Raw genomic sequence first — 47,749 nt, forward strand, 5'->3', positions numbered from 1 at the left:
TTTGTTGCCGGTGTTCCTCCCCTCCCCCCCCCCCCCCCTCCCCCCCCCCCCCCCCCCCCCCCCCCCCCCCCCCCCCCCCCCGGGCCCGCTACTCCTCGGCGGCCAGGGTCAGACCGGCCAGCTTCACCGAGGCGAGCAGCGTCGCCGCCACGGTGAGGACCAGCAGCAGCGGGACGGCCACCCCGAGCGCGACGTCCGCGGTGATCGCGCCCTCGCCGGCCACCGCCTCGGCCACCGACAGCCCCCACTGCTGGACGCTGAGCGTCTTGGCGCCCTTCACGAAGTTGCCGATCAGGGACTCCCAGATCAGCGCGTAGACCAGCCCGGCCACCACGGCGTGCCGGGTGACGACGCCGAGCAGCAGGAACAGCGCGCTGTACGCGGCACCGGCCACCAGCGCGGCGACGGTGTAGCCGAGCGCCAGGCCGTCCTCGGTGCCGTACAGCAGCAGGCCGGCCAGCAGGATCGGGACCGCCGAGAACACCCAGGTGGTGCCGACCGCCACCGCCAGCTTGGTGGTGATGATCTTCCAGCGGGGCAGCGGCTTGGCCAGCAGGTAGACGATCGAGCCGTCGTCGATCTCGGTGGCGATGGCGCCGGTGCCGACGACCAGGCCGAGGATCGGCAGCAGCGTGCCGAGGCCCAGCTGCCCGAGGATCTTGACGGTCAGGTCGTGCTTGTCCCCGCTGGAGCCGCTGGCGATCGCCGAGACGAGCAGCAGCAGGGCGGGGACCACCAGCAGCAGGATGCCGCGGCGGCGGCCCAGCAGGCCGCGCAGCGTCAGCCTGGCGACGGTCGGGTTCATGGTTGGTCGGCCTTCCTGGGGTCCGGTTCCGGGGGTGGGGCTACGCGGAGACGAGGTAGGAGAAGACGCTCTCCAGCGACTCGTCGGCCGGGGCGACGGTGTACAGCCGGACGCCGGCCTGCTGGGCGACCTTGGGCAGCAGGGTGGTGAAGCCCTGGAAGTTGACCGCCTGGATCCGCAGCCCGCCCGCCTCGCCCGCCGCCGCCCTGGCGTCCGGGCCCGGCACGTCCAGCTCGATGCCGGCCGTCGACGGGTCCGCGATCAGCGCGGCGGCCAGCCGGCGGTCGTCGCTGGAGCGGACCAGGTAGCGGTGCGGCCGGTCGGTCATCAGCCGGCGGATCCGGCGGAAGTCCCCGGAGGCGGCGTGCCGGCCGGCCACCACGACCTCGATGTGCCGGGCCAGCTGCTCGACCTCCTCCAGGATGTGCGAGGAGAAGAGCACCGTGCGGCCGTCGGCGCCGAACCGGCGCAGCAGCTCCATCAGCTGCAGCCGCTGGCGCGGGTCCATGCCGTTGAACGGCTCGTCGAGCAGCAGCACGGCGGGGTCGTGGACCAGCGCCGAGGCCATCTTGACGCGCTGCTTCATGCCCTTGGAGTACGTCCCGGTCTTCCGGTCCTGGGCGTACTCCATCTCCACCAGGGACAGCGCCCGCCGGGCCGCCGCGGCCGGGTCGGCGAGGCCGTGCAGCTCGGCGTTGGCCAGCACGAACTCCCAGCCGGTCAGGTAGTCGTACATCGACTCCCGCTCGGGGACCAGCCCGATCTGCCGGTACACCTGCTGGTTGCGCCAGATCGGCGCGCCGTCCAGGGTGACCGCTCCGGTGGAGGGGGCGAGGAAACCGCTCATCATGTGGATGAGGGTCGACTTGCCCGCGCCGTTGGGCCCCAGCAGGCCGGTGACGCCGGGACCGATCGCCATGCTGACGTCGTTGACGGCGACCACGTTGCCGAACCAGCGGGAGACCTTGTCGATGGTGATGGTGGCCATGACGCCCTCTCAGATCCTGCGTTGTCAGATGGTGCGGTAGCGGCGCAGCAGCAGCGCGTACGAGCCGGCCACCATCGCGGCGGCGGTGGCGGCGAAGACCACCACGCCGAGGGCGCCGGGCGCGTGCAGCCGGTCCGGCCCGCTGCCGAGGTCGAAGAGCTGGTTCACCAGGCTCTCCACCAGCTCGTTCGGCGCGAGCAGGGCCGTCCACTGCGCGGAGTCCGGCAGGCCGGCCCGGCCTTCCGAGCTGATGCCGCTGACGACGCCGACCACGGCGGTGCTGATCGCCAGGTAGCCCATGATCGCGGCCACCCCGAAGCCGCGGCGCGGCGTGGTGGCGGCGATCACCAGCGCGACCGAGGTGGGCACCAGGGCGTACAGCACGGCGGTGACCAGGCCGTAGAGGACGTGCGCGGTGTTGTGCCCGAAGTCCAGCCCGCCGAGCAGCGCGCCGACGTAGAGCACCAGCAGCGGGGCCGTCATCAGCAGCAGCTGGGCGCAGGCCATCGCGGCGTACTTGGCCCGGACGTAGTCGGCCCGGGTGATCGGGCGGGAGAAGTACAGCGGGACGGTGTGGTGGCGGAGGTCCCGGGAGAGCAGCACGGGCGTCTGCGAGGCCAGGAAGATCGAGACCAGCAGGCCCACGATCCCGAGGTACTCCGGGTAGTCGACCGGCAGTTCGTCCTGGCGCTGGACGAGGGCGATCGCCACCATGATCGCGGCCGGCGCGGTGACCAGACCGAGCAGCAGCATCGGCAGCACCTTGGACCGGCCCGAGCGCCCGAGGCCGTACGCGGCGCGCAGGCTCTGGGTGAACAGCGAACGGGTGGCGTAGGCCCGGCCGAGCCGGGGGCCGGCGTAGCCGCGGTACCCGATGTCGTGGATGACACCGGTGTCGAGCGGCCTGGCCTCAGAGGGCAGTGCCATCTGCGGTACCTCCCTTGCTCTGCTGACCGCTGGTCTCCGTGAACAGCTCGGCGACCCGGTGGCGGCGCTGCTCCAGCCGGACCAGCCCGAGGCCGAGGTCCGCGACCGCGTCGCGGATGGTGTCGTAGGTGTCGTCGCCGGCCAGGCGCACCAGCAGGAGCCGCGCGCCCTCCGGCTCTACCGCGAGCCCGGCGGCGGTCAGCCGCTCGCGCACGGCGGCGCTCGCGTCGCGGGTGTGGTCGTCGGGGAAGTCCGTCACCTCGACCGCGAGGGTGGCCGTCACTCCGGTGAACGACGCGGTCGACGAGGAGCGCAGCAGCTTGCCCCCGTCGATGATGACCAGGTGGTCGCAGGTCCGCTCCAGCTCGCCGAGCAGGTGGGTGGTGACCAGCACCGAGATGCCGAAGTCGGTGTGCACCCGGCGGATCAGCGCCAGCATGTCGTCCCGGCCGACCGGGTCCAGCCCGTTGGTGGGCTCGTCCAGCAGCACCAGCTTCGGGTCGTGGACCAGCGCCTGGGCCAGCTTGACCCGCTGCTTCATGCCCGTCGAGTACCCGCCCATCGGCCGGTACCGCTCCTCGTACAGCCCGACGTGCCGCAGCGTGTCGGCCGTCCGCTCGCGGGCGGCGGCGGCCGGCAGCCCGGCCATCCGCGCCATGTGCACCACGAACTCCGTCGCCGAGACGTCCGGCGGCAGGCAGTCGTGCTCGGGCATGTAGCCGACCTGCTCACGGATCTGCCAGCCCTGGGTGGCGATGTCGAGGCCGAGGACCCGCCCCGTACCGGAGGTCGCCGGGGCCAGCCCGAGCAGGATCTTGATGAGTGTGGACTTGCCCGCGCCATTCGCCCCCACCAGGCCGACCACCCCGGGCTCCACCTCTACGGTGAGCTGATCGAGGGCGGTGACCCGGGGGAACCTCTTGGTGAGGCCGTCCGTCTTGATGACAGTGGACACGTCCCTCACCGTAGTGCGGCCGGACCGTCCGGGCCATGAGCTCGAATGACGACGCCCCGTGCTGCTGCGGTATGACATCCGCCCGATGATCCCCTAGGGGTTCCGGCCCGCCACCGCCCTTGTATTCTTTGCGAATTCCTAACACGGGGGCCGCCGGGGAGAGTGCCCGGCAGGGAGGGACGAGAGCACCATGTCGGATCGCGCGACCGCATTTGACCGGATGATGAACCCCTGGGCGTACGACGCCGACGGGAACCTGACCACCGCGGCCAGGCAGCAGGAGGGTGCCCGCACCCGGATCAACTCGGCGAACGCCCCCGGCGACGGCGGCACCGTCGGGGTCGACCCCGCGGCGCTGGACTCCGCCGCCAACTCGTCGGACCAGATCCACGGCCGGCTCAACGGGGACGGCCGGGCCGCCGACGACGAGACCACCCAGGTGGCCACCTCGCTGGCCAACTGGAGCACCGGCAAGGCGGCCGCGCAGACCGCCGCCACCTGGGACCAGCAGATCGCCGCCCTGAACAGCACCATCGGCGAGCTCACCCAGGCCCTGCGGGACAGCGCCACGAACTACCGGAACAACGAAACCGCCGTCAAGCACGACATGAAGGGCTGAGGGGGCGGACGACATGGTCGACTTCCACGAACTGAGCACCGCCAAGCTGGACGTCCTCGGCACCGCCGCCACCGCCTGGGAGGACGTCGCCAAGAAGCTGAAGGCGATGGACGAGGACTGGGACAACACGGTCATCGCCAAGGTCAACTCCGCCAACTGGAGCGGCCCCACCGCCGACCAGGCCCGGCCCAAGCTCCAGCGGGCCAACGAGCAGCTGACCGCCGCCGTCACCGAGGCCACCGCGATCGGCTCGATCCTCAAGGACGCCGGGAACGACTTCCAGGCGGCCAAGGCCAAGCTGGACAAGGCCGTCGCGGACGCCCGCGGCGCCGGACTGACCGTCACCGACGACGGCACCGTGAGCTGGCCGCCGGCCGACAACGCCACCCGGCACGACCCGGACGCCAGCCGCGCCTACAACGACGAGAACCGCACCAAGGCCGAAGCGGCCCGCAAGGCGATCGACGCGGCCGTCCAGGAGGCCACCGCCGCCGACGAGCGCGCCGCCTGGGCGCTGCGCTCGGACGCCTCCGCCGACGAGGTGAAGTCCTTCAACGCCAAGGCCGTCGGCGGCGGACCGGAGGCGGACGGCATCCGGGCCGCCCAGCTCGCCGGCAAGGGCGGGAAGATCTCGGACACCGAACTCACCGAGCTCAACTCGCTGCTGGCCGCCAACGCGAACGACCCGAAGTTCTCCACCCGCTTCTACCAGGACCTCGGCCCGAAGGGGACGCTGCAGGCCTGGAACAGCATGGTCGGCGACGAGCAGCAGTTCAACGGCGCCAGCGACGCCCGGTGGAAGCAGTACCAGGAGCTGCAGAAGAACCTCGGCCTCAACCTGGCCACCGCCACCCGCACCACCAACGAGCCCCACCTGTCCGACCAGTGGGCCGCCGACCTGCGCAAGGCCGGCTCCGAGACGATGTGGGACAAGCCGTACCGCCAGAGCGGCCTGGACTACTCGCCCTACGGCTACCAGGTGCTCTCCGGCATCCTGCGGACCGGCGACTACGACCCGCACTTCCTCAACCCGATCGCCGAGCACATCACCCAGCTGGACACCGACGACAAGTACTGGCCGGCCCCGGTGATGGGCCCGCGCAGCGACCGGCGCGGCTACAACCTCCTCGGCCAGGAGGGCGGTTCGGGCTGGGAGCCGACCACCGCCGTACTGGAGGCGCTCGGCCACAGCCCGGAGGCGGCCACCAAGTTCTTCCACGACCAGCCGACCGCGTACAACACCGACGGCTCGGTCAACCCGAACGGCAAGGTCAAGCCCTCGGACTACCTGACGTACTTCACGCACGACAAGGAGTACACGCCGGACACCGTCTCGCAGAAGAACGAACTGCGTCAGCAGGGCATGCGCAGCGGTCCGGACGCCCTCGGCCACGCCCTGGAGGCGGCCACCACCGGCCGGCCGTACGACGACCACTCGGGGGTCGCGCCCAAGCACACCGCCGACCAGGCCGAGGTCATGAACCGGGTCGTGCAGACCTTCGGCACCCACGGCAACGGCGGCGTGCTCGACGACCTCAAGGGCGAGGACGCCAAGTTCGCGCCGCTGCGGGACAGCCTCGGGCACATGACCGCCGACTACATGGGCGACACCCAGCGCGCGCTCTCCCCGCACAAGGACGACCTGCCGGTCAACGGCGCCCCGGCCGGGCTCAAGGAGGCGCCGGTCCGCGGCCTGCTCGACGCGCTCGGCCGCGACCCGGACGCGTACGGCGCCGTGGTCAACGCCAACCAGGCGTACTCGACCGCGGTGGTGCGCGGCCACATCGACAGCGGGCAGACCGACTTCGCCCGGCTGGAGTCGGAGATCGACTCCACCTCCCGGGCCGGCGGCGTCATCAGCGGCATCCTCAACGAGGCCCGGATCGACGAGGTCCACCAGGAGCACGCGTCCTCCGACAAGGAGTACAACGAGGCCCTGGAGAAGAACGCCGGGTACGCGCAGACGGCGTTCAGCACCACCATCGGCCTGGCCACCGAGCGGGTCCCGCTGGCGGGCGAGGCGGCCGACTTCCTTGTCGAGCAGATCACCGACAGCGTGGTGAAGGCCAACGAGCGCGACACCACCGAGGACGGCAACCAGGAGGGTCGCGACTTCGTCGCCGAGGGGCGCGAGGGCGCGGCGGTCGGGGCGAAGCAGGCCGTCATCGACGCCGCCAACGGCACCAAGCTCAGCCCGGAGGACATCCAGCGGCTGGCCGACAGCGCCGGGGACCGGGCCCTCGACGGCTACACCGACGGCTCCTCCGGCAGCCAGAGCTCCGGCGGCTGAGGCCCGCCGCCCCGAGCCGCGGCGGCCGCCGCCGCGGCGCGGGGCGACCGGTGAGCGTCATGCCGCGCGGCACGCCGCCCACCGGGTGGCGCCGGATCAGGCCAGCAGGTCGGACTGGAGCGTGACGACCTGCCGGAACGCGGGCGGCTGGACGCCCCGGGCGTTGGTCATCGTGATGACGCCGACGATGTCGCCGGCGCTCAGGTAGGCCAGGTACCCGGTGGTCCGGCCCTCCCCGGCCAGCGTCGTGCTCTCGCGGGTGGCGAGGTCGACGCCGGAGACGCTGTCCCAGCCGATGACGGAGGCGGGCCGCAGACCCGGCAGGTCCTTCGGCGCGCCGTCGCCGCGCAGGTCGGCGAAGACGTCCCAGGCCTCGACGGAGGAGCCGAAGCGGAGCAGCCGGATCTGGGTGCGGGTGCCGTCCGAGGCCGTCCACTCCCGGACGGTGGCGGCGCGGCAGACGTCGCGCAGCAGCAGGGCCCGCAGCTTCACCGGCTCCTCCTGCTCGGCGGCCATCGCGTCACAGGCGACCCAGTCCGCCGGGGCCGTGCCGGCGGCCGGGGTCGGGGCGGCCGACCCGCCGGTGGCCGCCGGGGCGCTCGCGGGGGCGCCGTCGGGCGCGGCGGGCGACGACGCGGCCGGGCTCGCGGTCGGCACCGCGGTCGATGCCGCGGTGGGGGTCGGGGTCGCGGTCGCGGTCGGGGTCGCGGTCGGGGTCGGGAAGACCGCCGGGGCCGACGAACCGCCGGCTTCCTTCGGGGCCGGCAGGAGCAGGTACCGCAGGTCGGCGGCATGCCGGCTCTTGCTCCCACCGGGCGCCGCCTGGCCGGACGGCAGCGGCGGCAGGGCCAGCGCGGGGAAGGTGTAGCGGCCGTCGCCCCGGGTGGCCAGGCCCGGGATGTCGGTGCGCTCGGGTGCGGTGACGGCCAGCGCGGTGCCGGTACCGGCCAGCACGCAGACCAGGGCGGCGGCGCCCCAGCGCAGCGCCGCGTTGCGCCGGCGGGTGCGGCGGGCCGCGAGCTCCTCGGGGCTCGGCGGCGGGAACGACGGCAGGGTCCCGGCCCCGGGGGCGACGGCCCAGGGGTCGGCCCCCGGGGCCGCCTCGGCGGGCGGGCCGGCCGGTGCGGCGGGGGGCGCGAACGGTGCGGGAGGCGCCGGCGGCGCGTCGGCCCCGGCAGGGGCCGCGCTGTCGTGCGGGGTGGCGTGGTCGGTCATGCGGACGCTCCCGGGCTGGCGAGGCGGTCGAGCTGCTGGCTGAAGAGGGTGACGATCTTGTCCTTGGGCAGCGGTGCCGCGCCCTCGGCGCTCATGATCACCAGGAGGTCGCCCTCGGCGGCCGAGCACTCCAGGTAGTCGATCGGCGCGGACGGCGGAGCGGGCATCAGGTAGCAGTGCGCCTCGGGGTGCCCGGGGATCCCGGGGCCGATCCGGAAGAGCCCGGTGTCACCGGTGAAGACGGCCGTGTACTCGTTGGCCTTCTGCACCTCCTGCTGGTTGAACTGCCGCAGCCTCAGACCGATCACCAGGTCGTCCGTACCGGTCTTGTAGGTGCGCACCCCGGTGGCCTTCACGTGCAGGCCCTCCCAGTACTGGCGGAGCTTGTCCCGCTTCTCCTTGGGGATCTGCTGGAGGTCGCTGTCCATCTCGGCGGAGAGCTGGTCCGCCGACAGTTCGACGTCGTTGCCGTAGCCGCCGTCGTCCGGGCCGAGCGCATAGCCGGCCGGGACGGGCAGCAGCAGGTCGCGCAGCGAACCGAAGTGGTTGCCGTTGGCCTTGGCGCCGAAGGGGGTGGGCGTGGCGGTCGGGGCGGGCGCCGCCGCCGTCGGCGCGGCGGCGGCGGTGGCGGGCGCGGGGTCGTCGTACCGGGTCTCGATGACGCCGATGCCGATGACCACGCCGACCAGCGCGGCCGCCACGGTCGCGCCGGTGGCCCGGAGGAGCCGGCGACCGGTGGGCGCGGGCGTCTGCTCGACCGGTCCGAACGGCCCGGGCGGCCCGAACGGCTCGACGGGGACCGGCGCGGGGTTCGCGGCCTCGGTCACGGTCACGGTGCTGTCGCTCATACCAGCCGCTCCCACTGCTGCTTGGCGATGTCCTTCACGACATCGGGGTTCACCGGCCGCGTGCCGAAGGCCTCGACCTTCATCACCAGCGTGCCGCGTTGCGCCAGCGCGGTGCCCAGGTAGTACTGCTCGGTGGACTCCGCCCAGTGCGAGGGCTCGCTGTCGACGTGGAAGCCGCCGTTGGCGTCGTCCGCGAACGGCTGGAGCCGGTAGGCGGCGGCGGCGTACTTCGCCGAGGCGGCGTGGTCGGGGGCGTACTGGATCAGCGATACCCGGACCTTCAGGTCGTCCTTCTTCCAGTCCACCTCGACGGCGCGGCGGAACTCCGCGACGTTCAGGGCGCGGAAGACCTCCGCCGACCGGCCGGTGTGCTCGGCGAGCTCGCCGATGGTGATCCAGCTGGGCGTGTCGGGGAACTCGGCCCAGGCCGTGCTGCCGGCCGGCGCCGTCACCAGCAGCTTCCGCAGGTCACCGTCGACGGCCGGCGGCCTGGGCGCCGCCGCGGCGACGGCCGCCGGGTCCACCACCTCGGCCGGGTAGGACGGCCGGGCGACCTGGATCGGCGGCAACGGGGTCGGCGGACGGTTCGCCTGCACGGCGTAGCCGACGGCGCCGCCGAGCAGGGTGCCCAGCAGCAGTCCGCAGGTCAGCAGCAGCACCGGCCGGGGCCGGCGCGGGCGGTTCGGCGGCAGGACGGCGGTGGTGGGCGCGAACCCGTCGGCGAAGACCGTGGTGGGCGGCGCGGCGGGGGCCTCGGGCGCGGGCCCGTCGGCGGGGGCGACCGGTTCGGCGGGCGGCGCGGCGGGGGCGACCGGTTCGGCGGGCGCCTCGGGCGCGGGGCCGTCGGCGGGCGACGGCTCCACGGGACGGGTGGTCACGGAGTGGCTCCAGGAGGGGGAAGGTGACGTCGGGTGTGGGCGGCGGAGCGGTTCAGCCGCCGGAGGAGAGCCGCTCGCGCTGGCGCTTCATCAGCTCGCTCAGCAGCGCCTTGTCCGGGGTCCCCTTCACCTCGACGTCGAGCGTGTACTGGACGTCGCCCTGGCTGGAGATGCCGGTCATCGAGCCGGTGTACGCCTGCTGCTTGGGCTTGCGGACGTAGCCGTGGGCGGCGGGATCGCCGTCGATCGCGATCGGGTCCAGCTTCATCGTGTAGCCCTGGACGAACTCGCTCGCCATCGCGGTCGAACCGAAGCGCATCAGGGTGACCGTCACCTCGGCCTTGCCGTCCGCCGTGCGGTACGTCCGGGCGGCGGCCTCCTTGTACCCGTAGGAGCCCAGGATGCGCATGATGCCGTCCTGGTTGTCGAAGAGGTCGGCCACCTCGTCGTCGGTCAGCTTCATCCCGTCCGGCGGCCCGTAGGACTCGCCGGCGTCGGGGATCGGGAGCAGGAAGTACCGCAGGTCGCCTTCGTGCCGGCCCCCGCTGACGGTGCCCTTGAGGGTGCTCACCGGCCGGGGGACGGGTGCGAGGGTGGTCGGCGCGGCGCTGGTCGGCACCGCCGTGGGCGAGGCCGACGCGGTGGTGCTCGCACTCGCGCCGGCGGTCGCGGTCGGCGCGGCCTTGGCCGGGGCGGCCGCGACGGCCGGCCGGTCGTCGGGCTTCCCGACGGCCACGGTGACGGCGGCGCTGGTCGCCGTCACGGCGAGCAGCCCGGCGGTGGCCAGGGCCACGCCGACGGCGCGCGGCAGCTTCCGCCCGGAGGCGGCCACCGGCGCGGTGGCCGCGGGTACGGCCGCGGGATCGGCTGCGGCTTCGGCCGCGGGATCGGCAGGGGTTTCGGACGACGCACCGTTCGCCGGTTCGGCGGCGGACGGCACGTTTTCGGGCGCGGACAAGGAGCTCCCCCGGGGAATGTGGAATGTCGCGCACGGGCCCCTCGCGGGCCACCCCCCGTGGCTCTCCAGGCCGACCGTCACGCGTCTCACCAGGAATTATGAGAGTCGCCCGGGAGGTGTGCCAACAAATTCAATCACCGCACTCCCACCCAATGATCAATCAATCGGACATCCCGTGACCGAACCGCAATCGGCACCCGGAAGCCGCGTCGGCCCGCCCGGTGGGAGACCACCGGGCGGGCCGATCGGCGGGGCGGATCAGGAGTGGGCGCGCTCGGTCAGCTCGACGACCTTGCCGGCGGAGTCGATCGCGACCTTGTAGTCCCCGGCGGAGCACGGGTAGAAGCCCTTGGTGCTGGTGGGATCGGTGAGGCACTCACCGATGTGCTTCACCAGATCGGCGACGTTGACGTCCTTGGACGGCGCCAGGACCGAGTTCAGGTGGCCCTTGGCGGCGGGCGCGAACGGCGCGCTCTTCTCGGCACCGACCGGCTCGAACACCACGTCGTTGACCCCGCACGCGGTCTTGGTGTCCTTGTAGACCAGCGTGGTCGTGGTGGTCCCCTTGACCGGGTAGACCCACTTCTGCCCGGCGGGCAGCGGCGCGGCGTCGCAGAACCCCTCCGGCTCGTCACTCGCACCGGCCGACGGCTTGGCGCTCTTGCCGCCCGTCGGCGCGGCACCCGTCGGCGCGGCGGCGGGCGAGGTGGCCACCGGGCCGCCGCCCGCCTGGTCCGACGCGTTGTCGGGCCCGCAGGCCGTGAGCCCCAGCGCGGCGACCGCGACCAGGCCGACGCCGCATACTCTCCGGAAAATGGGCATGCCGAAAGAACCCCCGTTTGACGCATGATCAGATTGTGAGGCGTGCGGCGGAAAGACTAGCCCCTCCCACGGACTACTCCGGGGCGCGGGTCGAGGGAGGTGCCGCCGCCTCGCCGGCGGGCCTCACACCGCGATGAGCCGGACGCGGTCGCCGCAGAGCTTCGCCATGTCGTCGACGTCAGAGGTGAGCAGGGCCACCGGCCCCGGCTGACGCAGCGCCATCTCGGCCACGGTCGCGTCGATCGCGTACTTGTGCCCGTGCAGCCCGGCGTTCCTCAGCAGTTTCACCGAAGCCCGCGCGGCCTGATCCGTGACCGCCTCGACCCGGACCCGGGAGAGCGTCCAGTTGAGCCGGGCTTCGTTGACCCGCGCGTGCGCGACTTCCACGATGGTGTTCGCGCCGACCACGAAGTCGGCGCCCATGGCGTGGAACACCTGGATCATCGCGAGCACACCCCGGTCCTGCGTGATCCACGCCGACAGCCCCTGGGAATCCAGCACGACCGTTTCGAAGCGCTCGGTCACGCGGCGCTCGCCGAACCCGCGGCTCCCCCGGAAGCGAGGATCCTGGCCTGCGCCTCGGCCAACTCCTCGTCGGTGAAGCGACCGTGGTCCTCCTGGTAACGGCGCAGGTCGTCCGCGAGCAGTTGGTGCCTGATCTGGCGCGCGACCGCCTCCGCGACGTAGCCGGAGACGTTGTCGGTGAGCTTCTTCAGCTCGGCCACCTGCTCCGTCGGGAGGGTGACGGTGATGCGCGTGGTTGCTGACATACGGGAAGCATACTGCGGTATGCGCTTTCGTGGGAGCTCGCCGGCCCTCCGGGTGCCCGTTCCCGCCGGAAGGTCGCCGCCGTGGCTCGCTCGATCCTTCGCCCGCAGGTGTGCGCGTAGGGTCGCCCGTATGCGACTGAGCACGGTGATCCTCCCCATCCACCGGTGGAGCGAGGGGCAGAAGATCTGGCGGCGGGCCGAGGACCTCGGGTTCCATGCCGCCTACACCTACGACCACCTGTCCTGGCGGTCGTTCCGGGACGAGCCGTGGTTCGGGGCGGTGCCGACGCTGACGGCGGCCGCGACGGCGACCGAACGCCTGCGGCTGGGCACGCTGGTGACCTCGCCCAACTTCCGGCACCCGGTCACGCTGGCGAAGGAGATCGTGTCGCTGGACGACGTGTCCGGCGGGCGCCTCACACTCGGGATCGGGGCCGGCGGGACGGGGTTCGACGCGACGGCGATGGGCCAGGAGGCGTGGTCGCCGAAGGAGCGGGCGGACCGGTTCGGGGAGTTCCTGCCGCTGCTGGACGAGCTGCTGCGCGAGGACGCCACGACCCGCGAGGGCACGTACTACTCCGCCGTCGAGGCACGGAACATCCCCGGCTGCGTGCAGCGGCCGCGGGTGCCGTTCTACGTCGCCGCGACCGGACCGCGCGGGCTGCGGCTGGCGGCGGAGCACGGGCAGGGCTGGGTGACGTACGGGGACCCGAAGGGACCGGCGGACGTGCCGGTGGCGCAGGCGCCCGCCGTGATCGCCGCGCAGATCGCGAAGCTGACCGCCGCCTGCGAGGCGCAGGGCCGGGACGCGGCGGAGCTGGAGAAGGTGCTGCTCCAGGGCTCGACCGCGGAGAAGCCGCTCGCCTCGCTGGACGCGTTCGTGGACTGGGCGGGCACCTACCGGGAGCTGGGGATCACCGAGCTGGTGATCCACTGGCCGGTGCCGGGCTCGATCTTCGAGAACGACCTGGCCGTCTTCGAGAAGATCGCCACCGAGGGTCTCGCCCAGCTGGGGTGAACCGGAGCCGGCCACCGCGGGTGCGGTGGCCGGCCGGTGGCCGTCACGGGTGCGGGCGGGTGCGCTGGGTGGGGACGTGCGGGGTCGCGTCCGGGGTGGTGCGCCGGGCCAGCTCGGCGAGGGTGTCGAAGATGAAGTCGCCGATCAGGACCGGGTCGCGCGTCTCGCGCGGGGCGTCCGGCGGGGTGGTCGGTGGGCGCTCGTCTCGGGCGTGGCGAGTTCGCATGGCTCTTCCTGCCGACGGGGTGGCCGGGATCAGTCATGCCCGGGAAGAGGAAGCAGGACACCCGGCACGGTGCGGGAACGGCCGGAAAGAACGGCTCGGGGGCCGAAATACGGTGCGGCGGCGGGCGCTTACGCCGATCGGATACCGGCCGGGGGTATTGTCTCGCCCGTGGCGGCGGGCGAACAGCGCAGGAGGGGACGCGGCCGGGCGACGGCCCGGCCGCTGCTGCTCTGCGCGCTGCTCGCCGGACTCTTCCTGATGCACGGCTCGCCCACGGCGCCGGGCGGTTGCCACCGGCCCGCGGCCGTCGCGGTCGCGGGCTCGGCGGGCCACCGCGCACCGGTCGCCCACCACGCCGCCCCCGCGGACGCCCCGAGGCTGGACGGGCGGCCGGCACCGGACGCGGCTCCGCAGGCCGTCCCCTGCGTGTCGGCCCGGGACCGGGAGGGCGCCGGCCTCCCGGCGGCCGCCCCGCTCGCGGCCGGGGCCGCGGCCGTGCTCCCCGCCGTCCGGATGCCCTCGGCCCCGCGGGAGCGGCGGACCACCGGGCCGCGGGCACCGCCCGACGCCGGACGCCGGCTGCTGCTCCGGGTGTGCGTCGCACGGACGTGACCGGGCCTGCTCCGGAGACCCCGTGCAGGGGCTCCGGGCGCGCCGCGTCCTGCTCGCACCCACCGGAAGAGAACCGACCAGATGTCCCTCAGCACCCGCACCCGCACCCTGGCGCTCACCGCAGGCGCCGCCGTCCTCGCCCTCGCCCTGACCGCCTGCGGCTCCGCCGCGACGGGCGGCACGGGCGGCACGGACCGCGACGACGGCATGACCGGCGGCCACGGCATGGCCGGGATGGACCACGGCGCCGCGAGCGCCACGGCCACCACGGCCGCCCCCGCCACCCCCGCCGCCGGGGCCCCCGCCGCCGAGCGCAACGGCTACCGCCTCACCTCGGCCGTCGACACGCTCCCGGCCGGGGCTCCCGCCGAGTACCGGTTCACCGTGACCGGCCCGGACGGCGCCCCGGTCACCGCGTACGAGACCGACCAGACCAAGCGGATGCACTTCTACGCGATCCGCTCCGACCTGACCGGGTTCCAGCACCTGCACCCCGAGATGGCCGCCGACGGCACCTGGACCGCCCTGATGGCCGCGCCCGCCGCCGGCACCTGGCGGGTCTACGCCTCGTTCGTCCCGGACAGCGGCGCCGGAAAGGGCGCCGGCCTGGTGCTCAGCCGGACGGTGGACGTCCCGGGCGAGGGTGCGGCGGCCGACGCGCCGCTGCCCGCCGCCACCGGCACCACGACCGTGGACGGCTACACCGTCACCGTCGAGGGCACCCCGGCGGCCGGGCGGGCGGGCGAGCTGAAGGTCACCGTCGCCAGGGACGGCAGGCCGGTCACCGACCTCCAGCCGTACCTGGAGACCTTCGCCCACCTGACCGCCTTCCACGCCGGCGACCAGGCCTTCGCGCACCTGCACCCGCAGGCGCGGGCCGAGGCGGGCAGCACCGGCGGCCCGACGCTGTCCTTCCACGCCGAACTGCCGGCCGGCGGGGACTGGCGGCTCTTCCTCCAGTTCATGACCGGCGGCACGCTGCACACCGCCGCGCTGACCCTGCGGGTCGGCTAGCGGGCCGAGCCGTCAGGAGGTCGCCGTCGCGGCGGTGACCTCCCGACGGCGGTAGGCGAAGATGGAGCGGTGACCACTCCCCGCACCGCCCCCCGCCTGATCGCCACCGACCTGGACGGCACGCTGCTGTGCGCCGGCGGCACCGTCTCCGAGCGGACCGCCGCCGCACTGGCCGCCGCCGAGGCGGCCGGGGTCCAGGTGGTCTTCGTGACCGGTCGGCCGCCGCGCTGGATGCAGCAGGTCAGCAGCCACATCGGCGGCCACGGCGTGGCGATCTGCTCCAACGGCGGCGCGGTGGTCGACGTGCGGCGCGGCGAGCTGCTGGAGTCGTTCCCGCTCGGCGCGGAGGCCGCGCTGGCGGTGGTGGCGGCGCTGCGGGCGAAGCTGCCCGGTACCGCCTTCGCCTTCGAGTACCCGGCCGGGTTCGCCCGCGAGCCCGGCTACGAGGTGCGGATGTGGGGCCAGGACGAGAACCACCCGATCGGCCCGGCCGAGGAGCTGCTCGGCACCGGGGGGCCGGTCACGGGCCTGTTCAAGCTGCTGGCGAAGCACCCGGACCTCGACCCCGACAAGCTGCTCTCGGTGGCCCGCGAGGCGGCCGGGCACCTCGCCGAGATCACCCGGTCCGCGCCGATCCCGCTGCTGGAGATCAGCGCGCCCGGCGTCACCAAGGCGAGCACGCTGGCCCGCTGGTGCGCCGGGCGCGGGATCGACCGGAGCGAGGTGGTGGCCTTCGGCGACATGCCGAACGACCTGGAGATGCTGGCCTGGGCCGGTACCGCGTACGCCGTGGCCAACGCGCACCCGCAGGTGCTGGCGGCGGTGCCGCTGCACACGGTGAGCAACGAACTGGACGGCGTCGCGGCGGTGCTGGAACGGCTGCTCGGCCACTGAGCCGAAAACGCGAAGGGGCCGCGAAGGGCCGCGAGGAAGCCGCAGACCGCCGAGCGGGCCGGGAACGCGCGGAGGCCGGGCCGGACCGGCATTCCGCCGCTCCGACCCGGCCGGGCCCGGCCGGGCGGTCCGGCTACCCGAAGCGGCCGTTGACGTAGTCCGCGGTCCGCTGGTCCCGCGGATCGGTGAACAGCTGCTCGGTCGGTCCGGCCTCGACGATCCGCCCCGGGGTGTCGTGGGTGGCCAGGAAGAACGCGCAGGACTGCGAAACGCGCTGCGCCTGCTGCATGTTGTGGGTCACGATCACGACGGTGAGCCGCCCCCGCAGCTCCGCGATGGTCTCCTCCACCCGGCGGGTCGAGGTGGGGTCGAGCGCCGAGCACGGTTCGTCCATCAGCAGGATGTCCGGCGAGACGGCCAACGACCGTGCGATGCACAGGCGTTGCTGCTGCCCACCGGAGAGCGCGCCGCCCGGGGTGTGCAGCCGGGTGGCAACCTCGTCCCAGAGGCCGGCCCGCCGCAGGCTGCTCTCCACCAGGTGCTCGCGCTCCTCCTTGGAGACCTTGATGCCGGCCAGCTTCAGCCCGCTGGAGACGTTGTCCTGGATGGACATCGCCGGGAACGGGTTGGGCCGCTGGAACACCATCCCGATCCGCCGCCGGACCTCGGCGGGCCGCCGGCCGGGCCGGTACACGTCGTCGCCGTCCAGCAGCACCTCCCCGGCGAGCTGCGCGCCGCGGACCATCTCGTGCATCCGGTTGAGGATCCGCAGGTAGGTGGACTTGCCGCAGCCGGAGGGGCCAATCAGCGCGGTGACCTCCCCGGCGGGCATGCCGAGCGAGACCCGCTCCAGCACCTTGTGCGAGCCGAACCAGGCGGAGACGTCCCTGGTCTCCAGGCCGGCCAGCGGGGCGCCGGCGGCGTCCGCCGGGTGGACGGGCGGCAGGGTCAGCGTGGTCTCGCTCGCGGAGCCGCCCCGGTCGTGCGGGGCGAACGGGTCGAGCGGGGGTACGTCGGTCATCGGTGCATCCGTCATCGGTACGGTCCTCCGGGCGCGCTTCAGTAGAGGTTGGGCAGCAGGGCGGCGGCGTTCTCGTACACGGCCCAGAGGATCGCGGCGATCACCGGCGCGATGCTGAGCCAGGCGGCCGAGCGGCGCCAGATCCGGGCCAGCAGGATCGCGGCGACCACCGCGCCCAGCAGCCCGAGCGACCACAGCTGCAGCGTGGCCAGCGCGCCCTTGTCGGCGGCCAGCGCCTTGTCGTACGGCACGGTGGCGGGGCGCCCGCCGGGGTTGACCTCCGGGTCGCCGTCCAGCCGGGCGCCGATCATCACCGTCGAGCCGGGGATCCAGTCGGAGTCCCCGGTGACCAGCACCAGCCGGTTGCGGACCGGGTCGCTGATCGGGTGGTCGCCGTCCCCGTAGACGTTGACGGTGTAGGTGAACCTGCCCTGCCCGGTGGTCGCCTCGATCCGGTCGCCGACCCGGAGCCTGGACAGCTCGGCGAACGGCGCGCCGAAGGTCGCCCCGCGGCCGAACACCACCGCGACCCCGGTCTGCCCGGGCAGCGCGGTGTCCCGGCGGTGGCCGGGCCCGCGCATCAGGTCCCGGCCGGTGGTGCCCTCCACCACGACGGCTCCGTGCAGACCGATCGCCGGGATGTCGAGCAGCGCGACCGGGTCCCCGTCGGCGGCGCCGCCGGTCGGCGCGACCGCCTTGGCCAGCTGGTCCCGGAAGGTCTTGTACGCGGTCGACTGGTAGTGCCGCTGCTGGAGGTGCGAGAGCGTGAAGAGGTACCCGACGAATCCCATCGTGAGCGCCGCCAGCAGGCTGACCGCCCAGGCGCCCTGGAGGAACCGCCGCCGGGCCGGCCGGGCGGCGCCGGGGCCCGCCCCGGCCGCCTTCGGGTCCGGGGCGGGCGTCGCGGCGGCCGGCGCGGCCGGGGTGCCGGGGGCGGGGGGCGCCGGCTTCTCCAGCGCCGGGGCGGTCACGAGCGGCCGCCGGCGGAGTTGCGGCGGCGCAGCAGGCGGCGGCCGAGCAGCGGCGGGACGAGCACGACGGCGAGCAGTTCCAGCGCGGTCAGGGTGGACAGCATCCAGTCGTCCGGCCGCCCGTCGACGGCGACCACGTTGGCCGTGACCTCGCCGGCGGTGGCGGCGCGGCCGCGCGCGACCACCTGGCCGGTCTGCGGGTCGACGACGTCCTCGGCCGCGGCCTGGTCGCCCTCGGTGCCGGTGCCCGCGGCCGGGTCGACCGCGCCGGGCTGGTCGGCCGTGCCGCCGGTGCCGCCCCCGGCGGTCCCGCCGGCCCCCGCCGCGCCACTTGTGCCCCCGGTGCCGGACGATCCGCTGCCGGTGCCGCTCGCCGAGGGGGTCTTCCCCGCACCGCCGCTCGCGCTGCCGCCCGTCCCGCCGGTCGCGGAGCCGGCGCCCCCGGTGGCGGAGCCGCCGGTGCCGGAGCCCGAGCCGGACCCGGTCTTGACCGCCTGGCCGCCCTGCACGGTGCAGTCCAGCGGCGCGCCCTTGGCGTCGCACGGGCTGGGCTGCGGGGCGTTGTCCAGCACGGTCAGCCGGCCGGCCGAGTTGAAGGTCGGGTTGGCGCAGTTGGAGAGGGTGTTGGCGTCGACCGGGCTGGCGTTGCCGGGGATGTGCTGGGTCTGCAGCAGCCCGCCGCGGACCAGGTTGCGCGGGATCGGGGAGTAGCCGAGGCCGTCCGCCTCGCCCTGGCCCTCGCAGAGCACGTAGGCGAGGAAGCGGCTGAGGGCGCTGCCCTTGTCGTTGGTGAAGCGCGGCGGTGGCGGGAGGGCCGCCCCGGCCCGCGGCACGATGAGGTAGCTGTAGCTGGAGAGCGGGTACGACCTCGGGTCGTTCATCGAGTAGACGCCGTCGAGGTTCTGCTGGAGGTAGTCCGGGTCGTCGGCGGCGGTGCTGTCGTCCACGCCGCGGATCTTGGCGGCGGTGAGCGCGACGGCGACGTTGGAGGCGGTCGGCAGGGTGTAGTAGCCGGCCGGGTTGAGCACCTTCACGACGGGCCAGTTGCTGCGCTTGGCGAAGGCGTACTCGTCGTAGCCGATGGTGCCGAGGCCGGACGGGGCCTTGATGTAGCCGGCCACGACGTCGGAGCCGTTCTGCGCGGTCATCCGGCCCGACGGCGGGAAGAACTCGGTGTAGTCACCGCAGCTGACGCCGTTGACGCTCTTGCAGTACTCCTCCCACTGCGCGCCGTGGGTGTGGCTCATCCAGCGGGTGAACTGGGCGGTCGCGCCGGAGCCGTCGGAGCGGACCACCGGGGTGATCGGGAGGCTCGGCAGGGCCTTGCCGTAGTCCGCGGTGATCTTCGGGTCGTTCCAGTTGGTGATCTTGTTGGTGAAGATGTCGACCACGGTCTGCGGGGAGAGCCGCAGGTCGCGGACCTGCTTGCCGGCGACGACCAGGTTGTACATGAAGGTCGTCCCACCGGCGGTGATCGGCACGTAGGAGAAGCCGTACCGGGGGTTCTCGGCCTTGCCGGAGCCGCCGGCCTGGCCGGCCTGGCCGAGGCCGGTGTCGGTCTGCGAGCGGAACGGCACGTCGGAGGCGGTGAAGTCGTCCTGGCCGATGCTCCACTGGTTGCGGCCGGCCGCCGAACCGATCGGGTTGAAGTTGATCTGGATGCCCTGCGGAGCGACGTCCTGGCGCCACTGGTCGATGGCCGGGCCGGCCCAGCTGGAGCCGTCGGCGTTGAGCGCGGTGGCCGCGGAGGCGGGGGTGCTCTGCCCCAGCAGGAGGGAGCCCGCGGCGAGGATCAGGGACAGCAGCACGGCGAACGTGCGTGCCACGGGGCGGCTTGCGGCCTCCCACGACATGGGAACTCCTCTGGTACTGAGGGTGTTGGGGCGGGACATCAGTGCTCCCCGAGGGCGGTGGCCACGCCGGCGGGCCGGGCGGCGGTACGGGCGGTGGCCCCGGTCGAGGGCCGGGCGGAGCCCCGGTGCCTGCCCCGGGCGGAGGCCTCGGCGACGGCGGCGGCGCGGTCGATCCGGCGCTTCTGGCGGCGCGTCAGCTGACCCGGCTTGCGGCCGCCGACGACGCGGGCGGTGACGAACAGGACGAGCACCACGATCATCAGGGTCAGCGCGGCGGCGAAGGCGCGCGCGATCATGTCGGGGTAGGGCTGCTTGACGTAGTTCCAGATGTACAGCGGCAGCGAGACCTGGTGCTCGCTGAACGGATTGCCGTTGAACTGCGAGGTGAACCCCGAGGTCAGCAGCACCGGGGAGGTCTCGCCGACGCCGCGCGCCATGCCGAGCACCACGGCCGTCACCAGTCCGGGCCGGGCGGTCGGCAGCACCACGTTCCAGACCGTGCGCCACTGGCTGCCACCGAGTGCGTAGGAGGCCTCCCGCAGCGTGCCGGGCACCAGCCGGATGACCACCTCGGCGGCCCTGGTGACGATCGGCATCATCATCACGGTGAGGGCCAGCGAGGCCGCGAAGCCGCTCTTCTCGAAGCCGAAGGTGATGATCACGACGCCGAGGATGAACAGGCCCGCGACGATCGACGGCAGCGCGGTCATCGCCTCGACCAGGGTCCGCACCGGCCGGGCCATCCGGCCGCCGACCTCGGACATGAAGACCGCCGCCGCGATGCCCAGCGGGACCGCGAACAGCGTGGCCAGGCCGAGCTGTTCGAGCGAGCCGACCAGCGCGTTGAGCGCGCCGCCCGAGGTGATCGGGGAGAGCGGGGCGGTGTGGTCCATCGACTCGGTGAAGAAGTTGAGGTGCCGGGCCGCGTCGTAGCCGCGCACCAGCACGTAGCCGATCTGGTCGGCGATCAGGCCGACGACCAGCAGGCCGGAGCTCCAGGCGACGACCGAGACCAGCCGGTCCCGGACCATCAGCGGGTTCCACTGGAGGCGGCCGATGGCGAAGTAGCCCACCAGGAACAGGGCGTACCAGCAGAGCAGGAAGCCCTGCGCACCGCTGAACGGCAGGATCCGCTCGTAGAGCATCCAGTCCAGGGCGAGCGAGCCGACCAGCGCACCGACCAGGGTCAGCACGTCCTCGCGGGTGAAGCCGCCGAGCCGGACCCGCTTCTCGGGGCGCGGCGCGGCGGCGGCCGCGGGTGGGTCGGCCGGCACGGCCACGGTGGCCGGGGGCAGGTCGAGGGTGGTCATCGGGCGGTCCCTTCACGGCGGAGCGGCAACGGGCGGCTCGGCAACGGGCGGCGCGACAAGGGGCCGCGCGGCGACGGGCGGCCCGGCAACGGGCGGCGGGTGGCGGGGTGGGCCATGGTCAGTCCGCCGTCGAAGCGCCGGAGCGGGACCGGTTGATCACGAACCCGGCGCCCAGGTTGACCAGCAGGGTGAGCGCGAAGAGCACCAGGCCGGCCGCCATCAGCGCGGAGAGCGAGAGCTCGTCCGACTCGCCGAAGCGCAGCGCGATCAGCGCCGAGATGGAGTTGGCGCCGTTCTCCAGGATGTGGCTGATGGCCTTGAAGTTCGGCGAGATGATGAGCGCGACGGCGATCGTCTCGCCCATCGCCCGGCCGAAGCCCAGCATCACCGCACCGATCACACCGCCGCGGCCGAACGGCAGCACCACCGCGCGGACCATCCCCCACCGGGTCGAGCCCAGCGCGTACGCGCCCTCCCGCTCGCCCTGCGGGGCCTGCGAGAACACCTCCCGGCTGAGCGAGGCGACGATCGGGATGATCATCAGCGAGACGACCACCCCGGCGATGAAGGTGGAGGAGGTGTAGGAGGTCCCGATGTCGCCGGTGCGCACCTTGAGGAAGGGGATCGCGTCGCCCAGGTGGTTGGTCAGCCAGCGGACGAAGCCGATGATGCGCGGCTGGAGGAAGAACAGCCCCCAGAGGCCGTAGACGATGCTGGGGATCGCGGCCATCAGGTCGATGAGCGAGACCAGCGTCGCCCGCAGCCTGGTCGGCGCGTACTCGGAGATGAAGATCGCCGTGGTCAGCGCCACCGGCACGGCGATCACCAGGGCGATCACCGCGATCAGCAGGCCGTTCGGCAGGACGGCGGCGATCCCGAAGTTGTGGGCCTGGGTCTGCCACTTCTGCTCGGTGAGGAAGGACCAGCCCACCTCGCCCAGCGCGTTCGCGCCGCGCAGGATCAGGAAGAACGCGATCAGTCCCATGATCGCGAAGACGGAGAGGCCCGCCACCCGCAGCGCTCCCCGGAACACCCGGTCTCCGGGCGTGGCGGGGGCGGTGATGACGCGGGGGACATCGGGTTCTGGTGGACGTGGAGCCCCGGCGTACGGTGCCGCGGGCTCGGCGGCGGCTGTCATGGTCTGCTCTCCGGCGCGCTCGGTACGGAAGTACTCGGTACAGGGGAGGCCCCGGGCCGTGGCGCCCGGGGCGGAGGACTCGGCGGGGCCGTGACGGCGGCCCCGCCGAGTCGGTGCGACCGCTGGATCAGGGCCGGCGGCGCACCCGCGCCCAGGTCCGGCCCACGGCGGAGACGGCGCGCTCGCCGGCGGGCGTGCCGCCGAGGAAGAGCGCGGCGGGGCCGCCGATCAGCAGCACCAGGCCCGCGACCACCGCGATCGGCAGCAGCAGCCGGGCGGTGCCGGCGCGGTCGGCCGCCGGGGAGCCGGCGGCGACCGGAGCGGCCGCGAGCGGGCCCGCCGAAGCGCCCGGCGTGGCGGTGGCCTTGGCCCCGCCGGCCGCCGCGGCCGGAGCCCCCGCGCCGCCGGTGGCCGCGCCACCGGTACCGCCCGCGCTCGCGGTGCCCCCGGTGCCGATCCCGCCGGCACCGCCGACGGCGCCGTCGCCGAGCCCGCCGGTGCCGGGGCCGGCGCCGGTGGACGAGCCGCCGGTACCGGTGCCGTCGCCGGTGCCGGTGACCGGGGTGGTGGTGACGCCGGTGCCGCCCGACTCGCCGCCGGTGGCGCCGCCGGCCCCGCCGGTCGTCCCGCCGTCACCGCCGGGCGGGGTGGTCGGCGGCGGGGCGACCTGGTTGCCCGGCCACTTGTTGTCCTGCGTCTCCACGTGCTTCGCCGCGTCGAGCGTCTGCTGGCGCTGGGCACCGGTGAGGCTGAGGAAGCCCGGGGCGAGCTTGCCCGGCTCCACGCCGTAGACCTGGCCGCCGTTGGCGACGGTGGTCAGGAACCGGGTGATCGCGGGCGCCTTGTCCGCCGCCCCGCCGGTGGGCACCATCGCGTACTGGACGGTGGTCAGCGGGTAGGCCTGGGTGTCTCGGGCGAAAGCCGTGCCCGCGACGCCGTAGGGCAGCAGCTGGGTCCCGGTGGCGGCGTCGGTCGGCATGTCGCCGACCGCGGACTGGAACCCGTTGGTGGTCGGCGAGACGAAGCCGCCGGCCGGGTTGCGCAGGGTGGCCTCGGGCAGCGAGAAGGCCTTGGCCTGGGCGCTGTCCATGATCGCGAACAGCTTCCGCTCGCCCCGGGCCATCGGGTCGCACTTGAGGTGGTTGCCGGTGGCCGGGTCCGCCATCCAGAGCTGGCAGGTGGACCGGTTCTCCAGGATGGTCCGCAGCACCTGGGTGAGACCGCCGAGGACGGGGTTCCACTCGTACTGCCGCATCCGCTTGGCGGCCTCGCTGACGTCCGTCGGCCCGGTGAAGTCCTGCGGCTGGAGGGTGTCGGCCGGGTACCCGGAGTAGGCGCCCCGCTGGTAGAAGGAGTTCACCCGCATCCCCCACGGATCGTCCTCGCCGTCCAGGAAGCGGACGGCCTCCGGGTCGGCGGCGATCCACGCGGTCAGCTGGTAGACGAGGTCCGTGGTGCCGCCGACGATGGTCGGCTCGAACTCCGCGGGCGTGCACGAGCGGGGCCAGTGCAGCCCGCTGCTCTCAGGGAACCGGTTGTACTGGAGGAAGTCCTCGTCCAGGAAGACGCAGCTGGGGTTGCCGCTCACCGACGCGACCGGGCTTCCCAGCGGCGCGTACGACTGGGTGAGCAGTTTGGCCATCAGGCGCGGGGTCAGCTTCATGTCCCGGAGCTGGCGGCCGGTGTCCGGGTCGTCGACGAGGAAGACCGCCGAGATCCCGGTGGTGGCCAGCGGCGCGTAGACGTACGGCCGGGCCGGGGTCGCGGTGTCGGGGTACGCGGTCAGCGCGACGTCCACGCCGGCCGCCCCGCCCAGGAACGCCGCCCTGGCCTGCGGCTCGCCGCCGGAGGAGGAGTACTGGAAGGCGAGCGGGGAGGACGCCAGGCAGAGGCCGGTCCGCCACTGCTGGACGGCCCGGTTGGCCATCTCCAGGCCGGCCGCCTTGAAGTCGGCGGCGCGGTTGTCGCAGTCGGCGGCGGTGGGCGAGAAGTGCAGCGGGACGACGGTCCGCTTCTCCCAGGCGCACTGCTCGCCGAGCTGGTACCCGGCGTACTGGTTGCCGTCCCACGCCCCGGCGTAGGCCTCCAGGCCGCCGTCGCTCGCGGTGTTGAAGAAGCCGTCCACGTCGCTGAGGTGGTCGGTGCAGTCGACCGCGCCGTTCCGTGCCTTGTACGGGTCCTGGGTGTCGCCGCCGTAGTTGGGCTCGACCACCAGGGAGCACGGGTGCGTGGCGTCACAGCCGAGCGAGGGGCTCTGGGTGGCGGTCCAGATCTCGATGGAGGTCTCGCCCGAGCCGTCGGCGCCCGTGGGCGCGATCGCCATGTTCGACGGGAAGTCCGGCGTCGTGGTGCCCTCCGCCGGGGCCTTCTGGTTGAACCCCTTGCCGCCGTCGGCGTTGTACAGCTTGCTGCCGTAGCAGTCGGTGATCTTGGGGTCGAGGCCGCGGCACTGGTAGACCCGGACGGCGTAGAGCGCCTGCTTGGACCCCTTGGTGACGATGGTCAGCGGGGTGCCCGAGGCGTCGACGGTCGGGGTGAAGCCGCTCCAGGAGACCTGCAGCACCTGGTTGGACAGGTTCTGGGTCTGCGCGACCGTCACGCTCCCCTCGGCGCCCTCCTCCCAGGTGTTCGGGTCCCACACCTTGGGGCCGGGCTTGGTCACGGCGGACGAGGTCGCCGCCGCGGCCTGCGACGACGTGCCGAGGCCGATGGGGGCCACGCCGAGCGCCACCACCACCGACCAGACGAGGGCGACCGCCGGCAACCTCCGGCGCCACCCCCCGCGTCTCGTACCGGGTAGTAGTCGGAGTCTCATGACGGGCACCTCCGTGCGAACGCGCACCGCCGTGACGCGGCGCGAGAGTGGATCAGGCGGCGAGCAGGCCGGCGGTTCCGGTTCGCATCCATTCGGCCAGCCCTACATGGCCGGATCCGGTCGTACCGATGTACGAGACCACAACGCGACGACTCTGTAGCGGAGTTGGGAACTCCACATGCGAACGGCGGGCCCGTGCCGTCGCACGGACCCGCCGTCCCACCGAGCCGGTCGCAGGTGTCGGCCGCCGGTGGTGGAGCTCAGCTGCCGGTGGTGAAGCTCAGCGAGAAGGTGCCGATCGACTGGCCGGCCTTGAAGAAGGTGGTGTTCAGCTTGGTGTCCACGTACTGCGCGCCCTCGGCGTCGAGCTTCAGGTCCGCGGCGGTCACCGTCTGGGTGGCGCCGGTGCGGGTGATGTCGGTCGTGCCGGCCGGGTCGAGCAGCGCCACCGGGGCGGTGCCGCCGACCGGGACCCCGGTGATCGCCCAGCTGTCGGCGCTGAACGCCAGCTGCTTGAAGACCGCGGTCTTGCCGGTGAACAGGTTGACGAAGAGCAGGCTGCCGCCCAGCTGGACGTTGCCGTAGTAGCCCTGGAGGTTGACGTCGCCGCCCGTGACCGGGAACGAGGTGGAGAAGCCCGTGCTGGAGTCGTAGGACGGGGTGGCGGTGGGCAGCGGGATGACCACCAGGCCGTTCAGGGCGGAGTCCTTCAGGAAGGCGGTGCTCTCGTGCACCACCGCGCTGCCGGTCGGGGCCGCGGGGGCGGCGTCGGCGGCAGCCGCACCGCTCATACCGGTCACGGCGAGGACGACTGCGGCACCGGTGGCGGCAAAGCGGGCGCTGGTACGGGTCATGCTGAACTCCTTGGGAGAGGTGATGTGCTGGGTGGTGCGGGCGGTCGTTCGACCGCCCCGACGGCCTTCCTCCTCCGCACTGCCCGGCGGGCGGAGGAGGCCGAAGTCGATGGGCGCCCGGCCGGCTCCGACGGGCACGAAGGGGTGCCCGGGTGTGGCCGGCGGCCACGGGCACGAAGCCCGTGGCCGCCGGATGGTGCGGGGTGTGATCAGCTGGTGCGATCAGCGGGTGTGATCAGCTGTGGGTGGTGCTGCCGCAGGCCGCCGCCGGGAGGGGCAGGAAGCCGTAGCTCTTGATGTCGTTGGTGCCGTTGGAGCAGATCCAGCCCGAGGGGCCGAAGATCGCGCGCAGCGCGGTGCCGTGGGCGTTGGTGGCGGTCCACTCGGCGTCACGGACGACGTTGTAGACCACGCGGCCGAACGCCGAGGCGGCGAACGGGGCGTTGATGGTGTTGGTGGTGGTGTTGACCGGCACCAGGGTGCCGACGTTGCGCAGGGTCAGGTTGGCCGGGGCGGAGGTCGGGGTGGAGTGGCCGCCCACGGTCTGGGACAGGTACGAGGCCACCGAGTACGGGAAGACGGTGTCGGCGCCGGCCAGGCGGGTGTCGACGCCCTCGTTCTCCTCCGGGCCGTCCTGGACGCAGCTGCCCACGGTCGGGTTGCCGATCGCGGTCAGGAAGAAGGCGCGGGTGCCGGAGCTCGCCTGCGGCAGCCAGGGCTTGATCGTGGCGTTGGTCAGCGAGGCGTTGATCTGCGTCCAGTTGGTGATGGAGCAGTCGTAGATGCCCTTGAGCTGGGCGGCGGTCAGGCTCGCCGGGGCGTGGCCGCCGGAGTTGGCGGACCAGGTCACCGCGTCCTTGGCGAACGCGACGAAGATGTCCGACGCCGGGTCGGTGGCCTTCGGGGCACGCGAGGAGCGGGCCACGTCCAGCGCGGAGCCGGAGGTGTTCAGCTCGGTGATGCCGGCGCCGGAGCCGTTCGGGCGGACGATCGAGGAGGCGCCCGACTTCAGCGTGATGTTCGTCGAGCCCGTGGCGTCCCAGCTGTAGTAGCGCGGCGAGGTGGTGTCGCCGATGCTCGTCAGGTAGGCGTTGTAGTCGGTCGAGAACCGGGTCGACACGGCCTGCGTGGTGTCGGAGCCCGCGCTCACGATGTCCTGGGCGGCCGGGGTCACGCTCGGGTCGGCGCTGGCGGTGCCGGCGACGACGGTGGCGAGCGAGGTGGCGATGGCGGCGACGGCGAGCAGCTTGGCAGCGGTCTTGCGCATGTTCCTGTTCCTCCGGTGGGAGAGAGGTGCATCGCTTCCCGGGCCCTGGTTGGGGGTCCGGGGCCGGTGGCCACATCCGCGGTGGCCGCTCCGGCAGAGCTGATCCTGTCGGGACGGGCTGTTCCCCCGGAAGGGCCGTCAGCGGCGGCCGGCGATTGTCGACTCATCGGTTCGGACAGGTTTAGTGACTGGTCAGCCCGGCCGCGGCGGGGTGGAAAGCCGCAGGTCGGAGGCCGATGACGTTCTTCTCCAGGTGGCGGCTCGGGGGGTTGCCGGAAACCTGCGCTTCACCGGACCGGGGGGAACGGGCGCGGGCGGGGCCAGAGCCGGGGCCGGGCTCGCCGGGCGCGGACGGCGGGACGCCCGGCATTCCGGCCGGCCGGAACGGGGGTCTGACGAGGCGCCATCCGCCCGGGTCGTCAGGGCGCCGCGCACCGGGCGAGGGTACTACCAGGGCCGGCGGGCATCCCGGCCGGTTCTGCGGAGCTCCTGGCCGATCCACTGGAGCCCGGCCAGGAAGCCCTCGACGCCCGCCTGGCACTGGTCGCGCCGGAGGTAGCCGCGGGCGCTGCGGGCGATCGGGCCGGCCTCGACCGCGCCGGGCCGGGTGCTGCGCACCGGCAGCTGGGCGGTCCAGACCCAGAGTCGGGCCTCGGACTGCCCGACGGTGCACCGCAGGGCGGCCCGCTCGATGATCAACTCTCTGACCGCGTCGGCGAGTTCGTCCTCGCTGCGATAGGTGCGGACGCCGACGCCGAGCTGTCTCCCGTTGGCGGCGCGCAGCGACCAGCCGAGGCACCGGTCGGCGGCGGGAACGATCAGCAGGCGCGGACCGCGCCGCTCAGCGGCGGGCATCGGAGGGTCTCAACGGTGCCGCGCGTTCCGGGAGTTCGAGGGCGGGCTGCTTGGCCAGCAGCACGACGAACCGGCGGAAGGCGTTCTGGCAGGTCGCGTACCGCTCGTAGGCGCGGCTGGAGCGCACCTCGGGGAGCAGGCGCGAACCGGGGACGACCCAGACCCAGCCGATGCCGTCGCGGACATGGGTGATCCGGGCGACCAGGGCGTCGGCGCCGGCGCGTAACCCGTCGAAGCCGCGCTCGGCGTCCGCGGCCGTCTCGTATCCGGCCGCGGTGACCGCGACGACCCGGCCGTTGGGGGCCTTCAGCTGCCAGCGGTAACGCCCGTCCGGTGCCCGTTCGACCCGGAATCCCCCACGCCCTGCACCTGCTGCGGTGTGACCGCGGTTCGACGCGTCCACTGCTCCCCCAGTCCGGTTCCCTCCGAGACGGGAGTAAAGCTATGTGTGCACACGAGCACGCCGGAAGGGAAGGAAATGCACAACTTGCTCCGTTGGCCGCGAAGTTCTCCCTCGTTAAACATTCACCGACTGCACACCAACCACACGCCCGGCCCCCTCACCGAACTCCCTTGACCGGCACAGACCGTTCGATGGCGCGCGAAGACTCAGAGCCGCGCGGTCCAGCGCACCCGCGTCCCCTTTCCGTACGGACCGGGCTCGTGCCAGGCGTCCCCGCCGAGCACCTCGGCCCGCCGGGTGAGGTTGCGCAGACCGCTGCGGCGGCCGCCGGCGGGGATGCCGACGCCGTCGTCCGTCACGGTCAGCAGCACCCCGGGGCGCCCGGCCCGGTCGAGCGACTCCGGGTCACCGCTCACCGGGCGTCCCTCGTCGTCCAGGTGCACGGTGGCGTCGACCTCCACACCGACCCGCGAGGCCCGTGCGTGCCGGGCCGTGTTGGAGAGCATCTCGCGCAGCGCGGCCAGCAGTTGACGGCCGGTCTTCTCGCCGACCAGGCTCTCCACCGGGCCCGTGAAGGTCACCGAGGGCTTGAAGCCGAGCGCCGCGGCGGCCTGGCTGCCCTCCCGCAGCACCCGCGTCCGCAGGGTGTCCGGCGCGTCGCCGTGGTTGTCGTGCTGGAGCGCGTAGATGGTGGTGCGGACCTCCTGGATGGTGGCGTCCAGCTCGTCCACCGCGTTCCCGATGCCGACCTTCACCTCGGGCACGACCGCGCGCCGGGCGGCGCTCTCCAGCATCATCCCGGTGGCGAACAGCCGCTGGATCACCAGGTCGTGCAGGTCGCGGGCGATCCGGTCGCGGTCCTGGAAGACGGCGAGGCGCTGCTGGTCCCGCTGGCCCTCGGCGAGCCGCAGGGCCAGCGCGGCCTGCGAGGCGAAGGTCTCGGCGAGCTGCTTCTCGGTGTCGGTGAACGGCACCGCGCCGCGCGGGCGCCAGACGCAGAGGCCGCCGAGCACGCGGCCGGCGGCGACCATCGGCACCGCCATCGACGGGCCGAAGCTGCGCGCCAGGCGGATCACCACGGTCGGGTCGCTGGACATGTCGTCGAGGTAGACGCTGTCGCCCTGGAGGAGCCGGGCCCCGAAGCTCTCCTTCGGCAGCAGCTCGCCCTGGACGAACTCCGCGGCCTCGCCGGAGGCGTGCGCCACCCGCATCTGGCCGTCGCCCTCGCCGTCCACGGTCGGCAGCAGGATCATGCCGAGCGCCGCGTCCGCCAGCTCGCGCACCTGCTCGGCCGCGACGGTCAGCGCGACCTCGGCCTCGTCGGCGGAGAGCAGCGCCGTGGTGACGGCGGCCGCGCCCGCGATCCACCGCTCGCGCCGCCGCCCCTCCTCGTACAGCCGGGAGTTCTCGATCGCGACGCCGGCGGCCGCGGCGAGCGCGTGCACCACCTGCTCGTCCTCGGGGGTGAAGGCGCCGCCGCCCTGCTTCTCGGTGAGGTAGAGGTTGCCGAACACCTCGTCACGGATCCGGATCGGCTCGCCGAGGAAGGTCTTCATCGCCGGGTGCTCCGGCGGGAACCCGGAGGAGCGCGGGTCGGTGGCCAGGTCGGTCAGGCGCAGCGGCTCGGGCCGGTCGATCAGGGCACCGAGGATGCCCCGGCCGGCCGGCAGCTCGCCGATCGCGGCGGCGGTCTCGTCGTCCACGCCGACGTGGATGAAGTCCGCCAGGCCGTGGCCGCCCGGTGCGATCACGCCGAGCGCGGCGTACCGGGCGTCCACCAGCTCGGCGGCGCCGGTGGCGATCCGGTGCAGCGTCGCGTGCAGGTCCAGCCCGGCGCCGACCGAGACGACGGCCTCCAGCAGCCGCTGCATCCGGTCGGTGACGGCGGCCGCCGACTGCAGCCGCTCCGCCACCTCGGTGACCAGCGTGTCCAGCCCGAGCGAGGAGATCTCGGGCACCCGGTGGGGCGCCGGGTCGGGGGCGGCGGGGGGTGGCAGGTCTGGCGTGGGGTCCATGGTGTCGAGCGTAGTTTGTACGGTTTTCAGCCGAAGGTCGGCGCGGCGGCCGGAGGGCGATCGGCTGCCGCGGTGCCCACCGCCACCGGGCCGTCCGCCGCGCGCTCGCCCTCCCACATCGCCCGCAGCCGGCCGCCCGGCTCCGCGACCAGCTCCGACCAGGTGCCGCGTTCGACCACCCGGCCGCCGTCCAGGACCAGGACCTCGTCGACGGAGCCGTCGTCGAGGCCGGCCAGCCGGTGGGTGATCAGCACGGTGCTCCGGCCGGCCGTGGCGGCGAGCAGGTCGGCGGTGAGGGCGTCGGCGGTGGGCAGGTCGAGGTGCTCGGCGGGCTCGTCCAGCACGAGCACCGGGAAGTCGGCCAGCAGCGCCCGGGCGAGCGCGAGCCGCTGGCGCTGGCCGCCCGAGAGCCGGGCGCCGTGCTCCCCGACCATGGTGTCGAGGCCCGCCGGGAGGGTGTCCGTCCAGTCCAGCAGCCGGGCGGCGGCGAGCGCGGCGCGCAGCTCCCCGTCGTCGGCCGAGGGCCGGGCCAGCCGCAGGTTCTCCCGCAGCGAGCTGTCGAAGACGTACGCGTCCTGGGCGCAGAGCCCGATCACCCGGCGGACGTCGTCCCCGGCCAGCTCCCGACTGTCCACAGCCTGTGGACGGCCGTCGGCGAACGTGATCCGGCCCGCCGCCGGCTCCAGGAAGCGCAGCAGCGCCTGGGCGAGCGTGGTCTTGCCGGAGCCGGACGGGCCGACCACGGCGATCCGGCGGCCGGCGGCGAGGTCCAGGTCGAGGCCGACCAGCGCGTCCGCCTCCTGGCCGGGGTGGCGGACGGTCAGCCCGCGCACGGCGATCGGCAGCGGCTGCCCGGGCAGGGCCGCCGGGGCGGCGGGCTCGGTGACCGGGGCGGGCGCCTCCAGCACCTCGGCCAGCCGGGCCGAGGCGGTCCGGCTGCGCCGGCGGGCCTGGACGGCGAGCGGCATCCCGGTGACGGCCTCGAAGGCGGCCAGCGGGGTCAGCACGACCACCGCCAGGCAGACCGGCGCCAGCGCACCGCTCTGCACCCCCCGGATGCCGACGGCCGCGGCGGCGGCCACCGTCAGCCCGGTGAGCAGCGCGATCAGCCCGGTGCCGAGCGCGGTGGTGGCGGCCGAGCGGGCGGCCAGCCCGGTCAGCGCGGCGTCGGCGGACCGGACGGCGGCCAGCCGGCCCGGCAGCGCCCCGGCCACCGTGAGCTCGGCCGTTCCGGTGAGGGTGTCGACGACGGCGGTGGCCAGCCGGCCGCGGGCCGGGGCCTGCCGCCGCTCGGCACCGGCCGACCAGCGGGCGGCCAGCGCGGGCACCACCGCCCCGGCCAGCAGCAGCCCCAGCCCGAGGACCAGGCCGGCCGCGGGCAGGAAGGCGGCCATCGCCGCCGTCGCGGCCAGCGACACCACCGCGGCCACCGCCGCCGGCAGCCGCCAGCGCAGGTGGTGGTCCTGGACGGCGTCGACGTCGGCGACCAGCCGGGAGAGCAGGTCCCCGCGCCGGAAGGCCGGCAGCCCGGCCGGGGCCAGCACGGTCAGCCGGCGGTACACGGCGGCCCGCAGGGTGCCGAGGGTGCGCAGCACGGCGTCGTGCGAGACCAGCCGCTCGGCGTAGCGGAACACGCTGCGCCCGATGCCGAAGGCCCGCACCGAGGTGACGGCCATCATCAGGTAGAGCACCGGCGGCATCTCGGAGGCGTAGGAGATGAGGTAGCCGGAGGTGGCCATCAGCGCCACCGCGCAGCCGAGCGCGAGCGCGCCGAGCAGGACGGAGAGCGCCAGCCGGGGCCGTACGGTCGCCGCTCCGGCGGGCTCCTCCGGCGGGGTGTCGGCGGCCGGCACCGGCCGCCCGTCGTGCGCGGGCCGGGGCGGCGGTGCGGCGGCCGTGGGCACCGGCGGCCCCTCCAGCCGGACCAGCCGGTCGGCCACCGCCAGCAGCGCCGGCCGGTGCGCGACCAGCAGCACGGTGCGCGCCGGGTCGGCGGTCAGCACCCGGACGGCGTCCACCACGGCCGCCTCCGAGGCGCCGTCCAGGCCGGCGGTCGGCTCGTCCAGCAGCACCAGCGGCCGGTCGTCGGCGAGCAGCACCCGGGCGAGCGCCAGCCGCTGGCGCTGGCCCGCCGACAGGCCGGCGCCGTCCTCCCCGAGCACGGTGGCGAGCCCGTGCGGCAGCCGCCGCACGAAGTCCCGCGCGTGCGCGGACTCCAGCGCCGCCCACAGCTCGGCCTCGCCGGCGCCGGGCCGGTAGAGCCGCAGGTTCTCGGCGACGGTGCCGGCGAACAGGTGCGGGTGCTGCGGCACCCAGGCGATCTGCCGGCGCCAGCTCGCCGGCTCCAGCTCGTCCAGCCGGTACGTCCGCCCGTCGGCGGCGGTGATCCGGACGCTGCCCGCGTCCGGCGCGGTGAGGCCGAGCAGGACGGCGAGCAGGGTGGACTTCCCGGCCCCGCTCGGGCCGGTGAGCGCGGTGGTGGTGCCCGGCCGCAGGGTCAGCCCGGCGGCGTCCAGCGCCGGTGCGCTCCGGCCGGTGTGCAGCACGGTGAGGCCCTCGGCCTCGACGACGGCGCCGGCGAGCGCGGGGGCGGGGACGGTCCCGGCCGGCGGCAGCGGGGTCTCCAGCACCGCGAAGAGCTCGTCGGCCGCTGTCAGCCCCTCCACGCTGGAGTGGTACAGCGCGCCGACCTGGCGGATCGGGAAGTAGACCTCGGGCGCCAGGATCAGGATCAGCAGCCCGGTCTCCAGGTCGAGCGTGCCGTCCACCAGCCGGAAGCCGATCGAGACCGCGACCAGCGCCACCGACAGGGTGGAGAGCAGCTCCAGGGCGAACGAGGAGATGAAGGCGATCCGCAGGGTGCGCAGGGTGGCCCGGCGGTAGTCGGCGGTGATCCTGGCGACGGTGGCGGCCTGGGTACGGGCCCGGTTGAACACCTTGAGCGTGGGCAGGCCGGCGACCACGTCCAGGAAGTGGTGCGAGAGCCGGGAGAGGGTCTCCCACTGCCGGTCCATCCGGCTCTGGGTGGCCATCCCGATCAGCGCCATGAAGAGCGGGATCAGCGGCAGTGTCCCGGCGATGATCGCGGCCGAGGTGAGGTCGGCGCCGACGACCCGCAGCAGCACGATCACCGGGACGACCACCGCGAGCGCCAGCTGCGGCAGGTAGCGGGCGAAGTAGTCGTCGAGCGCGTCGACGCCCCGGGTGGCGAGGGTGGTGAGTTCGCCGGTGCGCCGGCCCGCCAGGTGGGCCGGGCCGAGCGCGGTGGCGTGGTCGAGCAGCCGGCACCGCAGGGTGGACTTCACCCGGGCCACCGAGCGGTGCGCGGTGAGTTCGGTGAGCCAGCCGACCAGCCCGCGGCCGACCGCCGTCAGCGCCAGCCAGAGCAGCGGCGCGGCCAGCTCGTCGAGGCCGGCCCGCTGCTGGAAGCCGCGGACGACGATCTCGGCGATCAGGCTCGCCTGGGCGACCACCAGGGCCGCCCCCGCCCCGCCGAGCAGGACCGATCCGGCGAGGAAGGCGCGGGTGGTGCGGGCGTACCCGAGCAGTCGGGGGTCGACGGGCTTCACGGCTCAGCCCTGGTCGAGCGCGGCGGCCGGGTCGTGCCCGGGGATGTGCTGGACGCCGATCCGCTTGCGGAAGACCCAGTACGTCCAGCCCTGGTAGAGCAGTACGAGCGGGGTGAAGACGGCCGCGACGATCGTCATCAGCTTCAGCGTGTACGGCGAGGAGGCCGCGTTGGTGACGGTCAGGCTCCACTCCGGATTCAGGGTGGACGGCATCACGTCCGGGAACAGCGCGAGGAAGAGCATCGCGACCGCGGCCACGATGGTCGCCCCGGAGAGGACGAACGCCCAGCCCTCGCGGGCCAGTTGGTTGGCCACCAGGGCGCCGACCAGGGCCAGCACCGCGACGACCAGGACGGCGAGGCTCCAGCCGTTGCCGTGGTCGGCCTGGGTCCAGAGCAGGAAGGCCAGTGCCAGCACCGCCGTCACCAGGCCGAGCCGCAGCGCCAGGGCACGGGCCCGGTCGCGGATCTCCCCGACCGTCTTCAGCGCGGCGAACACCGCGCCGTGGAAGGTGAAGAGGGTGAGCGTGACCAGTCCGCCGAGCAGCGCGTACGGGTTCAGCAGGTCCCAGAAGCCGCCGACGACGTTCTTCTGCGCGTCGATGTCGACGCCGCGGACGATGTTGGCGAAGGCCACGCCCCAGAGGAAGGCCGGGAGCAGTGACGTCCAGAAGATGGCCTCCTCCCAGTTCCGCTGCCACCGCGCGTCGGAGCGCTTGGCCCGGTACTCGAAGGCGACCCCGCGCACGATCAGGCAGACCAGGATCACCAGCAGCGGGATGTAGAAGCCGCTGAACAGCGTCGCGTACCAGTCCGGGAAGGCCGCGAAGGTGGCGCCGCCGGCGGTGAGCAGCCAGACCTCGTTGCCGTCCCAGACCGGTCCGATGGTGTTGATCAGCACCCGCCGCTCGGCGGTGGAGCGGGCCAGCGGCTTGGTGAGGATGCCGATGCCGAAGTCGAAGCCCTCAAGGAAGAAGTAGCCGATCCACAGGACGGCGATCAGGACGAACCAGACGTCGTGGAGTTGCATGTCGGATCCTCAGTAGTCCTCGGTAGTCCGTAGTCCGCGGTGGGCTCGGGCGGGGGATCAGGGCTCGGGGCTCGGGGCTGGGGGCTCGGGGCTCAGGGCTCAGTAGGCGAAGGCGAGCGGCTTGTCCGCGTCCTCGTCCGGGGACGGGCCGCGCAGCGTCGGGTCCTCGGTGGGCGGCCGCTCGGAGGTGACCGGCCCGGCCTTGGCGTACTTGACCAGCAGCCGCACCTCGATGACGGCGAGGATCGCGTACAGCACGGTGAAGGTGGTCAGGGCCCCGATCTGGGTCCCGATGCCGACGTTGGGCGACACCGCGCTCGCGGTGGTCATCAGCCCGAAGACGGCCCACGGCTGGCGGCCCATCTCGGTGAAGATCCAGCCGAAGCTGTTGGCGATCAGCGGGAACCCCATGGTGAGGATGCCGATCCGCCAGCTCCACTTGGTGAGGAACGGGCCGAGCTCGCGCTTCGGCAGCAGCATCAGTCTCGGCACCTCGGTGTCGCCGGTGCGGAACTCCGTTGCCAGCAGCCACTTTCGCCGCGTGGTCCAGAGCCCGATCACCCCCGCCACGAAGGAGGTCATCCCGAAGCCGATCATGAGGCGGAAGCCCCAGTAGGTGACGAAGATGCTCGGGATGTAGTCCTTCGGGTCCCCGCCGTGCTGGGCGGCCTCGGCGTTGGCGGTGTCGTTGATGCCGGGGACGGAGGAGCTGAAATCGCTGTTGGCGAGGAAGGAGAGTATCCCGGGGATCTCCAGCTCGACCGAGTTGTGGCCCTTGCCGACGTCGCCGACCGCGAAGACCGAGAACGGCGCCGGGGCCTGGCTGTCCCAGAGCGCCTCGGCGGCGGCCATCTTCATCGGCTGCTGGCGGAACATCACCTTGGCGAGCGAGTCGCCGCTGAGGGCGGTGCCGAGACCGAAGACGACCGCGAGGACCAGGCCGAGCCGCAGCGAGGTCCGCATCACCGCGACCCGCTTGGGGTCGGCGGCCTCCGGCCGGCGCTTGGCCTTCCAGAGGTGGAAGGAGGCGATGCCGACCATGAAGGCCGCGCCGGTGAGGAAGGCGGCGGTCAGGGTGTGCAGGACGACGGTGACGGTGGTGTCCTGGAACAGCACCCGGGCGATGTCGGTGAGCTGCGCCTTCCCGGTGGCCGGGTCGACCGAGTAGCCGACCGGGTGCTGCATCCAGGAGTTGGCCGCCAGGATGAAGTAGGCGGAGAGCACGGTGCCGAGCGAGACCATCCACATGCAGGCGCAGTGCAGCTTCCTCGGCAGCTTGTCCCAGCCGAAGATCCAGAGCCCGATGAAGGTCGACTCGAAGAAGAAGGCGATCAGCGCCTCCATCGCGAGCGGGGCGCCGAAGACGTCCCCGACGAAGCGGGAGTAGTCCGACCAGTTCATCCCGAACTGGAACTCCTGGACGATGCCGGTGACCACGCCCATCGCGATGTTGATCAGGAAGAGCTTCCCCCAGAACTTCGTGGCGTGGAAGTACTTCTCCTTGTCCGTCCGGACCCAGGCGGTCTCCAGTCCGGCCACGATGGCGGCCAGGCTGATGGTGAGCGGCACGAAGAGGAAGTGGTAGACGGTGGTGATGCCGAATTGCCAACGCGCGATGGTTTCGTGAGCGATTGCCAGTTCCACGTCGCCCTCTCTCCGACCCGACCTCGAAGGTCACTTTCCGGACAAACTTCATCTATAGCTGTAGACCGCTGCGTACCCGTGCAAGCTTGTCCGCTTGTGAACGTGAACACGTTCACAAGGGCCAGTATCCATCATGCTTACGAGTGGTTTGCAGGCGGGGTGGGATTGACCGGCGATGCCGTGCGCACAGTCTGCGGACCGGCCCTGGCCTGCCACAACGAGCGCCCGGGCGACTCACGGAACGATCTTGGACGATCCGGCGCTTGACATTCGGCCCATCGCCGCGGCACGCGCGACCGTGCCCGGCCGGGTGGTGACCCGGCCGGGCACGGGCCCGGCGTCTAGCGGTTGCCGTAGGGGCGGGTGATGATCTCCATGCCGTGGCCGGCCGGGTCGAAGAAGTACAGCCCCCGGCCGCCGTGGTGGCGGTTGATCTCGCCGGGCAGCTTCAGCTGCGGGTCGGCGTAGTAGGCGATGCCGCCCGCCTCGATCCGGGCGAAGGCGGCGTCGAACTCCTCGTCGGAGACGAGGAAGGCGTAGTGCTGCGGGGCGATCGCCTCCGCCGGGACGGACGCGAAGTCGAGGGTCACCCCGTTGCCCGTGGCGACCGGGACGAACGGCCCCCAGGCCGTCCCGACCTCAAGGCCGAGGATGGCCGCCAGGAAGGCGGCGGATTCCCGGTTGTCCCGGGCGTGAACGATGGTGTGATCGAGCTGGATTGTCATGCTTCGAATGCCTCCGTAAGGCACTCACGGGCTACCTCCATGCCTCACCCGGACGGTGACCGACACGCGATGCCGTACCGGGATCCTAGGCCGCGGCGGCACCCGCCGACCAGCCCCCGCCGACGAGCCCCCGCCGGACCGGCCGGACCGGTCGGACCGTCATACCGCTTCGCTCACGCGGGGATCACGGCCGGACCGGCGCCGCCAGTGCCGCCAGCTCCGCCAGGTCCTCGGCGCCGAGCCGCAGCGAGGCGGCCGCGATGTTCTCCTCCAGGTGGACCGGCGAGGAGGTGCCCGGGATGGCCAGGATCGAGGGGGAGACCGCCAGCAGCCAGGCCACCATCACCTGCGCCCGGGTGGCGCCGTGCCGCTCGGCCACCCGCTGGAGCGCCGGGTCCTCGGGCACCCCGGAGCCGCCGAGCGGGAAGAACGGCACGAAGGCGATGCCCCGCGCGGTGCAGTCCGCCAGCAGCGCCGCGTCCTCCGCCGAGTGCTCGAGCACGCTGAACCGGTTCTGCACGGCGGTCACCGGTGCGATCGCCTCGGCCTCGGCGAGCTGGGCCGCGTCCACGTTGCTGACCCCGAGGTGCCGGATCAACCCCTCCTCCCGCAGCTCCGCCAGCGCCGCGAAGGACGTCGCGATCGACCGCAGGCTGGGCATCCGCCGCAGGTAGACCAGGTCGAGCCGGTCCACCCCCAGCTCCCGCAGGTTGCGGTGGACGGCCGCGCGCAGCTCCGCCGGACCGGCCGGCTCCAGCCAGCTGCCGTCGGGGTTGCGGCCGGGGCCCACCTTGGTGGCGATCACCAGGCCGTCGCGGTACGGGTGCAGGGCCTCGCGGATCAGGCCGTTCGCCGAGACGTCCTCGTGGAAGTAGAACCAGGCGGTGTCGATGTGGTCGACACCGAGCTCGACCGCCCGGCGCAGCACGGCGAGGCTCCGCACGGGGTCGCAGGCCGGGCCGTCCCAGTCGCGGGCGGGCAGCTTCATCGCGCCGAAGCCCATCCGGGCGATCGGCAGGTCGCCGCCGAGCAGGAGGGAGCCGGCGGCCGAGGCGTGGGAGGTGGTCGTCATGTCGGTAAGCCTCCGCCCGGCTCGCCCGTCGCCCGACCGATCTGGCATGTTGCTGCCATGAGCACCGACCCGATCATCACCCTGCACGGCGAGCGGGAGCTCGTCCAGCGGGCCGGCCACCTCTTCGTCGCCTCGCGTGAGGAGTTCCTGGTCGCCGCCACCGACCTGGTGACCTGGTCGTCGGGCGTCAACGCCGCCTTCGCGGAGGGCAAGCGGCCGCACCTCGTCCCCGGGCTCACCATGCGCAAGCTGTACACCCGGCGCGCCCTGGCCGATCCGGAGTCGCACCGGCGGCTGGTGAGGATCGCCGGCACCGGCATCGAGGTCCGGATCAGCGACGGACCGCTCGCGCGCGAGGCGATCATCATCGACCGGCGCACCGCGATCCTGGCCGGCGCCCCCGTGCGGGGCGTGCGGACGTACACCGTGGTGCGGTCGCCGGAGGTCGTCGACGGCGTGCGCTCGCTGTTCCGCGCCGCCTGGGAGACCGCCACCGACCTCGCCGACTGCGCCCGGCCACCGCACCTCACCGAGCAGGCCCGGCAGATCCTGAGCGCCCTCGCGACCGGCCACACCGACGAGACCGGCGCCCGCCTGCTCGGCCTCTCGCTGCGCACCTACCGCCGCCGAGTGGCCGACCTGATGACGACCCTCGGCGCCACCTCCCGCTTCCAGGCCGGCCTGCTCGCCCGGGAACTGCTGGAGGACGGCGTCACCCCCGCCGCCCGCCGGTGATCTCCGGCCCGATCACGAACCCCTTCGCGGGCCCCTCCGGCACGACCGCCTCCTCGCCGTACGGCGTCCGGACCGAACGGGCGTAGGCACCGCGCTCGGTGTCGGGGCCGGTCAGGACGGTGACGGCGCCGCCTTCGTCGAAATCGTCGATGATCACGTAGATCGGGATGCCGGCGCTCGCGTAGGCGCGGTGCTTGAGGACAACGTCCCGTCGGCGGTTCCTGCTTCCGGGTGACACCGTCTCGACCACCATCGCGAGACCTGAGGCGAGTACGCCCAACCCTTCAGGGTGCTCGATCTCCTCCAAGTCATCGGGGGCGACGAAGACATCGGGGACCATCACCCTCAAACCGTGGATGACGTTACCGTCGTTCGCGGGGGCCCAGCCGGTACCTCGCAACTGGTCGTGCAGCGCCAACAGCATCCGGCGGTTGATCGTCAGGTGGCGGGTCCCGCCAGCGGGCGACATCTCGATGGCTCCCTCGATGATCTCCGCCCTGAAGCCCTCAGGGACGTCCATCTCCTTCCACACCTGCCACAGCGCCTGGTCCAGGTCCACGACGGTCTCCTCGGCTACGAGCGCGGTCATTGGGACACCTCTTCCCGTCCAGTGTGGTCGGCTCGCACGATCCGCATCAAGCCGCAGCCGTACGGTCGCACATGACCGGAGACCGGGCGGAGAGATCCAGGGCGGTTCACCCGGACGGGCGGTTTCAGCGCTGGTGGGGGATCTCCACGCGGAAGGTGGCGCCGGTGCCGGGGGCGGTGTGGAGGGTGAGGGTGCCGCCGTGGGCGTGGGTGAGCGCGGTGGCGATGGCGAGGCCGAGGCCGGCGCCGCCGCCGTCGTGGCGGCTGCGCGAGGCGTCCACCCGGTAGAAGCGGTGGAAGACCCGGACGGCCTGCTCCTCGGTGAGGCCGGGACCGGAGTCGGCGACCTCCAGCAGGCAGAGGCCCTCGGCGGTGCCGACGCCGATCCGCACCGGGGTGCCGGGCGGGGTGTGCTTGACGGCGTTGCCGACCAGGTTGGTGACCACCTGTCGCAGCCTCGCCTCGTCGCCGAGCACCGGTGCGGGGCCGGGCGCGCCGGTGCCGGACGGACCGGTGAGGGCGACCGGGCGGGACGGGTCGAGGGCGGTGAGGTCGTGCAGGGCGTCCGCCGCGAGGGTGCGCAGGTCCATCGGCGCGAGGTCGAGCGGGCGTTCCTCGTCGAGCCGGGCGAGCACCAGCAGGTCCTCGACCAGGGCGCCCATCCGGACGGCCTCGCTCTCGATCCGGAACATCGTCCGCTTGACGTCCGCCTCGGTGGGCAGCGCCCCCATCCGGTACAGCTCGGCGAAACCGCGGATGCCGGCCAGCGGGGTCCGCAGCTCGTGCGAGGCGTCGGCGACGAACCGCCGCATCCGTGCCTCGGACTCGGCCCGGGCGGCGAACGCGGCCTCGATCTGGGTGAGCATCGCGTTGAGGGCGGCGGACAGCCGGCCGACCTCGGTGCGGGTGGCGAGCTCGGGCATCCGGTGCGACAGCTCGCCGGAGGCGATCCGCTCGGCACCCTCCTCGATCCGGCGCAGCGGCCGCATCCCGGCCCGGACGGCGAAGAAGCCGAGGGCCGCGATCAGCACCAGCACCGCGCCGCCGATCGCCAGGAAGGACGTGCGCAGCCGGGCGACGGTGGCGTCGATGTCCTCCCGGGAGACCGCGACCATCAGGTACGCGGGGGTGGGGGTCGGCACGGCGAAGGCGCTGGGGGGAGCGGGGCCGAGGGCGGGCGGCCGCTGGAGCGGCAGGACGAGCGTGCGCCAGCTGCGCTGGCCGCGCTGGTCGGGCAGGTCGAACGGGGTGTCCGGGGCGGCGGCCGCCGGGTCGAGACCGGCCAGCTGCGGCGCCGGGTCGTTCTCGGAGACCGGCTGGCGCACCACCTGCTGGACCTTGCCGTCCGCCGAGAGGTACTGGACCAGGTACTGGCTGGGCAGCGCCGCCGCGGGCCGCCTCCCGCCGACCGAGGGCTGCCGGCTCTCCGGCCAGGTCGTCCGGCCGGGGGCGCGGTGCGAGAGCGGTTCGGCGAAGCGCTGCAACTGGTCGTCGAGCCGCTCCACCAGCTGCATCCGGACGGTGCCGAGCACGACGGCGTCACTGACCGCGAGCCCGGTGGTGACCAGGGCGAGGACGAGGACGAGCAGCCGGACGCGCAGCGAGAAGCGGGGGAACACCGGGGGCGGTCAGCTCTGCGGCGGCCGGCGCAGCGCGTAGCCGATGCCGCGGACGGTGTGGATCAGCTTGGGGCCGTGCGCGGGGCCGGAGTCGAGCTTGCGGCGCAGGTAGGAGATGTAGGACTCGACGATGGAGAGGTCCCCGCCGAAGTCGTAGGCCCAGACGTGGTCGAGGATCTGCGCCTTGGAGACCACCCGGCCGACGTTGGCCATCAGGTAGTGCAGCAGCTTGAACTCGGTCGGCGAGAGCGCGACCGGGGTGCCGCCGCGGGTGACCTCGTGGGCGATCGGGTCCAGCGTGAGGTCGGCGACGACCAGCCGGCCGTCCTCGGCGGGGCCGCCGGCCCGGCGCAGGATGGCCCGGATCCGGGCGATCAGCTCCTCCAGGCTGAACGGCTTGGTGACGTAGTCGTCCGCGCCGGCGGCCAGGCCCTGGACCTTGTCGCCGACGCCGTCCTTGGCGGTCAGGAAGAGCACCGGCAGGTGGTCGCCGGGGTGGCCGTGGGCGGGCCCGGCTATCTGGCCCCGGGTGGTCTGTTCGCGCAGCCGCTCGACCACGGTGAAGCCGTCCAGGTCGGGCAGCATCACGTCGAGGACGACGAGGTCGGGGCGTTCGACGGCGATCAGTTCGAGCGCCTCGGTGCCGCTGGCGGCGGAGGCGACCCGGAAGCCGGAGAAGCGCAGGGAGGCGGAGAGCAGCTCCCGGATGTTGGGTTCGTCGTCGACGACGAGGAGGAACGCCTCGCCCGGGCCGCCGGCCACGGCGGAGCTGCCAGGTGTGGACACAGTGCCTTGCACGGGGGTTCCGCCTCCCGGTCGGACGATGGCGTTCAGCTTGAGGCTAGCCCGGGGAGGCTATGCGCCGTCGATGAATGTTGGATTAACACCTTAGCGGGCGGATTTGGGCGAACGAGCCCGCGCGGTCGGGCTGGATGGTGTGCGTACGACCCGGTGGGCCGGGTGGAGGCGCCGCGCGGCCGCGGCGCGGCCGTTCCCGGCCGGTGAGGACCGCGCGTGACCCAGGGTACGGACTCACCGCGCGGGCACGGACACCGCGCGACCCCGGGCCCGGCACGCCACCCGGTCACGGACAGCGCGCGGCCCGGCCGCCGGAGGAGGTTCGGCCGGGCCGCGCGGGCGCCTGGGGGCTGCGGGGTCAGCCGCCAGGCTCCCTCCCACCCGTGGACGGGCTAGGAGGGAGGCGTCTGGGTCTGGTTCTGGGTCCCCCGGCCACCGGCGCCGCCGCCGAAGCCGCCCGCGCCGAAGCCGGCGGCGCCCTCGACGAGCTGGGTGGCGGCGTACCCGCCGTCGGCGGCTGGCGTGCCGACCACGGTGACGCTCTGACCGGGCTGCAGGTCGGTGACCTTGCCCTCCTTGTTGAGCTGGACCTTGGTGGCGTCGCCGGTGGTCACCTTGACGGTGTTGCCGTTGGCGTCGGTCAGGTAGACGGTGGTGCCGTCGACGGCCTTGACGGTGCCCCGGGTGAAGCCGCCCTGCGTGCCCTGGCCACCCTGGCCCGTGCCCTGACCGGCACCGGCGCCCTGACCGGTGCCCTGGCCGCCCCGGCGGGTGCCGTTCTGCCCGCCGCCGAAGCCGGAGGCCGCCGCCCGGGGCTGCTGCCCCGCTGCGGCCGACTTGCCGGAGCCGGTGGAGCCGTGGTCCTGCTGGTACCAGACGCCGCCCGCGAAGGCCGCCGTGGCGAGCACGGCGCCGGCCAGGACGAGGGTCGGCCACGGCAGCCGGCGGCGCGGTGGCGCGGCCAGCTCGGCGGTGACGTCCCGGGCGTCCGGCGCGGTGGAGAGCAGGACCACCTGCTCGGCGGGGGTGCGCGGCTCGATCTCGTTGCTCATGGTCTGCGGGTCCTTGGTCACTCGTGGCGGAGGGCGTCGATCGGGCGCAGCGAGGCGGCCCGGTTGGCGGGGTAGCTGCCGAAGAACAGGCCGATGGCGACGGCGATGCCGAACGCGCCGAGCACCGACTCGGGGATCACCACCGGCTTGATGCCGACGACGGAGAAGTGCGATCCGGCGAGCCCGGCCAGCACCCCGAGCCCGGCCCCGATCACCGACAGCAGGGTGGACTCGACGAGGAACTGTCCGAGGATCGCCACGCGCGGGGCACCGAGCGCCTTGCGGATGCCGATCTCCCTGGTCCGCTCGGTGACGGTGACCAGCATGATGTTGGTGATGCCGATCCCGCCGACCAGCAGCGAGATCGCGGCCACCGCGCCGAGCAGCACGGTGAAGGTCTTGGTGGTCGACTCCCGGGCCGTGAGCAGCGACGCCTGGTTGCCGATCCGGAAGTCCGCCTTGCTCGGGTCGGCGATCGCGTGGGTGCCGAGCAGCACCCGGGTGACCTCGGCCTGGGCGGCCGTGGTGGTCTCGGCGGAGGTGGCCTGCACCAGGATCTGGCTGACCGGGCCGAAGCCGGTGAAGGCGTTCTGCACGGTCGGCAGCGGCGCGATCACCACGTCGTCCGGATCGGTGAAGCCCGTGCCGCCCTTGGCCTGGAGCACGCCCACCACGGTGAGCGGGGTGCCGCCGACGGTGATCGCCCTGCCGACCGGGTCGGTGGTGGCGAACAGCTGCTTGGCGGTGGTGGCGCCGAGCACCGCGACCTTGCGGGAGCCGAGCACGTCGTCGGCCGTGAAGTACTCGCCCCGGCCGATCTTCAGGTTGGCGGTCTCGAAGTACGCGGGGTAGGTGCCGACGATCGAGCCGGGGCTGTAGGAGATGTCCCCGTACAGCGCGGTGCCGCTGGCGGTGACCACCGGCGCGACGGACTTGATCGAGGTCGCCTCCGGGTCGCTCGCCAGTGCCCTGGCGTCGGCGACCGTGAGCTTCTTGGCGGTGGAGGCGGTGCGCGAGCCGCCGAAGGAGGACCCGGCGGTCACCGTCAGCGAGTTGGTGCCGAGCGAGGTGATCGACTCCTTGACCGCCACCGAGGAGCCGTTGCCGACCGCGAGCAGCAGGATCACCGAGGCCACGCCGATCAGCACGCCCAGCATGGTCAGGGCGGACCGCACCTTGTTGGCGGCCAGGCCGCCGACGGCGAACCGGAGCATCTGCCAGAAGATCATGCGAGCACCCCCTGGAGGTCGGCGGCCGCGAGCAGGGCGGGCGGCGGGCCCTCCACCGGAGCCTGCCGGACGTCGCTGACGACCGCGCCGTCGACCAGCCGGATCACCCGCTTCGCGTGCAGGGCGACCTCATCCTCGTGGGTGATCAGCACCACCGTGCGGCCGGTCGCGTTGAGGCCGTCGATCAGCGCCAGCACCTCGTCGGTGGAGCGGCTGTCCAGGTTGCCGGTGGGCTCGTCGGCGAGCAGCATCGCGGGCGCGGTGACCAGCGCCCGGGCCACCGCGACGCGCTGCTGCTGGCCGCCGGAGAGCTCGTTGGGCCGGTGCCCGGAGCGCTCGGCGAGGCCGACCAGGGAGAGCGCGGCCAGCGCCCGGCGCCGGCGCTCGGCGCTGCGCACGCCCGCGTAGGCGAGCGGCAGCTCGACCTGGGCGAGCGCGGTGGTGCGGGGGACGAGGTTGAAGGACTGGAAGATGAAACCGATCTTGCGGTTGCGGACCAGCGAGAGCTGCTGCTCGTCCAGGTGTCCGACGTCGATGCCGTCCAGCAGGTAGCGGCCGGCGGTCGGCACGTCCAGGCAGCCGAGGATGTTCATCAGGGTGGACTTGCCGGAGCCCGAACTGCCCATCACCGCGACGAAGTCGCCCTGCTCGATGTCCAGGTCGACGCCCAGCGGCTCGCCGGTGGCCGGGTCGGACGGGCCGCGCAGCGCGTGCACGGTGGCGTCGCCGTGGCCGTAGGACTTGGTGAGCCGGCGGATCTGGATGACCGGGGGCGCCGCCGCCGTGCTCTGGGGCGCGGGGGCGGTCCTGCGCCCCATCAGCGGTTCCCGCCCCGGCCGGTGCCGCCGCCTGCGGCCGCGCCGACGCCTGCCACGCCGGCCGCGCCGCCGGCTCCCGTGCCGCCGCGGCTGCCCTGGCCACCGGTCAGGCCCGGGAAGGACCCGTTCGGGAAGCCGTTGGTCCCGCTGGTGGTGGCGAGTTCGACCTTGTCGCCCTCCTTCAGCCCGGAGACCACCTGCACGGTGGTGTCGCCCTCGACGCCCACCTCGACGGTGACCCGCTCGCTGGAGCCGTCCGGCTGCACCAGGGTCGCCGTCCGGCTGGTGCCGGTGCCGGCCAGCGCGGCGGTGGGCAGCGAGAGGGCGTTGTCGGCCTCGCCGGTGACCACCGAGACGGTCGCGCTGAGGCCGGTGCGCAGCTTGCTGGTGTCGCCGGTGATCTGCAGCGTCGCCGCGTACTGGACGGCGGCCGCGCCGCCGCTGCCGCCACTGCTCACCGGCAGCGAACTGACGGACAGCACGGTGGCGTTGAGCTTGGTGTCGGACTGCGCGTTCAGCGCGACGGTGGCCGACTCGCCCTTCTTGAGCTTGAGCGAGTCCAGCTCGGAGAAGTTGGCGGTGACCTGCATCCCGGTCGGGTTGGTCAGCACGATGAAGCCGCTCGGGGCGCCGGAGCCGGTGGTGGTCCCGGTGGACTTGGCGGTGCTCCCGGTGCCGCTGCTCCCGGTGCCGCCGCCCAGCGTGTCGCCGACCTTGTTGGAGACGGACGCGACCGTGCCGTCCACCGAGGCGGTGAGCGTCGTACCGGCCAGCGCGGCCTGGGCGTTGGCCAGGTTGGTCTGCGCGGTGGCGACCTGCTGCTGGGCCTGGGCCACGGCCGCCTCGTCCACCTTGGTGGTGGTGATCGTGGTGGTCTGCGGGACGGGGGTGGTCTGGGGAGCGGGCGCGCTGCTCGCGCCCGCTCCCCGTTCCCCGCCACCGGTGCCGCCACCGGTGGAGTCGTTGGACGAGCCGCTGGAGCCGCTGGAGGACTTGTTCGAGCTGCCCGGGATCTGCTGGGTGGTCGTGGTGGTGACACCGGCCCGCGCCTTGGTCAGGTTGGCGTTGGCCGTGGTCAGCGCCGACTGGGCGGCGTCCACCTGCTGCTGGGCCGCCGTGGTGTCGACGGTGGCCAGCACCTGTCCCTTGGTCACGGTGTCGCCCACCGCGACCTTGACGGCGGTCAGCTTCCCGCCGGTGGTGAAGTCCTGGGCGGCGTCGGTCGGCGAGGCGAGCGTGCCGGTTCCGGACACGGTGGCCAGGACCGTGCCCTTCGCCACGGTCGCGGTTCGGACCTGGGCCTTGCCGGCCGCCTTCTCCGTCCCGCTGTCCAACGTGGTGTACGCCAGGGCCGCGGCGCCCACCAGGGCCACGCCCAGTGCGGAGTTCAGGAGGACGGCACCACGCCGTCGCGGAAGCACCTTCATGCCGCACAGCTTCGCCGGGCGCTCTTGCGGCACCCTGGGCGCGACCTGGGAGAACCCTGACCGGCCGAATCCGGGCATTCCACCACGCTCCACCCGCCCCCAGCCCTCACCTTGCCCACCCCCCGCCCAACCGTTGGCCGAACTCCCAGCCCCTTCCCAGCCATCCCCAGCCATCCGGCAGCCCGGGGCCCTGGCACGCCCCATCGGAGCCGCGCGGCCGAGCCGAACGGCCTGCGCCCGCACCTCCGCGCTTGAGCACGCACACGGTGTGCGGTCCTCGCACACGCGATGCGCAGCAGCGGGTGCTCATTGAGGCACTCCGCCGAGATGGCTAGCGTCATGGGTGCGGGCGATGAACGCGGCGATCGACCCGTATCGCGCCCGACGGCGGAGTCCGTCGCGGCGGAGCATTCAGTTATCGCCCCTCCCCGACCGGACTCCCGTCCGCCCGCCGGGAGGAGCACGCCGCCGCCTCGCACCACTCGACCTCATCGAGAGGAGCACCACATGACCGCCACCGCCATCGAGCCGATCGACCTGATCGCCCACAAACCGCGCGCGCCCCGGGACTTCGTGAAACCCGAGGTGTGGGAGCGCGAGATCGCCCTGCTGATGCGCGACCACCCCTTCGACGAGGTGATGGCCACCCGGCTGTTCGGCACGGCCGTCGGCTACCTCATCACGGCCATGGAGAAGTGGGGCCAGGGCCTGGAGATGTGCTGCGGCCGGATCGTGGACATCGCCGTCCACGTCTTCATCCTCGACACCAGGAACTACCGCGAGTTCTGTGCCGAGCACTTCGGCGGCCGGTTCCTGGAACACATCCCGGAGATCGCGTTCAAGTACGACGGCTCCGTGGAACGGACGGCCCAGATCATCGCGGACAACGGGTTCGAGGTGGACTGGAAGCTGTGGGAGGCGGACTACGCCAAGTGCGGCCCGTGCAGCCCCGGCTCCAACTGCCACTGACCTGTAGGGCCGACCCCGGGGCCCGGAGGCGATTCACGCGATGCTGTTGGTTAATTCGGGCCCTGCTTCTTCTTCGCCCCGCCGAGCTGGTGCTCGGCGGGGCGAAGTGCTGAGAAGTGGCTGGTGCGGGTGCG

Annotated in this window: 43 protein-coding genes; 8 read left to right on the top strand and 35 right to left on the bottom strand. The window is 73.5% G+C overall.

All coding sequences use genetic code 11. From position 1 onward, the window contains the following. Positions 1-88: 88 nt before the first annotated feature. The 4 genes from ACZ4UX_RS32775 to ACZ4UX_RS32790 are packed head-to-tail and all read right to left on the bottom strand — an operon-like array spanning position 89 to position 3,675. Positions 89-805: an ABC transporter permease gene (locus ACZ4UX_RS32775; RefSeq protein ID WP_329488934.1), complete on the bottom strand. Its 717-nt coding sequence runs from the start codon at positions 803-805 to the stop codon at positions 89-91. 40 nt (positions 806-845) lie between these two features. Further along, on the bottom strand, positions 846-1,793 hold the full coding sequence (locus tag ACZ4UX_RS32780; RefSeq protein WP_352297736.1) for an ABC transporter ATP-binding protein: 948 nt from the start codon (positions 1,791-1,793) through the stop codon (positions 846-848). A 24-nt stretch (positions 1,794-1,817) separates the two neighbouring features. Continuing rightward, complete coding sequence (locus ACZ4UX_RS32785) at positions 1,818-2,720, bottom strand: ABC transporter permease (protein WP_465709300.1); 903 nt, start codon at positions 2,718-2,720, stop codon at positions 1,818-1,820. Then, the gene (locus tag ACZ4UX_RS32790; protein WP_465709301.1) at positions 2,704-3,675 is read right to left on the bottom strand and encodes an ABC transporter ATP-binding protein; all 972 of its coding nucleotides are present in this window, start codon (positions 3,673-3,675) and stop codon (positions 2,704-2,706) included. The genes ACZ4UX_RS32785 and ACZ4UX_RS32790 overlap by 17 nt, the downstream gene beginning before the upstream one ends. 190 nt (positions 3,676-3,865) lie before the next feature. On the opposite strand from ACZ4UX_RS32790, the gene ACZ4UX_RS32795 reads away from it, so the two are divergent. Both ACZ4UX_RS32795 and ACZ4UX_RS32800 read left to right on the top strand, forming a co-directional pair. Beyond that, positions 3,866-4,294, top strand: coding sequence for a hypothetical protein (locus ACZ4UX_RS32795; protein WP_352297741.1), 429 nt, complete (start codon positions 3,866-3,868; stop codon positions 4,292-4,294). 13 nt (positions 4,295-4,307) lie between these two features. Further along, entirely contained in the window at positions 4,308-6,584 is a 2,277-nt protein-coding gene (locus ACZ4UX_RS32800) for a hypothetical protein (RefSeq protein WP_329488928.1), read from the top strand. Between the two features lie 96 nt (positions 6,585-6,680). On the opposite strand, the gene ACZ4UX_RS32805 is transcribed toward ACZ4UX_RS32800, so the two are convergent. From ACZ4UX_RS32805 to ACZ4UX_RS32835, 7 genes are all read right to left on the bottom strand, one after another. Then, entirely contained in the window at positions 6,681-7,799 is a 1,119-nt protein-coding gene (locus ACZ4UX_RS32805; protein WP_465709302.1) for a hypothetical protein, read from the bottom strand. Continuing rightward, positions 7,796-8,647, bottom strand: a complete 852-nt coding sequence (locus ACZ4UX_RS32810; protein WP_465709303.1) for a hypothetical protein — start codon at positions 8,645-8,647, stop codon at positions 7,796-7,798. Before ACZ4UX_RS32810 ends, ACZ4UX_RS32805 begins: the two co-directional genes overlap by 4 nt. Further along, a complete protein-coding gene (locus tag ACZ4UX_RS32815) occupies positions 8,644-9,525 on the bottom strand; it encodes a hypothetical protein (RefSeq protein ID WP_465709304.1) in 882 nt (293 codons plus the stop codon). Before ACZ4UX_RS32815 ends, ACZ4UX_RS32810 begins: the two co-directional genes overlap by 4 nt. Before the next feature lie 52 nt (positions 9,526-9,577). After that, positions 9,578-10,483 (bottom strand): hypothetical protein, encoded by a 906-nt coding sequence (locus tag ACZ4UX_RS32820; RefSeq protein WP_465709305.1) that lies wholly within the window; start codon positions 10,481-10,483, stop codon positions 9,578-9,580. A gap of 258 nt (positions 10,484-10,741) precedes the next feature. Then, the gene (locus tag ACZ4UX_RS32825; protein ID WP_465709306.1) at positions 10,742-11,305 is read right to left on the bottom strand and encodes a hypothetical protein; all 564 of its coding nucleotides are present in this window, start codon (positions 11,303-11,305) and stop codon (positions 10,742-10,744) included. A gap of 123 nt (positions 11,306-11,428) precedes the next feature. Next, positions 11,429-11,830 carry a DNA-binding protein gene (locus tag ACZ4UX_RS32830; protein WP_465709307.1) on the bottom strand — a complete coding sequence of 134 codons (402 nt, stop codon included), beginning with the start codon at positions 11,828-11,830 and terminating at the stop codon, positions 11,429-11,431. Continuing rightward, positions 11,827-12,075, bottom strand: a complete 249-nt coding sequence (locus ACZ4UX_RS32835) for a type II toxin-antitoxin system CcdA family antitoxin (RefSeq protein ID WP_380392167.1) — start codon at positions 12,073-12,075, stop codon at positions 11,827-11,829. The genes ACZ4UX_RS32830 and ACZ4UX_RS32835 overlap by 4 nt, the downstream gene beginning before the upstream one ends. Before the next feature lie 130 nt (positions 12,076-12,205). On the opposite strand from ACZ4UX_RS32835, the gene ACZ4UX_RS32840 reads away from it, so the two are divergent. Next, entirely contained in the window at positions 12,206-13,093 is an 888-nt protein-coding gene (locus ACZ4UX_RS32840) for an LLM class flavin-dependent oxidoreductase (protein WP_465709308.1), read from the top strand. 43 nt (positions 13,094-13,136) lie between these two features. Here ACZ4UX_RS32840 and ACZ4UX_RS32845 read toward each other — a convergent pair whose 3' ends face one another. Then, positions 13,137-13,319: a hypothetical protein gene (locus tag ACZ4UX_RS32845; protein ID WP_329488919.1), complete on the bottom strand. Its 183-nt coding sequence runs from the start codon at positions 13,317-13,319 to the stop codon at positions 13,137-13,139. A 168-nt stretch (positions 13,320-13,487) separates the two neighbouring features. Between ACZ4UX_RS32845 and ACZ4UX_RS32850 the strand changes: the two genes are divergently transcribed. From ACZ4UX_RS32850 to ACZ4UX_RS32860, 3 genes are all read left to right on the top strand, one after another. Beyond that, positions 13,488-13,931 carry a hypothetical protein gene (locus ACZ4UX_RS32850; RefSeq protein ID WP_465709309.1) on the top strand — a complete coding sequence of 148 codons (444 nt, stop codon included), beginning with the start codon at positions 13,488-13,490 and terminating at the stop codon, positions 13,929-13,931. Between the two features lie 81 nt (positions 13,932-14,012). Beyond that, complete coding sequence (locus tag ACZ4UX_RS32855; protein WP_465709310.1) at positions 14,013-14,945, top strand: hypothetical protein; 933 nt, start codon at positions 14,013-14,015, stop codon at positions 14,943-14,945. Between the two features lie 69 nt (positions 14,946-15,014). Beyond that, entirely contained in the window at positions 15,015-15,839 is an 825-nt protein-coding gene (locus ACZ4UX_RS32860; RefSeq protein ID WP_380392181.1) for an HAD family hydrolase, read from the top strand. 133 nt (positions 15,840-15,972) lie between these two features. Here ACZ4UX_RS32860 and ACZ4UX_RS32865 read toward each other — a convergent pair whose 3' ends face one another. From ACZ4UX_RS32865 to ACZ4UX_RS32940, 16 genes are all read right to left on the bottom strand, one after another. Next, entirely contained in the window at positions 15,973-16,860 is an 888-nt protein-coding gene (locus tag ACZ4UX_RS32865) for a phosphate ABC transporter ATP-binding protein (RefSeq protein WP_352295175.1), read from the bottom strand. Positions 16,861-16,898: 38 nt separating this feature from the next. Then, positions 16,899-17,831, bottom strand: coding sequence for a class E sortase (locus ACZ4UX_RS32870; protein WP_465709311.1), 933 nt, complete (start codon positions 17,829-17,831; stop codon positions 16,899-16,901). Then, positions 17,828-19,657, bottom strand: a complete 1,830-nt coding sequence (locus tag ACZ4UX_RS32875; protein WP_465709312.1) for a substrate-binding domain-containing protein — start codon at positions 19,655-19,657, stop codon at positions 17,828-17,830. The genes ACZ4UX_RS32870 and ACZ4UX_RS32875 overlap by 4 nt, the downstream gene beginning before the upstream one ends. A gap of 65 nt (positions 19,658-19,722) precedes the next feature. Next, a complete protein-coding gene (pstA, locus tag ACZ4UX_RS32880; RefSeq protein ID WP_465709313.1) occupies positions 19,723-20,994 on the bottom strand; it encodes a phosphate ABC transporter permease PstA in 1,272 nt (423 codons plus the stop codon). Positions 20,995-21,112: 118 nt separating this feature from the next. Continuing rightward, positions 21,113-22,027, bottom strand: coding sequence for a phosphate ABC transporter permease subunit PstC (gene pstC, locus ACZ4UX_RS32885; RefSeq protein ID WP_352295183.1), 915 nt, complete (start codon positions 22,025-22,027; stop codon positions 21,113-21,115). A gap of 232 nt (positions 22,028-22,259) precedes the next feature. After that, entirely contained in the window at positions 22,260-24,896 is a 2,637-nt protein-coding gene (locus tag ACZ4UX_RS32890; protein WP_465709314.1) for a hypothetical protein, read from the bottom strand. A gap of 311 nt (positions 24,897-25,207) precedes the next feature. Further along, on the bottom strand, positions 25,208-25,801 hold the full coding sequence (locus ACZ4UX_RS32895) for a hypothetical protein (protein WP_465709315.1): 594 nt from the start codon (positions 25,799-25,801) through the stop codon (positions 25,208-25,210). A gap of 235 nt (positions 25,802-26,036) precedes the next feature. Beyond that, positions 26,037-27,068 (bottom strand): PstS family phosphate ABC transporter substrate-binding protein, encoded by a 1,032-nt coding sequence (locus ACZ4UX_RS32900; protein WP_465709316.1) that lies wholly within the window; start codon positions 27,066-27,068, stop codon positions 26,037-26,039. Positions 27,069-27,515: 447 nt separating this feature from the next. After that, positions 27,516-27,923, bottom strand: coding sequence for a hypothetical protein (locus ACZ4UX_RS32905; RefSeq protein WP_465709317.1), 408 nt, complete (start codon positions 27,921-27,923; stop codon positions 27,516-27,518). Next, positions 27,910-28,326 carry a YegP family protein gene (locus tag ACZ4UX_RS32910; RefSeq protein ID WP_465709318.1) on the bottom strand — a complete coding sequence of 139 codons (417 nt, stop codon included), beginning with the start codon at positions 28,324-28,326 and terminating at the stop codon, positions 27,910-27,912. Before ACZ4UX_RS32910 ends, ACZ4UX_RS32905 begins: the two co-directional genes overlap by 14 nt. A gap of 206 nt (positions 28,327-28,532) precedes the next feature. Further along, positions 28,533-30,341, bottom strand: coding sequence for a sensor histidine kinase (locus ACZ4UX_RS32915; RefSeq protein ID WP_380393238.1), 1,809 nt, complete (start codon positions 30,339-30,341; stop codon positions 28,533-28,535). A gap of 26 nt (positions 30,342-30,367) precedes the next feature. Further along, positions 30,368-33,910, bottom strand: coding sequence for a thiol reductant ABC exporter subunit CydD (gene cydD / locus ACZ4UX_RS32920; RefSeq protein ID WP_465709319.1), 3,543 nt, complete (start codon positions 33,908-33,910; stop codon positions 30,368-30,370). A gap of 3 nt (positions 33,911-33,913) precedes the next feature. After that, complete coding sequence (gene cydB / locus ACZ4UX_RS32925; protein ID WP_465709320.1) at positions 33,914-34,939, bottom strand: cytochrome d ubiquinol oxidase subunit II; 1,026 nt, start codon at positions 34,937-34,939, stop codon at positions 33,914-33,916. A 99-nt stretch (positions 34,940-35,038) separates the two neighbouring features. After that, a complete protein-coding gene (locus ACZ4UX_RS32930) occupies positions 35,039-36,583 on the bottom strand; it encodes a cytochrome ubiquinol oxidase subunit I (RefSeq protein WP_465709321.1) in 1,545 nt (514 codons plus the stop codon). Between the two features lie 341 nt (positions 36,584-36,924). Continuing rightward, positions 36,925-37,308: a VOC family protein gene (locus ACZ4UX_RS32935; RefSeq protein WP_465709322.1), complete on the bottom strand. Its 384-nt coding sequence runs from the start codon at positions 37,306-37,308 to the stop codon at positions 36,925-36,927. Positions 37,309-37,492: 184 nt separating this feature from the next. Then, on the bottom strand, positions 37,493-38,380 hold the full coding sequence (locus tag ACZ4UX_RS32940; protein WP_380385546.1) for an oxidoreductase: 888 nt from the start codon (positions 38,378-38,380) through the stop codon (positions 37,493-37,495). Between the two features lie 57 nt (positions 38,381-38,437). Between ACZ4UX_RS32940 and ACZ4UX_RS32945 the strand changes: the two genes are divergently transcribed. After that, complete coding sequence (locus ACZ4UX_RS32945; RefSeq protein WP_465709323.1) at positions 38,438-39,115, top strand: helix-turn-helix transcriptional regulator; 678 nt, start codon at positions 38,438-38,440, stop codon at positions 39,113-39,115. On the opposite strand, the gene ACZ4UX_RS32950 is transcribed toward ACZ4UX_RS32945, so the two are convergent. The 7 genes from ACZ4UX_RS32950 to ACZ4UX_RS32980 form a co-directional block, all read right to left on the bottom strand. Then, positions 39,093-39,704, bottom strand: a complete 612-nt coding sequence (locus ACZ4UX_RS32950; protein WP_465709324.1) for a Uma2 family endonuclease — start codon at positions 39,702-39,704, stop codon at positions 39,093-39,095. The genes ACZ4UX_RS32945 and ACZ4UX_RS32950 overlap by 23 nt on opposite strands. Before the next feature lie 124 nt (positions 39,705-39,828). Continuing rightward, positions 39,829-41,322 (bottom strand): sensor histidine kinase, encoded by a 1,494-nt coding sequence (locus ACZ4UX_RS32955; protein ID WP_329488898.1) that lies wholly within the window; start codon positions 41,320-41,322, stop codon positions 39,829-39,831. A 9-nt stretch (positions 41,323-41,331) separates the two neighbouring features. After that, positions 41,332-42,084, bottom strand: a complete 753-nt coding sequence (locus ACZ4UX_RS32960) for a response regulator transcription factor (protein WP_352295224.1) — start codon at positions 42,082-42,084, stop codon at positions 41,332-41,334. 428 nt (positions 42,085-42,512) lie between these two features. Then, positions 42,513-43,172: a hypothetical protein gene (locus tag ACZ4UX_RS32965; RefSeq protein WP_465709325.1), complete on the bottom strand. Its 660-nt coding sequence runs from the start codon at positions 43,170-43,172 to the stop codon at positions 42,513-42,515. A 17-nt stretch (positions 43,173-43,189) separates the two neighbouring features. Next, the gene (locus ACZ4UX_RS32970; RefSeq protein WP_359808302.1) at positions 43,190-44,401 is read right to left on the bottom strand and encodes an ABC transporter permease; all 1,212 of its coding nucleotides are present in this window, start codon (positions 44,399-44,401) and stop codon (positions 43,190-43,192) included. Then, positions 44,398-45,219, bottom strand: coding sequence for an ABC transporter ATP-binding protein (locus ACZ4UX_RS32975; RefSeq protein ID WP_329488893.1), 822 nt, complete (start codon positions 45,217-45,219; stop codon positions 44,398-44,400). The genes ACZ4UX_RS32970 and ACZ4UX_RS32975 overlap by 4 nt, the downstream gene beginning before the upstream one ends. Then, positions 45,219-46,646, bottom strand: coding sequence for an efflux RND transporter periplasmic adaptor subunit (locus ACZ4UX_RS32980; protein WP_465709326.1), 1,428 nt, complete (start codon positions 46,644-46,646; stop codon positions 45,219-45,221). Before ACZ4UX_RS32980 ends, ACZ4UX_RS32975 begins: the two co-directional genes overlap by 1 nt. 507 nt (positions 46,647-47,153) lie before the next feature. On the opposite strand from ACZ4UX_RS32980, the gene ACZ4UX_RS32985 reads away from it, so the two are divergent. After that, positions 47,154-47,615 (top strand): glycine-rich domain-containing protein, encoded by a 462-nt coding sequence (locus ACZ4UX_RS32985; RefSeq protein ID WP_465709327.1) that lies wholly within the window; start codon positions 47,154-47,156, stop codon positions 47,613-47,615. Positions 47,616-47,749 lie beyond the last annotated feature (134 nt).

It is taken from the genome of Kitasatospora sp. NPDC028961, from assembly GCF_055564815.1.

What these genes read in the sequence shown, in the direction of transcription:
- ACZ4UX_RS32775 (WP_329488934.1), bottom strand. Translation starts at nt 805, where the DNA reads ATGAACCCGACCGTCGCCAGGCTGACGCTGCGCGGCCTGCTGGGCCGC.
- ACZ4UX_RS32780 (WP_352297736.1), bottom strand. Translation starts at nt 1,793, where the DNA reads ATGGCCACCATCACCATCGACAAGGTCTCCCGCTGGTTCGGCAACGTG.
- ACZ4UX_RS32785 (WP_465709300.1), bottom strand. Translation starts at nt 2,720, where the DNA reads ATGGCACTGCCCTCTGAGGCCAGGCCGCTCGACACCGGTGTCATCCAC.
- ACZ4UX_RS32795 (WP_352297741.1), top strand. Translation starts at nt 3,866, where the DNA reads ATGTCGGATCGCGCGACCGCATTTGACCGGATGATGAACCCCTGGGCG.
- ACZ4UX_RS32800 (WP_329488928.1), top strand. Translation starts at nt 4,308, where the DNA reads ATGGTCGACTTCCACGAACTGAGCACCGCCAAGCTGGACGTCCTCGGC.
- ACZ4UX_RS32805 (WP_465709302.1), bottom strand. Translation starts at nt 7,799, where the DNA reads ATGACCGACCACGCCACCCCGCACGACAGCGCGGCCCCTGCCGGGGCC.
- ACZ4UX_RS32810 (WP_465709303.1), bottom strand. Translation starts at nt 8,647, where the DNA reads ATGAGCGACAGCACCGTGACCGTGACCGAGGCCGCGAACCCCGCGCCG.
- ACZ4UX_RS32825 (WP_465709306.1), bottom strand. Translation starts at nt 11,305, where the DNA reads ATGCCCATTTTCCGGAGAGTATGCGGCGTCGGCCTGGTCGCGGTCGCC.
- ACZ4UX_RS32835 (WP_380392167.1), bottom strand. Translation starts at nt 12,075, where the DNA reads ATGTCAGCAACCACGCGCATCACCGTCACCCTCCCGACGGAGCAGGTG.
- ACZ4UX_RS32840 (WP_465709308.1), top strand. Translation starts at nt 12,206, where the DNA reads ATGCGACTGAGCACGGTGATCCTCCCCATCCACCGGTGGAGCGAGGGG.
- ACZ4UX_RS32845 (WP_329488919.1), bottom strand. Translation starts at nt 13,319, where the DNA reads ATGCGAACTCGCCACGCCCGAGACGAGCGCCCACCGACCACCCCGCCG.
- ACZ4UX_RS32855 (WP_465709310.1), top strand. Translation starts at nt 14,013, where the DNA reads ATGTCCCTCAGCACCCGCACCCGCACCCTGGCGCTCACCGCAGGCGCC.
- ACZ4UX_RS32865 (WP_352295175.1), bottom strand. Translation starts at nt 16,860, where the DNA reads ATGACCGACGTACCCCCGCTCGACCCGTTCGCCCCGCACGACCGGGGC.
- pstA (WP_465709313.1), bottom strand. Translation starts at nt 20,994, where the DNA reads ATGACCACCCTCGACCTGCCCCCGGCCACCGTGGCCGTGCCGGCCGAC.
- ACZ4UX_RS32895 (WP_465709315.1), bottom strand. Translation starts at nt 25,801, where the DNA reads ATGACCCGTACCAGCGCCCGCTTTGCCGCCACCGGTGCCGCAGTCGTC.
- ACZ4UX_RS32900 (WP_465709316.1), bottom strand. Translation starts at nt 27,068, where the DNA reads ATGCGCAAGACCGCTGCCAAGCTGCTCGCCGTCGCCGCCATCGCCACC.
- ACZ4UX_RS32905 (WP_465709317.1), bottom strand. Translation starts at nt 27,923, where the DNA reads ATGCCCGCCGCTGAGCGGCGCGGTCCGCGCCTGCTGATCGTTCCCGCC.
- ACZ4UX_RS32915 (WP_380393238.1), bottom strand. Translation starts at nt 30,341, where the DNA reads ATGGACCCCACGCCAGACCTGCCACCCCCCGCCGCCCCCGACCCGGCG.
- cydB (WP_465709320.1), bottom strand. Translation starts at nt 34,939, where the DNA reads ATGCAACTCCACGACGTCTGGTTCGTCCTGATCGCCGTCCTGTGGATC.
- ACZ4UX_RS32935 (WP_465709322.1), bottom strand. Translation starts at nt 37,308, where the DNA reads ATGACAATCCAGCTCGATCACACCATCGTTCACGCCCGGGACAACCGG.
- ACZ4UX_RS32940 (WP_380385546.1), bottom strand. Translation starts at nt 38,380, where the DNA reads ATGACGACCACCTCCCACGCCTCGGCCGCCGGCTCCCTCCTGCTCGGC.
- ACZ4UX_RS32945 (WP_465709323.1), top strand. Translation starts at nt 38,438, where the DNA reads ATGAGCACCGACCCGATCATCACCCTGCACGGCGAGCGGGAGCTCGTC.
- ACZ4UX_RS32950 (WP_465709324.1), bottom strand. Translation starts at nt 39,704, where the DNA reads ATGACCGCGCTCGTAGCCGAGGAGACCGTCGTGGACCTGGACCAGGCG.
- ACZ4UX_RS32965 (WP_465709325.1), bottom strand. Translation starts at nt 43,172, where the DNA reads ATGAGCAACGAGATCGAGCCGCGCACCCCCGCCGAGCAGGTGGTCCTG.
- ACZ4UX_RS32970 (WP_359808302.1), bottom strand. Translation starts at nt 44,401, where the DNA reads ATGATCTTCTGGCAGATGCTCCGGTTCGCCGTCGGCGGCCTGGCCGCC.
- ACZ4UX_RS32975 (WP_329488893.1), bottom strand. Translation starts at nt 45,219, where the DNA reads ATGGGGCGCAGGACCGCCCCCGCGCCCCAGAGCACGGCGGCGGCGCCC.
- ACZ4UX_RS32980 (WP_465709326.1), bottom strand. Translation starts at nt 46,646, where the DNA reads ATGAAGGTGCTTCCGCGACGGCGTGGTGCCGTCCTCCTGAACTCCGCA.
- ACZ4UX_RS32985 (WP_465709327.1), top strand. Translation starts at nt 47,154, where the DNA reads ATGACCGCCACCGCCATCGAGCCGATCGACCTGATCGCCCACAAACCG.